Raw genomic sequence first — 54,648 nt, 5'->3', positions numbered from 1 at the left:
CCGATCCCTACCGGGAGCAACCGGTCACCGCCCGGATCGTGCGGGTCGTGAACGCATACGAGGAGATGGCCAGGGAAGCAGGGCCAACGGGCCCTCTCACGGCGCTGGAGAAGCTGCGCCTGGGCACCGCCCGCGACTATCAGCCGGAGGTGGTGGAGTCGCTGGCCAGGGTGCTGTTGCAGAATCGGGGGGCCGCGCGTGAGCGCGTCGGCTGAGGGTGGTGGCGGGAGACGGGCGGGCGGCCTTAGCCTGCCCCAGGCTGGGTAACCCATGGGTAATGAGCGGCCGTCGGACGGTACGTGGTTGGATGCGAGGAAGAGGGTGTTCGGGGGCATGGGCCAGCCCAAAGCTGCGCTGTTCTCCAGGGACTCCTCAGGGAACTTTTCGAGGGACCGGCAGGCGGGAATCGCAAGGAACTGGCAGGCGGGAATCGTGAGGATCTTCGGCAAGGGACGACACCGGCCCTCCGCCTCATGGCGGCAGGCCACCGACCGTGCGTTCACGCTGATCGGCGACGGACGGTACGAGGACGCGGGTGCGCTGCTGACACGCGCCGCGGACCTGGAGCCGTGGCTGTCGGAGTCCTGGTTCAACCTGGCGCTGCTGCACAAGTTCCGGCACGACTGGGAGCAGGCGCGGGCGGCCGGACTCAGGGCCGTGGCCCTCCTCGACCGCGAGACGGGCGCACCTGACTGGTGGAACGTGGGCATTGCCGCGACCGCCCTCCAGGACTGGCCGCTGGCCCGCCGTGCCTGGCAGGCGTACGGGCTGCGGGTGCCGGGCGGCGCCGCCGTCTCCGGGGAACCGGTGGGCATGGACCTCGGCAGTGCGGCCGTACGGCTGTCTCCCGAAGGTGAGGCCGAGGTGGTGTGGGGGCGGCGGCTCGACCCCGCCCGCATCGAGGTGCTGTCCATTCCGCTGCCGTCCTCCGGGCGGCGCTGGGGCGAGGTCGTGCTGCACGACGGGGTGCCGCACGGTGAGCGGACGACCGCCGCCGGGCACGCCTACCCGGTGTTCGACGAGATCGAGCTGTGGGCGCCGTCGCCCGTCCCCACCTGGGTGGTCCTGCTCGAAGCGGCCACCGAGGACGACCGGGACGCCCTGGAGCAGCTCGCCGCCGACGCCGGCTTCGCCGCCGAGGACTGGTCGTCATCCGTACGGCTGCTGTGTCGGATGTGCTCCGAGTCGCGCATGCCCTCCGACGAGGGCGACGGTGAGCACCTCGACCCGCACGACCACAGTGAGCCCGGCCATCCGGGGCCGCTGGGCCACCGCACCGACGGGCAGCTGTGGGTGCCGGAGCGTGAGTGCGGTCTTGCCGCGCCCGCCTCGCTGGTGCGCGGTCTGCTCGACGGCTGGGTCGCCGACAGTCCGGACAGCCGGGACTGGCGGGACCTGGAAGAGGTCTGCTGAGCGGTCACCGAGGATCGCCGGGAAGTCACCTTGCCGTCCCCCGTAGGCTGTACCCGCAGATTTCAGGGATTCAGGAAGGCGTACGTCGGTCATGGCGCAGCAGGACACCGATCAGCAGCACACGGGCGTGCTCCCCGTGGACGACGAGGGCTTCGTCCTCGACACCGAGGACTGCGAGGAGCGCGAGGCCGCCTACCGCGAGCGCGGTACCTCGCGGCCGATCACCGTCGTCGGGAACCCGGTGCTGCACAAGGAGTGCAGGGACGTCACCGAGTTCGGCGACGAGCTGACGCAGCTGGTCGCCGACATGTTCGCCAGCCAGCACACCGCCGAGGGCGTGGGCCTGGCCGCGAACCAGATCGGCGTCGACCTCAAGGTGTTCGTGTACGACTGCCCGGACGACGACGGCAAGCGGCACACCGGCGTGGTCTGCAACCCCGTGCTCGTCGAACTGCCCGCCGAGCAGCGCCGCCTGGACGACAGCAACGAAGGCTGCCTCTCCGTGCCGACCGCATACGCGCCGCTCGCACGCCCCGACTACGCCGAGGTCACCGGGCAGGACGAGCGAGGCAACCCCATCAAGGTGCGCGGCACCGGCTACTTCTCGCGCTGCCTCCAGCACGAGACGGACCACCTGTACGGGTACCTGTACATCGATCGGCTCTCCAAGCGTGAACGCAAGGACGCGCTGCGGCAGATGGCCGAGAACGAGCCTCGCTACCCGATCGTGGCGAACGGCTGAGTGCAGCCCTGACGAGCGCCCGAGGCGTTGTGGTGAACGTCTGAGACAGAAAATGTCAGCTGATGCTCGCGATCTCCTGTGAGTCATCGCCATGGGTCTGCCTGTGTGGCGCCTGGTCAGGGACCTCCTGACCAGGCGTCGTTCGTATGTCCGTCGCACGTTCGATCCCATGTGCTCATCAAGTGATCCAGATTCAGTCATACAAGGGGAGATTCTCGGCACCATGGGGTAGTGAGTGGAGCAAATCCGTTCCCAGAACGGTCAGTTGTGGTGCTGAATGGGAAGTGCGGGGATACGCAACGGCGCACGCCCGGCACAGCGGGAGGGGCGCGGCGCCAACAGGCGGCTGAGAGGGGTTTGTTCGTGCATGCTTTCTCACAGAGCACTTCATCGACACCAACAGTGGTCGCGGTCCCACCGGCGCTCTCTCTCCCGGTGATCGAGGCCGAGTTTCCCCGTCAACTCCACCCGTATTGGCCCAGGCTTCAGGAGAACACCCGGGCCTGGCTCCTCGAAAAGCGGCTGATGCCGCCCAACAAGGTCGAGGAATATGCCGACGGCCTGTGCTACACGGACCTCATGGCGGGCTACTACATTGGCGCCCCCGACAAGGTCATGCAGGCGATAGCGGACTACAGCGCGTGGTTCTTCGTCTGGGACGACCGCCACGACCGCGATGTGATCCACCGTCGTCCCGGGGCCTGGCGGACGCTCAGGTTCCAATTGCACGCGGCTCTCGACTCACCGGGGAACCATCTGCACCACAAGGATCCCCTGGTCGCGGGGTTCGCGGACAGCATGGTGCGGCTGTACTCGTTCCTCGGCACGAAGTGGAACGAGCGGTTCGCACTCCACTTCCACGCGGTGATCGAGGCGTACGACCGGGAGTTCCACAACCGGACGTCCGGCACTGTTCCGACGGTCGAGGAATACCTCGAACTCCGTCGGCTGACGTTCGCACACTGGATCTGGACCGACCTTCTCGAACCCAGCGCGGGGTGTGAACTCCCCGTCTCGGTGCGGAATCATCCGGCATACCGGAAGGCGGCTCTGCTCAGCCAGGAATTTGCCGCCTGGTACAACGATCTGTGTTCGCTCCCCAAGGAAATAGCGGGCGACGAGGTCCACAATCTCGGAATCAGTCTCATTCACCATGAGGGGCTGAATCTCGAAGAGGCCGTCACGGAAGTCAGGCGACGCGTCGATGAATGCATCGGTGAATTCTCGGTCGCCGAGAAGGACGTATTGCGGCTCGCGGCCACTCTCGCGAACGGGACAGCGCAGGGCAAGAAATCGAGCGTCGCCCTGAAGGCGTGCGTGGGCAATATGCGGAACTGGTTCAGTTCCGTGTACTGGTTCCACCACGAGTCCGGCCGGTACATGGTCGACAGCTGGGACGACCGCTCCACACCCCCGTACGTCAACAATGAAGCGGCAGGTGAGAAATGACCGTCGAGTCTGTGCGGCCTGAGGTCCCTCGGACGCTGGAGCTGTCCGCCCCACCTCTCGCGGGCGGCGGAGTGCCGGGCCTCGGCCACGGTTGGAAACTGGTCCGTGACCCGCTCGGCTTCCTGGCCCAGCTCCGCGACCACGGCGACGTCGTCCGGCTGAAGCTGGGCCCCAAGACCGTGTACGCGGTCACCACCCCCGAGCTCACCGGGGCGCTCGCGCTCAACCCCGACTACGCGATAGGCGGCCCGCTGTGGGAGTCCCTCGAAGGGCTCCTCGGCAAGAAGGGGGTCGCCACCGCCAACGGGCCGCAGCACCGGCGCCAGCGGCGGACGATCCAGCCCGCGTTCCGGCTCGACGTCATCCCCGAGTACGGGCCGATCATGGAGGAGGAGGCGCGTGCGTTCGCGGCGCGCTGGGAGCCCGGAGGCGCCGTCGACTGCACGTCGGAGTCGTTCCGTGTCGCCGTCCGGATCGCGGCCCGCTGCCTGCTGCGCGGCCAGTTCATGGACGAACGGGCCGAGCGGCTGAGCATCGCGCTCGCCACCGTCTTCCGCGGCATGTATCGGCGCATGGTCATCCCGGCGGGACCGCTCTATCGGCTGCCGCTTCCGGCCTACCGCAAATTCGATCGCGCATTGGCCGATTTGCACGCACTTGTCGACGAGATCATCGTCGAACGTCGCACATCTGGTCAAAAGCCGGACGATTTGCTGACAGCATTGCTGGAAGCGAAGGACGACAACGGTGACCCCATCGACGAACAGGAGATCCACGACCAAGTCGTCGCGATCCTCACCCCCGGCAGCGAAACCATCGCGTCCACGGTCATGTGGCTGCTGCAAGTCCTCACCGCGTATCCGGAACAGGCGCGGCGGATCAGCGAGGAGGTCGAATCCGTCACGGGTGGCCGACCTGTGGGATTCGGTGACGTCCGGAAGCTGTCGCACACGAACAATGTCGTCGTCGAGGCGATGCGTTTGCGTCCGGCCGTATGGATATTGACGCGGCGGGCGGTGACCGAAACCGAGCTGGGCGGCTATCGCATTCCGGCCGGTGCCGACATCGTCTACAGCCCGTACGCGGTCCAGCGCGACCCGCTGTCGTACGAGCGGCACCTCGAATTCGACCCCGACCGTTGGCTTCCGGAACGGTCCAAGGACGTGCCGAAGCACGCGATGCGACCGTTCAGCGTCGGCAACCGGAAGTGCCCGAGCGACCACTTCTCGATGGCCCAGCTGACCCTCATCACGGCGACGGTCGCGTCCAGGTGGCGCTTCGAGCGGGTGTCCGGCTCCAATGACGCGACACGCGTCGGCATCACCCTGCGGCCGCACCGGCTGCTGCTGAAGGCCCTTCCGCGCTGATCCCGCGTCCGTACTGGCGCACGTTCAGGCAGCCTGCGGGCCCCTGAACGTGCGCCGGTACGCCTGCGGGGTCGTCCCCAGACTCCGTACGAACTGATGGCGCAGCGCCGCCGCGTTCCCGAACCCCGTGCGGCCCGCGATCGCGTCCATTGTCTCGTCCGACGCCTCCAGGAGGTCCTGGGCAAGCAACACCCGCTGGCGCAGGATCCAGCGGTAGGGCGTGGTGCCCGTCTCCTGCTGGAAGCGGCGCGCGAAGGTGCGGGGCGACATGTGGGCGCGGGCCGCGAGCTGTTCGACGGTCACCTCCTCGTCCAGGTGGCGCTCCATCCACACCAGCACCTCGCCGACCGTGTCGCACTCGCTGCGCGGCAGCGGTCGCTCGATGTACTGGGCCTGGCCCCCGTCGCGGTGCGGCGGCACCACCATGCGCCGTGCGATGGCGTTGGCGACCTCCGGCCCGTGTTCCTTGCGCACGATGTGCAGGCAGGCGTCGATCCCGGAGGCCGTGCCTGCCGAGGTGATCACCGGGTCCGCGTCGACGTACAGCACGTCCGGCTCGACGATCGCGCGCGGATACTGCCGGGCGAGCATCTCGGCGTGATGCCAGTGCACGGCGCAGCGCCGCCCGTCCAGGAGCCCGGCCGCGCCGAGCACGAAGGCCCCGGAGCAGACACTGAGCACCCGGGCGCCACGGTCCACCACCCGGCGCAGGGCGTCGAGCAGCTCGGGCGGATAGTCGCGTACGGCGTAGGCCCTGCCGGCCGGTACGACGACCAGGTCGGCCTCCTCGAGGCGGTCCAGGCCGTAGGGAGTGGAGACCGTCAGTCCGGGGACATGGGTGCCGAGCGTCGACCCCTCGGCCGAGACGGCCGCGAAGTCGTACACGGGCAGCCCCTCGTCGCCGCGGTCGAGACCGAACACCTCGCAGACGACGCCGAGTTCGAAGGGGTGTACGCCGTCGAGCAGGGCGACGGCCACGTTCTTCAGCACGACTTCACCTCGTCCGGTGGTTCGGTCCGGCCTGTCCGGCGTCCTCGGCCGGGAGTCCGGGAGTTGGTCCCCGGGCAGGCACAGCAGGGGGTTTACCAGTGTGCCTCAGAAGTGGCAGTAATTCGAGGGTGTGCGGCAGTCCTGCCACTGACCCCGGCGGGCGATCGGCGCGACAGTGGAGGACATGAACGCACTCACAGACACACTCACCGTCCTCGGAATCCTCCTGGTCCTGGCCCTTCCCGCACTGGTCGGATACGCCCACGAATGGCGTATCGACCGGCAGCTCCGGGCGGCGGCCGTGCGCCGGTCCGGCCAGCCCTCGGCCGAGCGTGACCTGCGCGGTCTCACCACGAACGATGTCGCGCGTGCGGCGTGAGCGGCGACGAAAAAGCGGCATGAGACGCAAAGAAAAAAGTGACCGCCCCCGGCCTCACGGCCCGGGGCGGTCCCTGTGACAGCGGTAGTTCCTAGAAGTCCTCGTCCAGATCGACGGTGCCTTCCACCGCCACCTGGTACGCGGACGCGCGGCGCTCGAAGAAGTTCGTCAGCTCCTGGACGCCCTGGAGCTCCATGAACGAGAACGGGTTCTCCGAGCCGTACACCGGGGCGAAGCCCAGGCGCTGGAGGCGCTGGTCGGCCACGCACTCCAGGTACTGGCGCATCGAGTCGGTGTTCATGCCCGGCAGACCCTCACCGCACAGATCGCGCCCGAACTGCAGCTCGGCCTCGACGGCCTCCCGCAGCATGTCGGTCACCTCCTGCTGAAGCTGCTCGTCGAAGAGCTCCGGCTCCTCCTTGCGGACGGTGTCGACGACCTCGAACGCGAAGGACATGTGCATCGTCTCGTCGCGGAACACCCAGTTGGTGCCGGTCGCCAGGCCGTGCAGCAGACCCCGGCTGCGGAACCAGTAGACGTACGCGAAGGCGCCGTAGAAGAAGAGCCCCTCGATGCACGCGGCGAAGCAGATCAGGTTGAGCAGGAAGCGGCGGCGGTCGGCCTGGGTCTGCAGGCTGTCCAGCTTCTCGACCTCGTTGATCCACTTGAAGCAGAACTCGGCCTTCTCGCGGATGGAGGGGATGTTCTCCACCGCGTCGAAGGCGGCCGTGCGGTCGTCCGGGTCGGGCAGGTAGGTGTCCAGCAGCGTCAAGTAGAACTGGACGTGCACCGCTTCCTCGAAGAGCTGGCGGCTCAAGTACAGCCGCGCCTCGGGGGAGTTGATGTGCTTGTAGAGGGTCAGCACCAGGTTGTTCGCCACGATCGAGTCGCCCGTCGCGAAGAACGCGACCAGACGGCCGATCATGTGCTGCTCGCCCTCCGACAGCTTCGCGAGATCGGCGACGTCCGAGTGGAGGTCGACCTCCTCGACACTCCAGGTGTTCTTGATGGCGTCCCGGTAGCGCTCGTAGAAGTCGGGGTAGCGCATGGGGCGGAGGGTGAGTTCGAAGCCCGGGTCGAGAAGGTTCTTCTGGGGGGTACTCACTGGCAGGCCTCGCAGGAATCGGGGTTTTCGAGGGAGCAGGCGACGGCGTCCTCGTCGGGGGTCGCCTGCACGGGGATGGTCTTCTCGGGCTGCGCCTGCGCCTGTGCCGCGCGGGCGATGCGGGTCGCCGGGCGGGAGCGCAGGTAGTACGTCGTCTTCAGGCCCGACTTCCAGGCGTACGCGTACATCGAGGAGAGCTTGCCGATGGTCGGCGTCTCCAGGAAGAGGTTCAGGGACTGCGCCTGGTCGAGGAACGGGGTGCGGGCCGCGGCCATGTCGATCAGGCCGCGCTGCGGGATCTCCCACGCCGTGCGGTACAGGTCGCGGACGTCCTGGGGAACCCAGGTGAAGCCCTGCACCGAGCCGTTGGACTCGCGCAGCGCCTCCCTCGTCTGCGCGTCCCACACGCCGAGCTTCTTCAGCTCAGCCACCAGGTAGGAGTTGACCTGGAGGAACTCGCCGGAGAGCGTCTCGCGCTTGAACAGGTTCGACACCTGCGGCTCGATGCACTCGTAGACGCCCGCGATGGAGGCGATGGTGGCGGTGGGCGCGATCGCGAGGAGGAGCGAGTTGCGCATACCGGTCTTGGCGATACGTTCCCGCAGGGTCGTCCAGCGCTCGGGCCAGGTGAGTTCGGTGTCGTAGTGGTCCGGGTGCAGGACGCCACGGGCCGTACGGGTCTTCTCCCACGCGGGGAGCGGGCCGTTGCGCTCGGCGAGGTCCGCGGAGGCCTCGTACGCGGCGAGCATGACGCGCTCGGCGATACGGGTGGAGAGCGCCTTGGCCTCCGGCGAGTCGAAGGGCAGCCGCAGCTTGAAGAAGACGTCCTGGAGGCCCATCGCGCCGAGGCCGACCGGGCGCCACCTGGCGTTGGAGCGGCCCGCCTGCTCGGTCGGGTAGAAGTTGATGTCGACCACGCGGTCCAGGAAGGTGACCGCGGTGCGGACGGTCTCGTCCAGACGCTCCCAGTCGATGTCACCGGCCGTCGTGTCGACGAACGCGCCCAGGTTCACCGAGCCCAGGTTGCAGACCGCCGTCTCGCCGTCGTCCGTGACCTCCAGGATCTCCGTGCAGAGGTTCGAGGAGTGGACGGTGTGGCCCGGCTCCGCCGTCTGGTTGGCGGTGCGGTTGGCGGCGTCCTTGAAGGTCATCCAGCCGTTGCCGGTCTGCGCGAGGGTGCGCATCATGCGGCCGTAGAGGTCACGGGCGGGAATGGTCTTCTTGGCGAGCCCCGCTTCTTCCGCCTTGCGGTACGCCGCGTCGAACTCGTCGCCCCACAGGTCGACCAGTTCGGGCACGTCGGACGGGGAGAAGAGGGACCAGCGGGCGTTCTCGTTCACCCGGCGCATGAACTCGTCCGGGATCCAGTGCGCCAGGTTCAGGTTGTGCGTACGGCGGGCGTCCTCACCGGTGTTGTCGCGCAGCTCCAGGAACTCCTCGATGTCGGAGTGCCAGGTCTCCAGGTAGACCGCGGCCGCGCCCTTGCGCCGGCCGCCCTGGTTCACCGCGGCGACCGAGGCGTCGAGGGTCTTCAGGAACGGGACGATGCCGTTGGAGTGCCCGTTCGTGCCGCGGATCAGTGAACCGCGTGAGCGGATACGGGAGTACGACAGGCCGATGCCGCCCGCGTGCTTGGAGAGGCGCGCGACCTGGTGGTAGCGGTCGTAGATGGAGTCCAGCTCGTCCAGCGGGGAGTCGAGGAGGTAGCAGGACGACATCTGGGGGTGGCGCGTACCGGAGTTGAAGAGGGTGGGGGAAGAGGGGAGGTAGTCGAGGCGGCTCATGAGGCGGTAGAGGGCCGCGACCTCGTCGAGGGCGCGGGTCGTGTCGTCCTCTGCGAGGCCCGACGCCACGCGGAGCATGAAGTGCTGGGGCGTCTCGACGACCTTGCGGGTGATCGGGTGGCGCAGGAGGTAGCGGCTGTGCAGCGTGCGCAGGCCGAAGTAGCCGAAGCGGTCGTCGCCTTCAGTGTCGATCAGTGCGTCCAGGCGGGCGGTGTGCAGGCGTACGAAGTCCGCTGTGCGGTCGGCGATGAGGCCCTCGCGATGGCCGACGGTGACCGAGTCGGAGAAGGTCCGCACGCCCTGAGAGGCGGCTTCCGCCGCGATACTGACCGTCAGGAGCCGGGCGGCCAGCCTGGAGTAGACGGGGTCCTCGGAGATCAGGCCCGCCGCGGCCTCGGTGGCCAGTTCGCGCAGCTCCGCAGCGATTTCGGAGGCCCCCCGTGCGGAGCGGCCGCGCAGCGCGGCGGCGGCGACCCGGCCGGGGTCGGCGCCGGAGAGGTCGGCGGTGAGGTCGGTCAGGGTCCGCAGCAGTGCGGTACCGGGGCCGTCCGTCTCCACCGGGGCCTGCTGCGTAGTCGCTGAGGCCGGGTCGACTGGCGCGATGGTCACGTGGGGCTCTCCCTCGCTGGGCACGGGGCCTTGGGGAGGGTGGCGGGGCACACGAGCGCACGCTCTTGGGCAGCGATGCGCCGCGTCCACCGGCCCATTCCGCGAGGCCCGGACGTCATGTCACCCGGGCCGGCTGGCCGGGGCGCACTGTCGGCAGGTCCTCGGACTTGACTCCATACGCGAACGAACGCGCATAAGTACACCGTTGCGGGACAGTTCCGGATTTGCACCGGATTCCCCTGCGGCGACAGCGAGCATGAGCATACATCTTGTGTCGGGTAGCGGTGGCACCCCCACATGTTGTGTCGGGTGGTTGGCTGCCGGGGGTTCGTCGTGGGTCGGGGCCGTACCGGAGCATCCGTCCTCGGTCAGGCGCGGAATCGGTCGGCCATGAGGGGGGCGGCGTTGACGCGCCAGCCGCTGCGGGCGGACGTTCCGGCACGTCCCCTTCTGCCGGGGAGGGGGCATCTTTTAGCCCGTCCGGCGTTTGAGGACGAGGCCGTTCAGGCCGATAGCGGGGGTCTGGGGGCGCAGCCCCCAGGTACGGGACGGGTAGGGGCGGAGGGGGCGAAGAAGATCTCCCTCTCCGCCCCCCGCCGGTGGTTAGTGCGTTGTTCCCGCCGTCGCCGGCGGGAGTTCCACCTGTACGCCCTTGTCGCCGGCGTCTGCCGTGTAGTCCTCGGGGCTTGTCTCGTCGATGCCGTCGGGGGCGTTGAAGGCGCGGAGGGCGAAGGTGAGGATCACGGTCACCACGACGTTCAGGACGAATGCCGTCAGGCCGATGTAGCCGATCTCACCGATGCCGGGGATCTCCTTGGAGCTGCCGCCGAAGTGCTTCTGCGTGGGGGAGGCCACGCCGTACGCGGCGAGGGTGCCGTAGAGCATGCCGACGGCCCAGCCCGCGAGGAGGGCCCAGCGGTGGAACCAGCGGGTGAAGAGGCCGCCGACCAGGGCCGGGAAGGTCTGCAGGATCCAGATGCCGCCAAGGAGCTGAAAGTTGATGGCGACCGTCTTGTCCATGGTGAGGACGAAGACGAGGGCGCCGACCTTCACGAGGAGGGAGACCAGCTTGGAGATCTTCATCTCCTGCGCGGGAGTGGCGTCCGGCTTGATGAAGTCCTTGTAGATGTTCCGGGTGAAGAGGTTCGCTGCCGCGATGGACATGATGGCGGCGGGGACCAGGGCGCCGATGCCGATCGCCGCGAAGGCCACGCCCGCGAACCAGTCCGGGAACATGTTCTCGAAGAGCTGGGGGATCGCCAGCTGGGCGTTCTCCACCTTCACCCCGGCCGCGATCGCCATGAAGCCGAGCAGGGCCAGGAGGCCCAGCATGAGGGAGTACAGAGGGAGGATCGTGGTGTTGCGACGGATCACCTCGCGGCTGCGGGAGGAGAGCGTCGCCGTGATCGAGTGCGGGTACATGAACAGGGCCAGCGCCGAGCCGAGGGCGAGGGTGGCGTACGTCCACTGGCCGGCCTCGGCCGGGACGGTCCCGCCCGCGCCTGCTGCCGTGTACTTGTCGTTCGCCGCCTTGAAGATCTCGTCGAAACCGCCCAGCTTGATCGGGATGTAAATGATGGCCACCGCGATCACGATGTAGATCAGGGTGTCCTTCACGAACGCGATCATGGCGGGGGCCCGGAGGCCCGAGGAGTAGGTGTACGCCGCCAGCACGCCGAAGGCGATCAGGAGGGGGAGGTCCTTGACGAACCAGTTGGTGTCGTCGCCGCCTCCTACGCCCATGACGTCCAGGACCGCCTGGATGCCGACCAGTTGGAGTGCGATGTACGGCATCGTGGCGAGGATGCCGGTCACGGCTACGGCCAGGGACAGGCCCTTTGAGCCGAAGCGGCCGCGTACGAAGTCCGAGGTCGTCACGTAGCCGTGCTTGTGCGAGACCGACCAGAGGCGGGGGAGGAAGGTGAAGATCAGCGGGTAGACGAGGATCGTGTACGGCACGGCGAAGAAGCCGGCCGCGCCCGCCGCGTAGATCGCGGCCGGTACGGCGACGAAGGTGTACGCCGTGTAGAGGTCGCCGCCCAGCAGGAACCAGGTGACCCAGGTGCCGAACGACCGGCCGCCCAGGCCCCATTCGTCGAGGCTTTCGTCGGCTGCCCTGCGCCAGCGTGCGGCCAGGAAGCCCATGACCGTGACGGCCAGGAAGAAGAAGATGAAGACGGCGAGTGCGACGCCGTTCACGCCGTCGTTCATGCTCCGGCACCCCTCTTACGGGCGCGCTGGTCACGCTGCCACAGCTTGTACGCGGTCATGGTGAGGGCGGCCGAGATGAACACCCAGAGCATCTGGTACCAGTAGAAGAACGGGATTCCGATGAAGGCCGGGTCGGTCTTGGCGTACGAACCGACCCACAGCATCGCCACGAACGGCGCGAGCAGGCAGAGACCGATCACCACCCGGACCGGTGTCACCACCGGTGGCTTCACTTCAGGCGCATCTGACATATGGCGGCTCCGTCCCCTCGCTGATCACCTGTGTAACGCGCAGGCAATCTAGGCGACGAGGTCAGGTAAGCGGAACCCCTGTCCGTATGTCAGTCGGCAAATGGCGTCCGGATAGCCGTATATGCGTCCTCAGCAGCAGCGGAACCCCTGCCGGGGGTCCTTGTCCCGGCGGTCCGTTCGCATCCGCTCGAACTCGCGCCGGGTGGGGAGGAGAGCGGCAGGGTGGTCTTCTCGGATGTGCGCGATATGGCGGTCGTAGGATGATTCATCTGTCAATTCCCTTACGTACCAACGGATTCCGTTAATCGCTCTGTGCAGCGCCGACCGCATCGCGTTCCTCCGCCTTCTCCTGTTTGGTCGGGATCAGACCGGCCGGTGCGATGATCTTCGACTTCACGTACGGTGCCTCGGTCAGGGTGGAGAGCGCGGGGCGGCGTACGTGGCGGATGCAGACCCGGGCCGCGTCCGCGATCACGACGATGACCAGGACGGCCAGGACCGCCGCGAGGACGCCGTCCACCGTGGAGTTGGTGACGACCGTGTGCATGTCGTCCATGTTCTTGGCCGGTGGCAGGACCTTGCCCGCGTCGATGCCGTCCTGGTACACCGAACGCTGCTGGAAGAAGCCCACGCGCGGGTCGCCGGAGAAGACCTTCTGCCAGCTCGCGGTGAGGGTGACGACCGCGTCCCAGAGGAGTGGAATCCCGGTTACCCAGGCCCACTTGAGGCGTCCGGATTTCACGAGGAGTGTGGTGCAGACGGCCAGCGCGACCGCGGCCAGCAGCTGGTTGGAGATGCCGAAGATCGGGAACAGCTGGTTGATGCCGCCCAGTGGTTCGTGGACGCCGACCCAGAGGAAGTAGCCCCACAGGGCGCACACGACGCCGCTCGTGATGACGAGGCCGGGCTTCCAGCTCACGTTCCTGAAGGGCCGGTAGACGTTGCCCAGCATGTCCTGGAGCATGAACCGGCCCACACGCGTGCCCGCGTCGAGGGCGGTCAGGATGAACAGCGCCTCGAACATGATCGCGAAGTGGTACCAGAAGGCTCTGAGGCTCCCTCCGGTGACCTGGGAGAAGATCTCCGAGACACCGAGGGCCAGGGTGGGCGCGCCGCCGGTGCGGGAGAGCAGGGTTGCCTCTTCTACCTGTTCGGCTGCCTTCGCCAGGTCCGCGGGCGAGATGGTGTAGCCGAGGTTCGCGACCGCCTGGGACGCCGATTCGACGGTGCTGCCGATGACCCCGGACGGCGCGTTCATCGCGAAGTACAGACCCGGGTCGATGATGCTGGCGGCGACCAGCGCCATCACGGCGACCGACGACTCCATGAGCATGGAGCCGTACCCGATCATGCGGATCTGCGTCTCTTTCTGGATCATCTTCGGTGTGGTGCCGCTCGATATGAGCGAGTGGAAGCCCGACAGCGCGCCGCACGCGATGGTGATGAAGACGAACGGGAACAGCGAGCCCGCGAAGACCGGGCCGTCGCCCCGCGAGGCGAAGTCCGTGACCGGGTCCATTTTGAGTGTTGGCAGGGCTATGACCACGCCGAGGGCGAGCAGTGCGATCGTGCCGATCTTCATGAAGGTGGAGAGGTAGTCGCGGGGTGCCAGGAGCATCCAGACGGGCAGGATCGAGGCGATGAAGCCGTACGCCACCATCCAGACGACCAGGGTGGCGGGGGCGAGGGTGAAGGTGTCGGCCCAGGAGGATTCGGCGACCCAGCGGCCCGCGATCAGCGCGAGCAGCAGCAACGCGACGCCGATCAGCGATACTTCGGAGACCCGGCCCGGCCGCACCACCCGCAGGTAGAAGCCCATCAGGAGTGCGATCGGGATGGTCATCGCGATGGAGAAGGTGCCCCACGGCGACTGCGCGAGCGCGTTGACGATGACCAGAGCGAGTACGCCGAGCAGGATGATCATGATGGCGAAGGTGGCGACCAGCGCGGCGGCCCCGCCGAACGGGCCGATCTCCTCGCGGGCCATCTGGCCCAGCGAGCGGCCGTCGCGGCGCGTGGAGAAGAACAGGACGACCATGTCCTGGACCGCCCCCGCGAAGATCACGCCGACGATGATCCAGATGGTGCCGGGCAAGTAGCCCATCTGCGCGGCCAGTACGGGGCCGACGAGCGGGCCCGCGCCCGCGATCGCCGCGAAGTGGTGGCCGAGCAGCACGCGCCGGTCGGTCGGATGGAAGTCGATGCCGTCGTTCAGCCGCTCCGCCGGGGTCGCCCGGGTCCCGTCGAGCTTGAGCACCTTGTAGGCGATGAACTTCGAGTAGAAGCGATAGGCGATGGCGTACGAGCAGAGCGCGGCGGCGACCATCCAGGCGGCCGACACCTCCTCGCCCCGCGCGAGCGCGAGTACGGACCAGCCCGCGGCACCGATCAGCGCGACGAGGGTCCAGATGACGATGGATCGAGTGTTCGCGGTGCGCACCGGGTCGTCCTCCCGTCCATGCGATGACGGGAGGACCGTAGAACAGGAAGAGGAGCAGCGCTACACCTCCTGCATCACCCCAAGTGGTTTATTCCTGGGGGTGCTTGAGCGTTGCTAGTCCTGCGGGCGCTTCAGGCGTGCCACGAACTTGTACCGGTCGCCCCGGTACACCGACCGCACCCACTCCACCGGCTCGCCGTGTCTGTCGAGCGAGTGGCGGGAGAGCATCAGCATGGGCAGCCCGACGTCGGTGCCGAGCAGGCCGGCCTCACGCGGGGTGGCCAGCGAGGTCTCGATGGTCTCCTCGGCCTCGGCGAGGTGGACGTCGTACACCTCGGCGAGTGCGGTGTAGAGCGAGGTGTACTTGACGAGCGACCTGCGCAGGGCGGGGAACCTCTTCGCCGACAGGTGGGTCGTCTCGATCGCCATCGGTTCGCCGCTCGCCAGGCGCAGTCGCTCGATGCGCAGGATGCGGCCGCCGGCGGTGATGTCGAGCAGGCCGGCGAGGGTCTCGTCGGCGGTGATGTAGCCGATGTCCAGGAGCTGCGAGGTGGGTTCGAGGCCCTGGGCGCGCATGTCCTCGGTGTACGAGGTGAGTTGGAGCGCCTGGGAGACCTTCGGCTTGGCGACGAACGTGCCCTTGCCCTGGATGCGTTCGAGGCGGCCCTCGACGACCAGTTCCTGGAGGGCCTGACGGACGGTCGTGCGGGAGGTGTCGAACTCCGCGGCCAGCGTGCGCTCGGGCGGCACCGGGGTGCCCGGCGGGAGCGTCTCCGTCATGTCGAGCAAATGTTTCTTCAGGCGGTAGTACTTGGGCACGCGCGCGGTACGGATGGGGGCCCCACCCTCGTTCTCCGCACTGCTGACGTCGGTGCTCATGTCCTGCCTTCCCGGCTCCGGTGCCGAAGCGACCGACCTACCCGATCGGCCACGGCTCACATCGTGGCACGGCTTGCCGTGCGAGTATCCCCCCGCACGCTCCGTGATCCCCTCTTATACCGTCGGCGTTCATGGTTGGTCTAGTCCATCGGTCGCGGACCGGCCGCGCGTACGTGTGAACGCGCCTGCCTGTTATGCCGCTTACCTACTTAAAGGTCCCTGCGTATGTCGGTCCCATAACGTCCGACTGGACGGGCTTACATACCCTTGACACCCGTTCTAGGTCTAGGCCAAGCTCCCCGTACTGGTCTACACCATTGGTCCAGGTCCCAGCCCCACGGGCAGTACTCGGCGTGTGTCACGCGGTGGGCAGGGGGGATTGTGGCATCCCTGAGGAGGATGGCGTGAAGCGCAAGCTGATAGCCGCGATCGGTATCGCGGGAATGATGGTTTCCATCGGGGCGTGTGGGGACAGTGGCAACGAGGGGTCGGACCAGGGCGCGGACACCAAGGAGCTGACCGTCTGGCTCACCGTGGACGCGCAGAACAACTGGCCCGAGCTGGTCAAGGCCGCCGATGACGCCGTCAAGGCGGAGCACCCCGGTATCAAGATCAACCACGAGTACTACGGCTGGCCCGACAAGAACGCCAAGCTCGACGCCGTCCTCGCCACCGACAAGGTGCCCGACGTGGTCGAGATGGGCAACACCGAGATGCTCAGCTACATGGTCAAGGGTGCCTTCGCTCCCCTCGACGCGTCGAAGTTCGAGAACTCGGACCAGTGGCTGGACGGCCTCAAGGCGTCGGTCACGTATGAGGACAAGACCTACGGTGTTCCGTACTACGCCGGTGGCCGTGTCGGCAACTGGCGTACGGACGTGGCCGAGGCTGCCGGCATCAAGACCACCCCGAAGACGTACGAGGAGCTCACCTCCGACCTGGACAAGATCCAGGCGAAGGAGGGGGACAAGTTCAGCGCCTGGTACCAGCCCACCCGCGACTGGTACGCCGCGATGTCCTTCGTGTACGACGCCGGCGGTTCCATCGCCGTCGAAGAGGGCGGCCAGTGGAAGGCCAACTTCTCCTCGCCCGAGTCCCTGAAGGGCCTCGACGAGTTCAAGACGGTCATCGACAAGTACATGCACGGCGACAAGACCAAGGACGAGTCCGACCGCTACATCGTGTACGGCCAGGGCAACGCCGGGATGATCTTCGGTAACGCCTGGGAGGGCGCGACGGCCGAGGCCCCGGAGAACGACAAGACCGGCAAGCTCAAGGGCAACCTCGAGAGCTTCGTGGTTCCCGGCCCGTCGGGCGAGAACCTCCCCGTCTTCCTCGGTGGTTCCGACCTCGCGGTCCCGGTGAAGTCCGACGCGCAGACCGTCGCCGCTGAGTGGATCAACGCCCTCACGGGTGCCAAGGGGCAGAAGGGTCTGATCGAGAAGGGCAACCTGCCCAACAACAAGACCGACCTCGCGACGCTGAAGGACGACCCGGCGACCGTGGTCCCCGCCACCGCTGCCGAGAGCAACTGGTTCGTTCCGATGGCGCCGGGCTGGGGTCAGGTCGAGAAGGCCCAGATCCTGCAGACGATGCTGCAGAGCATCGGCACGGGCAAGAAGTCGGTCGAGGACGCTGCGAAGGAAGCGGACGCCGCGATCGACAAGGTCATCAACACCAAGTGACCTGAGGCAGGGCCCCGTTGCCGACGGGGCCCTGCCTTTCCGCATGACCTGGTCAGGGGGCGGGACTTGATTCCCGTACGACCTTGTCGAGGGACGGGGGCTTGTTTCCCGTACGACCTGAGGGACCGCTGAGGAGCGCGCGGATGAGTTCCGCTGATACGACCACTGCCAAAGTGCCGCCCACGCGGCAGGCGCCACCACCACCATCGGCCACCGGGGACGGGCCGCGCAGAAAGCGGACCACCGGCAGCGCGGCTGTCCCCTGGGGACTGCTCGCACCCTGTCTGCTGATCCTCGCGTTTGTTCTCGGCTATCCCCTTGTCCGTCTGGTCACCCTCTCCTTCCAGAAGTTCGGGCAGTCCCAGCTCTGGGGCTTCCAGCCGGCCGAGTCGGTCGGCTTCGACAACTTCAGCAATGTGCTCGGGGACGGCGAGTTCTGGGCGGTGGTCGTCCGCACGATCATCTTCGCGGCTGGCTGCGTCATCTTCACGATGGTCATCGGCATGATGATCGCGCTGCTCCTCCAGCGGGTCTCGGGCTGGGTGAAGACGCTCATCAACATCGCGCTCGTGGCCAGCTGGGGCATGCCGATCATCGTGGCGACCACAGTCTTCAAGTGGCTCTTCGACTCCGACTACGGCATCTTCAACGCGGTACTCAGCAGGCTGCCGGGCGTCGACATGATCGGCCACAACTGGTTCGCGAGCGGACCGCAGGGCCTGACCGTGATCATGCTGCTCGTGGTCTGGGGCGCGGTGCCGTTCGTCGTCATCACGCTCAGCGCGGGGCTGACGCAGGTGCCGAAGGAGATGGAGGAAGCAGCCCGCCTCGACGGCGCCGGCGCGTGGGGGGTCTTCCGTTACGTCACGCTCCCCATCCTCAAGCCCATCATCGTGATGCTCACGACGCTCTCCGTCATCTGGGACATGGGTGTCTTCCCGCAGGTCTTCGTGATGCGCAACGGCCACCCCGAGGCCGAGTTCCAACTGCTCACCACGTACTCGTACGACCGCGCGTTCGTGGTCAACGACTACGCGCAGGGATCGGCGATCGCCCTGCTCACCGTGCTGCTGTTGCTGGGCGTGGTCGCCGTGTACATGCGTCAGATGCTCAAGATCGGAGAAGTGGAATGAGCGTGATCACCACTTCGGTGCGCGCGGCCTCGGGGAAGCGCCCCGGACGCCGGAAGACCAAGCTCGGCTGGAACCTGCTCGGTCTGTTCGTCTTCGTCACCGCGGGTTTCCCGGTCTACTGGATGCTCAACACGGCGTTCAAGCCGGCCAAGGACGCCATCGATCCGGACCCGAGCCTGCTCCCCACGGCGCTGACGTTCGACAACTTCAGCCGGGCGCTGGACATCGCGGACTTCTGGGGCCCGGTGGGCCGCAGCCTGATCGTGTCCCTGACGGTCGTCGTGATCGGGATCTTCGTCGGCATGCTCGCGGCGCTGGCCATCTCCCGCTTCGCCTTCCGCGGCCGCAAGGCCGTGATCGTCGGCATTCTGGCGGTCCAGATGGTGCCGCTGGTTGCCATGATCATCCCGGTGTTCCTGCTGCTCAACGACCTGGGTCAGTACGACAAGCTCACGGGCCTGATCCTCACCTACCTGACCTTCATCCTCCCCTTCACGGTGTGGACGCTGCGCGGCTTCATCGTCAACATCCCGAAGGAACTGGAGGAGGCGGCGATGGTCGACGGCTGCTCGCGCAGCGGCGCCTTCATGCGCGTGGTCTTCCCGCTCCTGGCCCCCGGCATGGTCGCGACGTCGGTCTACGGCTTCATCCAGGCGTGGAACGAGTACCTCTACGCCCTGATGCTGATGAGTCAGCAGAACCAGACCGCCACCGTGTGGCTGGGGAACTTCACCACCAAGCACGGCACCGAGTACGCCCCGATGATGGCCGGTTCCACGATGATGGCCGTGCCGATCGTCGTCCTCTTCCTCCTCGTCCAGCGCAAGATGGCCGCGGGTCTCACCGCGGGCGCTGTGAAGGGATAACGCCAACCGATGACGACACTCGCCAGCAGTACGGACACGCTCACGCGCGACGCGCTGACTGTCCTCCAGCCCGGCTTCACAGGCACCACGGCCCCCGACTGGCTGCTCCGCCACCTGGGAGAGGGCCTGGCCTCGGTCGGCCTGTTCAGCCGTAACATCGCCACGCCCGACCAAGTCGCCGCCCTGACCGCCCAGTTGCGCGCCGAACGCGACGACGTGCTCGTCGCGATCGACGAGGAGAGCGGCGACGTCACCCGCCTGGAGGTCCACACCGGCTCCTCCTTCCCCGGCAACCACGCCCTGGGCGCGGTCGACGACGTCTCGTTGACCCACGACGTCGCCTTCGAACTCGGCCGCCGCCTGGCCGCGTGCGGGGTGAACCTCAACTGGGCTCCGTCCGCGGACGTGAACTCGAACCCGGGCAACCCCGTGATCGGCGTACGTTCCTTCGGCGCCGACACCGACCTGGTTGCCCGGCACACGGCCGCCTACGTCACCGGGCTCCAGGCGGCGGGCGTCGCCGCCTGCACCAAGCACTTCCCGGGGCACGGCGACACGGCGATCGACTCGCACCACGCGCTGCCGCGCATCGACGCCGACCTGTCGGTGCTCGACGCCCGCGAACTCGCTCCGTTCCGGGCCGCGATCGCCGCCGGTACCCGCGCGGTGATGAGCGCGCACATCCTGGTCCCGGCGCTCGATCCCGATCGCCCGGCCACGCTCTCCCCGCGCATCCTCCAGGGCCTGCTCCGCGAGGAACTCGGCTACGACGGCCTCATCGTCACCGACGGCATGGAGATGCAGGCCATCGCCGCGACCTACGGCATCCAACGCGGCAGTGTCCTCGCCATCGCCGCGGGCGCCGACGCGATCTGCGTGGGCGGCGGGCTGTCGGACGACGACACCGTACGTCTCCTCCGCGACGCCCTCGTCTCGGCGGTGCGCACCGGCGAACTCCCCGAGGAACGCCTCGCGGACGCGGCGGCGCGGGTACGGGCGCTCGCCCGGTGGACGGCCTCCGTGGCTGCTGCCGGATCGCGGACGGCCGCCGGCCCGGACGGGCTTGCCGAGGTCGGACTCGTCGCCGCCCGCCGTGCGCTCACCGTGACACGCACCGAGGCGTACGCCCCGGTCACCGACGCGCCGTACATCGTCGCCCTCACCCCCGTCGCGAACATCGCCGTCGGCGACGAGACCCCCTGGGGGGTGACGGCGGAACTCAGCCGTCTGCTGCCGGGCACGGAGACCGGCAGCTTCGTCGGCGAGGACGCCGGCCCGGTGGCGCTCTCCGCCGCCGGCACCCGTCGCATCGTCGCCGTCGTCCGTGACGAACACCGCCACCCCTGGATGGCGACGGCTCTCGACACCCTCCTCGCCGCCCGCCCCGACACCATCGTGGTCGAGATGGGCGTACCTCAGGCCCCGCCGAGGGGCGCCCTCCACATCGCCACGCATGGCGCCGCGAACGTGTGCGGCCGGGCGGCGGCGGAGGTCATCGCAGGGCAGTAGCAGCCCCGCGGTTCCCCCTATACGAAGGTGCCTGGCCGCTCACGGGGGCGGCCAGGCACCTTCGCGCATCTACTGCTTCCTGGCGGTTGCGACCGGTATCGGCGTCCGTGCGGCTGCGGTCATGTGTCCGCGGTCGGTGTTCCGAGCCCGCGCGGCCGCAGCCGTGTTCCGCGTCCGTGCGGTTGCGGTCTGATCCCTTAAATACCCTGCCAGTCCGGCTTGTTGACGAAGGTGTGCCGGAAGTAGTCGGCGAGCTTCAGCTTGGATGCCGCCGCCTCGTCCACCACAACGGTGGCGTGCGGGTGGAGCTGGAGTGCCGAGGCCGGGCACACCGCGGCGACCGGCCCCTCCACGGTCGCCGCGACCGCGTCGGCCTTGCCTTCGCCCGTCGCGAGCAGCACCAGGTGCCGCGCCTCCAGAATCGTGCCGATGCCCTGCGTGATGACGTGGTGCGGCACCTGCTCGATGTCGCCCTCGAAGAACCGCGCGTTGTCGACCCGGGTCTGTTCGGTCAGTGTCTTGATCCGGGTCCGCGAGGCGAGCGAGGAGCACGGCTCGTTGAACCCGATGTGTCCGTCGGTACCGATCCCGAGCAGCTGGAGATCGACTCCGCCCGCCGAGGCCAGCGCCGCGTCGTACGCCTCGCACGCGGCCCGCACGTCCTCGGCGGTACCGTCCGGCCCCAGGAACGCGTCCAGGCCGAGCCCGAGCGGCTCGAGCACCTCTCGCCGCAACACCGACCGGTACGACTCGGGGTGGTCGGCCGGCAGCCCCACGTACTCGTCGAGCTGCGCTATCCGGGCCCGCGAGGCGTCCACGGCGCCGGAGCTCACCTTCGCCGCCAGCGCTTGGTAGATGGGCAGCGGAGTCGAGCCGGTGGCCACGCCGAGCAGAGCGTCGGGCTTGTGCCGGAGCAGCTCCGACATGGCCTCGGCGATCAGCTCGCCGCCCGCCTTGGCGTCCGGGACGATGACAACTTCCACGCTGGGCCTGCCGATCTGGAGAGGGGACTCGACTGGAATCCAAAGGGGGACTCATGTGGTATAGACCAATCTAGCAGAGCCTCACCGTCTCATCGTGTCGAACGCCCCCCGTTCCCGCACCCCACCACCCCACCGTCGGGCCGACGGAAGCCCGGTGGCCGGCTCTACGTCAGTGACCCCCCGGTGGCGTCCACCCAGCTGCCTGTCACCCAACGCCCCGCGTCCGAGGCCAGGAACGCCACCACATCCGCCACGTCCGCCGGTGTCCCCACCCTGCCCAGCGCCGAATAGGCCGCGGCCTGAGCCCATGACTCGTCGCTCGCGTGCAGGAACTCGGCGTTGACGTCGGTGTCGATGATGCCCGGCGCCACCGAGTTCACGGTGATACCGCGGGGGCCGAGGACCTTGGACAGATCGCGGGTGAAGACGTCCAGGGCGCCCTTCGTCATCGCGTACGCCATCTTGTCCGGCATCGCCGCGGTCCGCGCGAGTCCCGAGGAGATGTTGACGACCCGCCCGCCGTCCCGGAGCCTGCCGAGGCCGTGCCTGACGATGAAGTGGGGCGCTTTCACGTTCACCGCGAACACCTTGTCGTACTCCACCTCGTCTATCTCGCCGAGCGCACTCGACGTACCGATCCCGGCGTTGTTCACCAGGATGTCCAGACCGTCCGCGTGCCGGTCGAAGGCCTCCCAGAGGGCCTCCGCGTCGCCCGGCCGGCCCAGCTCGACCCCGATCGCGAAGGCCGATCCGCCCGCCGCCTCGATCGTGGTGACCGTCTGCTTCGCCGCCGTCTCATTGCTGCCGTAGTGCACGGCCACCCGCGCGCCGTCCCTCCCCAGCCGCTCGGCGATGCCTCGCCCGATGCCCCTGCTGCCGCCCGTGACGAGTGCCGTCCTGCCTGCAAGTACGCCCATGTCGGCGCCCCCTCCACATTTCGCTAGTGGTCGCTACAGAAAAAACCGTACAACAGCCCGCCGACATTTCTCTAGTACCCGCTATAAAATCCACTCCATGGTGAGCAGACAGCAGGCCGGGCTGAGTGACCCGACGGACGGCGGCGTGGCGGCCGGGGCGCCGGTCAGGGCGGCGGTCAAGCAGCGTGGCCGTCCCCGTTCCTTCGACCGCGAGACCGCGCTGGAGAAGGCGATCCTCGCCTTCTGGGAGCACGGGTACGAGGCGACCTCCGTCGCCGATCTGACGCGCGTCATGGGCATCGGCGCCCCGAGTCTGTACGCCGCGTTCGGTGACAAGCGGTCGCTCTTCGACGAGGTCGTCCGTGCGTACGGCACGAAGTACGGCTCGTTCGGGGAGCGCGCCCTCGCCGAGGAGCCCACGGCCCGAGCCGCCGTGGAACGGATGCTGCGCGAGGCCGCGGCCGAGTACACCGATCCGGGTCACCCGCACGGCTGCCTGGTCGTCCATGCGGCCACCAACTGCACCTCGCCGGAGGTCGAGGAATCCCTGCGCGAGCGGCGCAACGCCAACATCGCTGTCTTCGAGAGTCGTATAGAGGCGGGGATCGCCGCAGGTGAGCTGCCTTCGAGTACCGACGCCGCGGCCCTTGCCCGGCACACCGGCGCGATGATCCAGGGAATGTCCCAGCAGGCCCGCGACGGAGCCACCAAGGAGGAGCTGGAAGCCCTGGCCGAACTGGCGATGGCGATCTGGCCCCGCTCAGGAACCCCGGCGGGCTAGTCTGCTTGGTGGATGCTGCGGATGTTGGATAAAGAGACAACAACAAACATCCGCGCGCGCATGGACACAGGCACCATGGACGCAGGAGCATGGTCTAGTCCACAATGAATGGACGCGACATCAAGAGCTTCAACTGAACAAGCCTCCGTCTTCCCCGCACAGGAAGGCGGACCGAGGAACCGGCGCTCTCTGCCCTGACTGCTCCGGCTCCTCTCTTCGGCCGATCGGGACCGCACACCCCGTGGCCGTTGTTGCTCCGGGCTGCGGTGCCGGGCGGGCTGAGGGTCCCTCCCAGGCGCCGCGGCCCGCGGGTGTCTCCGGGCCCCGCCGGGGCCTCGTGACCCGGCTGATTTCGGGTCCTGTCGTCAGTGCCGGGTACGCTCGCACGTGTGCCCTCCATGAACGACCTCGTACGCCAGCACACCGCTCTCGGTGACTCCGACCTCGAGTGGCTGCATCTGCTGGTCTCGGAGTGGCAGTTGCTCTCCGACCTCTCCTTCGCCGACCTCGTCCTGTGGGTCCCCACGCGCGACGGCACCCGCTATGTCTCCGTGGCTCAGATGCGGCCCAACACCGGCCCCACCTCCTACCAGGACGACATGGTCGGCCACCTCGTCCCGCGCGGCCGCCGCCCCATGCTCGACATCGCGCTCGACGAGGGCCGGATCGTGCGCGAGGGCGACCCGGAGTGGCGGGAAGAGGTTCCCGTACGGGTCGAGTCCATTCCTGTACGGCGGGAGGGGCGCGTTCTCGGCGTCATCGCGCGCAACACCAACCTCCTCACCGTGCGCACCCCGAGCCGGCTGGAACTGACGTACCTCCAGAGCGCCTCCGACCTCGCCCAGATGATCGCCGCGGGCTCCTTCCCGTTCCCGAACCAGCAGGTCGACATGGATGCCTCGCCGCGGGTCGGTGACGGGCTGATCAGGCTCGACGCGGACGGCATCGTCCAGTACGCGTCCCCGAACGCGCTGTCCGCGTACCACCGCCTGGGCCTGGCCTCCGACCTGGTGGGCCACAACCTCGGTGTGACGAGCGCCGAACTCGCCCCGTCCCGCGGCCCGGTGGACGAGGCGCTGGCCAAGGTCGCCAGTGGCTGGGCGCCCCGTGAGTTCGAGATCGAGAGCGGGGAGGGGGTGATCCAGCTGCGTGCGATCCCGCTCAAACCCAAGGGGACGCGCGTCGGTTCGCTGGTGCTGCTGCGTGATGTCACGGAACTGCGGCGTCGAGAGCGCGAGTTGATCACCAAGGATGCGACCATCCGGGAGATCCATCACCGGGTGAAGAACAACCTTCAGACGGTGGCGGCTCTTCTGCGGCTGCAGGCCAGGCGGATCGAGTCGGACCGGGGCCGGGAGGCACTGGAGGAGGCCGTACGCCGGGTCGGATCGATCGCGATCGTGCACGAGACGCTGTCCCAGAACCTGGACGAACGGGTGGAGTTCGACGAGATCGCCGACCGGGTGCTTGCCATGGTCGCCGAGATCTCGCCCGGCAAGGTCACCTGTCGGCGCACCGGCCGTTTCGGGATACTGGACGCCGAGGTCGCGACCCCGCTCTCCATGGTCCTCACCGAAATCCTGCAGAACGCCCTGGAGCACGGCTTCCGCGAGGGTGACCGCGGCACGGTCGAGGTCTCGGCGGTCCGTGGCGGCAGCAGCAAGGACGCCCGGCTGCTGGTCACCGTGCAGGACGACGGGGTCGGGCTCCCCGAGGGCTTCGACCCGCACCGCTCGGGAAACCTGGGCCTGCAGATCGTACGGACGCTGGTGGAGGGTGAGTTGGGCGGAACCTTCGACATGGTGGCGGCCCCGGAGCGAGGTACGCAGGTGATCCTCGACATCCCGGTGGTGGCGCACAAGTAGCGGGCGGCGACGGCACAACTGACCGACACTTGCACGCAATCCACGCAGACGCGCCAAGGCCGGCGGCGGCAACGGGGCATGACAGTGGCCCCGGACCAATTGGTCCGGGGCCACTGTCAACGCTTACGCTGCTATGCGCATTGGGGGTACTGCGCGCTGCGGCTCGGGGGCGGGAGATGCGTACTCGCTGTACGCGCCGCCAAGCTCAGGCTCGTGCGGGGTGGTGCGTCAGGCGGAGGCCTGACGGGCTCGGTTGCGGGCGGCGCGGCGCTTCATCGCGCGACGCTCGTCCTCGCTGAGGCCACCCCAGACGCCGGAGTCCTGGCCGGACTCAAGCGCCCACTGCAGGCACTGCTCCATGACGGGGCAGCGGCGGCAGACGGCCTTGGCTTCCTCGATCTGCAGCAGCGCAGGACCGGTGTTGCCGATGGGGAAGAAGAGCTCGGGGTCTTCCTCGCGGCAAACGGCGTTGTGACGCCAGTCCATGGCTGCTACCTCTCCTTGGTATTACATGCACGTTGCTTGTGAATGTGAACGCTTTCACGAATCCCTCAACAAGTGAAGGGCCGACTGTCAGATGACCTGACGTGGTCCTGGTTTTTGAGGAGGGGTTCTGGCTCTACGTGGGGCCGATGTTGCGGGCCGTCCCGATCGCCACGTAGAGACTCGCAAACCTCAGCGGCGGATACAACCCCTTCTGGAAAGTTTTTTTTGATTCCTCGGTGTCGACTAGGTCACAGCCGTACTTCCATGGGGTGGACCCTGGCCTAAACGTTCGAGTGAAAGGACTTTGGGCCCTTCCGCTCACACAATCACACGCAGTGCACGGCGTACGCCTGTGAACGTCACGCTCGTACGCAGTCCGAGGTGGTCGCCGTCCATCTGGAGGGGGAGCGGCACCTTCGAATGCAAGGTGAAGTCGGTCAGATCATGCAGTGACACCGCATGCCTGCCATGAGGACCGCGTTCGGGGGACGAAGTGAGCAACTGCGTGGCATACCGGGCAACCGCGGCGGTCGACATGCGGCTGAGGCCGAGTACGTCCAGTCCGGTATCGAACGAGGCCTTAGGTGAGGCGTACACCGGACGATTGCCGAGAAACGTCCACGGCGCGGTGTTGCAGATTATGGACAGGATCAGATCGGTGACCGGGTCCTGGCCGGGGCGCTCCAGGGTGATCGTTCCGTGCCTGCGGTGAGGTTCGTCCAAAAACTGCCGTAGTACTTGGCGCAAATACAGTGCATGCGTGGAGCGCTTGCCGCGTTCGCGCTGCTGCTCGACCCGGCCGATCACGCCCGCGTCGAAGCCGAGGCCCGCGCAGAAGGTGAACCAGCGGGAGGGCACCGACTCGTCCTCGGTGCCAGGAGTGCCGGCGGCGAGGCCCAGGCCGATCGTGCGCTCCCGTTCCTCGCGCAGTGCGTCGAGCAGGGCGCCGGTCGCCTCCACCGGCTCGTTGGGCAGGCCGAGGGCGCGGGCGAAGACATTGGTGGAACCGCCGGGGACCACCGCGAGGCGGGGCAGGCGGTCGGGGTCGGGGCCGTGGTGCAGCAGGCCGTTCACGACTTCGTTGACCGTTCCGTCGCCGCCGAGGGCGACGACCAGGTCTATGTCCTCGCTGTCCGCGGCCTGCCGACCGAGGTCTCTGGCGTGCCCGCGGTACTCGGTGGTGACCGCTTCCAGCTTCATCTCGCTCGCGAGTGCGTGGATCAAGACGTCACGCGTGCGCGCACTTGTGGTGGTTGCTGCCGGATTGACCACGAGAAGTGCACGCATGCGATGCAGCGTACCCAGTCGGCGGTACTCGCCCCACGCCGAGTAGGGATCAAGTAAGAGTCCGGGCCGTGAGCTGGGCCACGTCGGCAGGTGGGCCGAAGGGGCGGGCGACCGACTGACGTCCCCTGCGAGGGTCCCGTGCGAGGTGGCCCCCCGGGGACCTGGGCCGACCGAGGCTGCGGGCTACTCTTCAGGAGTGAGCCGAGAGCAGAATCCCACCCCTGAAGCCCCCACCGAAGAGCCCCGTCCCGGTCGGCTGACCGCCGCGGCGGCGCTGACCGCGCTGGAGGGGCTCGCCTTGGCCGTGGGGGGTGTCTACCTGCTCGTACTGGGCCTGATGGGTGACCCTGACGACCGGCAGCAGGCCGTCACCGGGGGCCTGACGCTGATGGTGCTCGCCCTGCTCCCGCTGCTGGCCACGCGCGGATTGCTGGGGCGCCGCAGCTGGAGCCGGGGTCCCGCGGTGGTCACCCAGATCATGGCGCTGCCCGTCGCCTACAACCTGCTCCAGGCCGACAGTGTGGCGATCCCCGCGGGCATCGCCCTGGCCGTCGTCGCGGTCGCGGCCTTGGTGCTGCTGGTGAACCCGGCGACGACCCGGGCGCTGGGAATCCAAGGCCCGGGCGGCGTCCCAGAGAAGTAACGGACCCCTCAGGACCCCGCCGCGGCGGAGTCCTACTCCTCGACGAGCAGCTTTTCGCGGAGCTGGGCCAGGGTCCGGGCCAGCAGCCGGGAGACGTGCATCTGGGAGATGCCCACTTCCTGGGCGATCTGGGACTGCGTCATGTTGCCGAAGAAGCGCAGCAGCAGGATCCGCTTCTCGCGGGGCGGCAGGTCTTCGAGGAGCGGCTTGAGGGACTCGCGGTACTCGACGCCCTCCAGAGCCTCGTCCTCGGAGCCCAGGGTGTCCGCGACGGCCGGGGACTCGTCGTCGGTGTCGGGAACGTCCAGGGACAGCGTGGAGTACGCGTTGGCGGACTCCAGGCCCTCCAGGACCTCCTCCTCCGAGATGGCGAGCTTCTCGGCCAGCTCGTGGACCGTGGGGGACCGGCCGTGCTGCTGCGACAGCTCGGCCGTGGCCGTGGTCAGCGCCAGGCGCAGCTCCTGCAGACGGCGCGGAACGCGCACCGCCCAGCCCTTGTCACGGAAGTGCCGCTTGATCTCACCGACCACCGTCGGTGTCGCATACGTCGAGAACTCGACGCCGCGCTCCGGGTCGAAGCGGTCCACCGACTTGATCAGGCCGATGGTGGCGACCTGCGTGAGGTCGTCCAGCGGCTCACCGCGGTTGCGGAAGCGGCGCGCGAGGTGCTCGACGAGCGGCAGGTGCATGCGGACCAGCTGGTTGCGCAGCTCCGCGTACTCGGCGCTGCCGTCCGTCAGCTTGCGCAGCTCGATGAACATCGTCCGTGCCCCGCTGCGGTCCCGGGGGTCGTGCCGGATGTGCTGGGCACTGGGCCCGTGCTGCGCGCCCTGCACGCTCTGCGCCTCCGGCTTGTCGTGCCGCTCGTGCTCGCTCATAGTCCCGCCCGTCACCATTCCCCGAGCTCTCGGCTCCGCCCGAGCAGGGGAGATGCCCAGCTGTCCTTCTGTGGACGTGCTCGGCGCGGCACCCTCCGGATCCCGTCGCCCGTCGCCCCGGCCGGAGAGCTTCTCCCCTTGGTCCTCGTCGACCGGCGCGGTCCCCGCGGACACCGCGCCGTCCTCCGGGTGCGGCCGGGCCTGCTCGGGGAAGCCGTCGACGCCGTCCGCCGTGCGCCGCGGCCCGCCCACCAGCTCGGCGGGAAGCTCCCGTGTGCCGCGCTCTTCCTCCCGCACCGGCCCGTCCCCGTTCCTCACGCCGGCCCGGGTCCCGCGCCGCGCTGTTTGTAGAGGCTGATCGTCACGGTCTTGTCCTCGGCGACGGTGGATTCGACCTTGCCCGCGAGGGCGGAGAGGACGGTCCAGGCGAAGGTGTCCCGCGCGGGGGCGTGACCGTCCGTGGTCGGGGCCGAGACCGTGACCTCCAGTGAGTCGTCGATGAGCCGGAAGACACAGCTGAGCACCGAACCGGGGACGGCCTGTTGCAACAGGATCGCGCAGGCCTCGTCCACCGCGATGCGCAGGTCCTCGATCTCGTCGAGGGTGAAGTCCAAACGGGCCGCGAGTCCGGCCGTGGCCGTACGCAGCACCGACAGGTAGGCGCCCGCGGCGGGCAGCCGGACTTCCACGAAGTCCTTGGTCGCGGGCTCGCCTGCGATCTGGGACACCCTCACCTCCATGGTGGTACAAGCTCTTTCAGGGGCCGAGGGTCGCCCCCCGGGGTAACGCGCTAGGTGGTGCAGCGGTGACGCTACCGCGCTCGCAAGTTTCCTGTCCCGGGGGCCCCGCCCCCTGCTGTCACTCATAGTAAGCATATGAGTACGGACAGTGGCTAGGGGTCTGCGGCCCCAATTAGGAAGAGAACGCGCCGGGTTGACGTACCCAGGCGTCAGACGGTCGAACCGTCCGGATCGCGGGTCACACGCGCATGTGATCCGCGACCCCTGTCAGTATGCCGTCGACGCGGCGGTCGTCGGGTCATACGAGTACGTGGTCGACGAAGCACCAACGCCAGTTCTCACCGGGTTCGAAGGTGCGCATGATCGGGTGCCCGGTGTCCTTGAAGTGCTCCGTCGCATGCCGCAACGGAGAGGAGTCGCAGCAGCCCAGGTGCCCGCACGAGAGACACAGGCGAAGCTGCACGGGGTGCGTGCCGGCGGCAAGGCACTCCAGGCAGGTCTCGCTCAGGGGCTCGGGCTCGGGGTGCGGCAGCGCGTCGGCGTGCGTGCACTGTTTCATGATTGCCAGGTTACGTCGGGTGTGCGGGAAGTCGTGCGAAAACAGAGGGCGGGCGGAAGACGATGCACATTTTGCCACTGCTGTTGCTGGTCGCGGGAAGCGCGGCATGTGCGGCGGCCGCACGCCGCACATCGGTGCCGGCACCGCTGCTGCTTGTCACCGTGGGCCTGATGATCTCGTACGTCCCCGGGATGCCCGACTACGAACTCGACCCCGACGTCGTACTCCCGCTGCTGCTGCCCCCGCTCCTGTATACGGCGGCCACCGACAGCTCGTACCTCGATCTGCGGGCGCAACTGCGACCCGTCGCTCTGTTGTCGGTGGGCTACGTCCTCTTCGCGACCCTGGTCGTCGGCTGGGCCGCCTATCTGCTCGTGCCGAGCCTGCCGCTGACCGCGGCACTGGTCCTGGGGGCGGTGGTGGCGCCGCCGGACGCGGTCGCGGCCACGGCGGTGGCGCGCCGGGTGGGGCTGCCCTCACGGATCACCACGATCCTGCAGGGTGAGTCCCTGGTGAACGACGCGACCGCGATCACCGCCTACAAGGTGGCGCTCGCCGCGGCGGTCGGCGAGGGTGCGACCTGGGCGGGCGGCATCGGCGAGTTTATGCTCGCGGCGGTCGGCGGCGTCGCGGTCGGACTGGTCTTGATGGTGCCGCTCCACTGGCTGCGCACGCACCTCAGGGAGGCGCTTCTCCAGAACACCCTCTCCTTGTTGATCCCTTTCGTCGCGTACGGGGTCGCCGAGCAGGTGCACGCCTCCGGGGTGCTCGCCGTGGTCGTCGTCGCGCTCTATCTCGGACACCGCTCCTGGGAGGTCGATTTCGCGACCCGACTCCAGGAGGAGGCGGTGTGGAAGATGGTCGCCTTCGTCCTGGAGTCGGCGGTCTTCGCGCTGATCGGGCTGCAACTGCCGGTCGTCCTCAAGGACCTTGGGGACTACCAGGGTGTCGACGCCGCCTGGTACGCGGTGGCCCTCTTCCTCGTCGTGGTCGCGACCCGGTTCGTTTGGGTGTATCCCGCGACCTTCCTGCCGCGCATTTTCTCGGCACGCATCCGGAAACGGGAGGAGAACCCCACCTGGAAGGGGCCCTTCGTCATCGGCTGGGCCGGGATGCGGGGTGTGGTCTCCCTCGCCATCGCCTTCTCGATCCCGAGTGAGCCCTTTCCGGACCGCAATCTCATCCTCTTCCTGACCTTCACGACGGTGATCGGGACTCTGGTCGTGCAGGGGCTGACCCTGCCCCCGCTGATCCGCCTGCTGAAGCTGCCAGGGCGCGACACGCAGACCGAGACGCTCGCCGAGGCCAACGCCCAGGCGCAGGCGTCCCGGGTCGCCGAACAGCGCCTGGAGGAGCTCCTCGAGGACGAACGCAACGCTCTGCCCCCACCGCTCGCCGACCGTCTCCGCGCGGTCCTGGAGCGCCGCCGCAACGCCGTCTGGGAGCGCCTCGGCGCGGTGAACCCGCTGACCGGCGAAACCGCCGACGACACCTACCGCCGACTCTCCCGCGAGATGATCGGCGCCGAGCGCGAGGTCTTCGTACGGCTGCGCGACCTCCGCTACATCGACGACGAGATGCTGCGCACGCTGCTGCGCAGGCTGGACCTGGAGGAGGCGGCGGCGTTCCGGGAGACGACATGAGCGGTCACTTCGGCTGCCCGTTTCAGGAGAGCGGTGCTCCCGTGATCACGGCTGCCACCGTCGTCCCGCGCGGGAACGCGCCCTCGTCGGCCAGAGCGACAAGTCCGTACAGCATCTTGGCGACATAGAGACGTTCGACGGGCAGGCCGTGGCGTTGCTCGAAGTCCTCGGCGAAGGTGTCGAGTTCGGCGGTGGTACGGGCGTAGCCGCCGAAGTGGAAGCGTTCGTCGAGCGACCAGTCACCGCGGCGGCCGCCGAAGGCGGTGACCTGGAGGGCTTCTATCTCGGCGCTCAGGAAGTCGCCCTTGAGGACGGGTATGCCCAGGGCACGCTGGTCAGGGGCGAGCCCGGCGGCCAGACCCGCCAGCGTGCCGCCGGTGCCGCAGGGCAGGGCGACCACGTCGGCGTGGCCGCGCAGCTCCTCGCCGAGCGCCTGGCAGCCGCGTACGGCAAGGGAGTTGCTGCCGCCCTCGGGCACGACGTACGCGTCCTCGGCGCTCAGCGCGCTCAGGATCCCGGCGAGTGTCTGTGGCTCGGACTTGTGGCGGTACGTCGATCTGTCGACGAAGTGCAGTCGCATGCCGTCGGCCGAACATCGGGCAAGTGAGGGGTTGAGGGGGCGCCCGGAGAGCTCCTGGCCGCGGACCACGCCGATGGTGGGGAACCCGAGCAGACGGCCGGCTGCCGCCGTGGCCCGCAGGTGGTTCGAGTACGCCCCGCCAAAAGTGACCACCGTACGGCCCACCGCCGCCTTCAGGTTCAGGGCCAGCTTGCGCCACTTGTTGCCGACCAGCTCAGGGTGGATCAGATCGTCCCGCTTGACCACCAGCCGGACGCCGTGGCGGTCGAAGCGCTCATCCGGGACGTCCTGCGACGGTGAGGGGAGGTGGGGGCGAAGGACGTCTAGGTCGACCGTCGGAGCCTCGGGAGCCTCGGGAGCCTCGGGAGCCTTGGGGGCCTCGGGGGCGGTGGGGCGTCGGGGGGCGGTGCTGGGGAGGTTGGCGGCGGTGGGGATGTCCGGGCGGGTCACCCCGTCATTGTCGGACATGCGTCCGGGCCGGGCTCTCCGATGACCCTTGGAGGGGCTGGCGCCCTTGGAGGGCGGATGCGGCCGTGTGCGGGCGGCGTGCGGGCCGGGGGTTTGGAGGGGCTGGCGGTGTGCGGGTCGGATGTTCGGAGGGATGGGTGGTGTGTGAGCCGGGACTCCGGAAGGGCGGTGGTGTGAGCCGGGACTCCGGAACGGCGGTGGTGTGAGCCGGGCTTTCGGCCGGTGGTGTGTGAGCCGGGTCTCTGGAGGGGCGGATGGTGTGTGAGCCGGGCTTTCGGGCGGTGGGTGGTGCGTCAGCCGGGTCTTCGGGGGGACGGGCGGTGTGTGACCGGGGCATACGGACGGCGGGTGGTGCGCGGCAGGGTGGGTGGCAGCCGTACCGGGGCGTGCGCGGACGACGGGCTCCAGGGGGACCAGGTGCTCTGCCCCTAGGTGCCCGGCCCGGCGCTACGGTCACTTCAGACGGTCGCGCACGCGTTCCCTCATGGAGTCCATCGTGAAGCCGCGCGGGTCGATCTTGCCCGGTTGCCATTCCAGGTGGCCGATCACCGAGCGCTCCGTCCAGCCGTGGTGGCGGCAGATCGCGGCGGCGACCTTCTCGATCGTGGCCAGCTGGGCTTCGGGCCAGGGGTCCTCGCCGTTGCCGAGGTTCTCGCACTCGAAGCCGTAGAAGTGGCGGTTGCCGTCGGCGTTCGCCTCGTTGTCCGGCGGGAGTCGCTTCTCCGCGATCACGGCGCGAAGTACCTCGTCGTCACCCAGGCCCGCGTGGTTGACCCGGCCGTAGCCGACGAGGTGAACGACGCCGTCCTTGGTGATGACGCCGTGGCACAGCGGCCCGGGCAGCTCCGCGTAGCCGTCGCGGCAGAGCTCGACGGTGCGCTCGCTGCCCGAGGTCACCGTGTGATGGATCATCACGCCATACACCGGGCCCCACAGGCCCTTGTGATTGCGGTTGTGACGCTCCCAGTCGCCGACCTCGACGACGGTGACGCCCGCCGCCCTGAGCCGGTCCAGGAAACCGCTCGCGGACATGGGTGGGGCCATGACCGCCCTCCTTCGCGCTGAACGCCGACCACCTGTCGCGGCCGTCTCCTACCACTGCTTTGTACTCGGAACGCGGTGGCCGGGCCCAGCCGCTCGCACAGCGTGCGAGCCGATCCGGTCAGTGAAGTGCGGTGTCGCGCGGTGACGTCCGGCGGTGAGCTGTGGCGCGAAGCGAAGCCCGGGGATCAGGCGTGCAGGAAGCTGTCTCCGTGGGTCGCGATGTGGTTCTCCACCGCCTGCAGGGCCTGCTGCGTCGCCTGCGGGGAGCCGCTGCCGCGCCGCTCCGCCAGGTACGCGGCGCCCAGCTTCTTCAGCAGGTCGCCGCCGGCGCGCTGCGCCTGCACGTCGTCGATCTTCTGCTTGCCCTGCGTGAGCCCTCGCTGTGCCTGTTCTTTGGCGCGGTCCAGAAAGCCTGCCATGCCGATTCCCGTCCTCGTACGTCGAAGCATCAGCCGAAGCGTCGATCGAAGCATCGGTCACAGCGTCAAACGTTTGACCAGATCTTGAAGTTCCCGACCGCAACAACCGCGCGCTGTTCGACCGCCTGACGAAAACCGGCCACCATGCCCACTCCACAGTGATCCATTCCCCCTCATTCGTGTAATAGCACCGGCACGCTCCGTGATGGAAGGGTTGTCCTCGCAGATCAGTGCACAACGGGAGGGCAATTTTCATGTCGGTAGGCGAAGAGGTCCGCGCGAGTCAGGGCAAGCCGCAGCAGAGTCTCGGCACATCCGCCGCGCGGAACCTGGCCACCACCACCAAGTCCGCACCCCAGATGCAGGAGATCAGCTCACGCTGGCTGCTGCGGATGCTTCCTTGGGTGAACGTGCAGGGTGGCACGTACCGCGTGAACCGGCGGCTCAGCTACTCCGTGGGCGACGGCCGCGTGACATTCGTGAAGACCGGTGACCGCGTCCAGGTCATCCCGGCGGAGCTCGGCGAACTGCCCGTGCTGCGGTCGTACGAGGATCAGGAGGTGCTCGGCGAGCTCGCTCAGCGCTGCCAGCAGCGGGAGTTCGCACCGGGGGAGGTGCTCGTCTCGTTCGGCAGCCCGTCCGACGAGGTGTTCCTGCTCGCGCACGGCAAGGTGGAGAAGACCGGCACGGGTCCCTACGGGGACGACGCGGTCCTCGGCGTCCTCGCCGACGGCGCGTACTTCGGGGAGCAGGCGCTCATCGACCCGGACGCCATCTGGGAGTACACGGCCCGCGCGGTCACCGCGTGCACCGTGCTCACGCTGCCCCGCAACGACCTCGAACAGGTCGCGGAGCGATCCGAGTCCCTGCGTGACCACCTCCAGTCGCTGCGCGCGATTCCGGAACAGCGCGCCAACAAGTACGGAGAGAGGGAGATCGACCTCGCGGCCGGCCACACCGGGGAACCGGACATCCCCGGCACCTTCGTGGACTACGACGCGGCGCCGCGCGAGTACGAACTGAGCATCGCCCAGACCGTGCTGCGCCTCCACACGCGCGTGGCCGATCTCTACAACCAGCCGATGAACCAGACGGAACAGCAACTGCGGCTCACCGTGGAGGCGTTGAAGGAGCGCCAGGAGGACGAGCTCATCAACAACCGGGAGTTCGGGCTGCTCAACAACTGCGAGTACGACCAGCGATTCCAGCCGCACGACGGCGTGCCCGGCCCCGACGACCTCGACGAACTGCTCAGCCGCAGGCGGGGCACCAAGCTCCTCCTCGCCCACCCGCGCGCGATCTCCGCGATCGGCCGCGAGCTCAACAAGCGCGGACTCGTGCCGGAGACCATCGAGATGGCCGGCAACCGTATCCCGACCTGGCGCGGGGTGCCGATCTTCCCGTGCAACAAGATCCCGGTCAGCGACGCCCGTACGACCTCGATCATCGCCCTGCGTACCGGCGAGGCCGAACAGGGCGTCATCGGACTCCAGCAGGCCGGTATCCCGGACGAGATCGAGCCGAGCCTGTCGGTGCGCTTCATGGGCATCAACGAACAGGCGATCATCTCCTACCTGGTGACGGCGTACTACTCGGCCGCGGTGCTGGTGCCCGACGCCCTGGGAATCCTGGAGAACGTCGAGATCGGCCGCTGGCGTTGACGACCCCTACGCCGGGTGTTGTGACCCCGCCCGGCCGGCCGGGTAGACCCGGTAGACCGACGGCGCAGCAGAGTCCGGCCGAGAGTCTCGACAGGCGGAGGCCCATCGGGAGGCCCATGGAGGAGCAGGTGCGGCCGAGCCCGGGGCGGGGGTCACCCCGCTCGGGCGAGGTCGAGAGTGGGGGAGGGCAGGAAGCGGCGGCGATCCTGGAGCGTGCCCGGGCGTCCGTCGACCCCGAGCTGCGCAGGACCAGCGATTCGCTGCCCGGCTCGATACGCCGGATCGCGCTCTACCACTTCGGCTGGGAGCACGCGGACGGCACGCCCGCGGCGGGGAACGCGGGCAAGGCGATCAGGCCCGCGCTCGTGCTCACCGCGGCCCGGGCGCTCGGCGGACGGCACGCGAGCGCCGTACGGGCGGCCGCCGCGGTGGAGCTGATCCACAACTTCACGCTGCTGCACGACGACGTGATGGACCGGGACACCACCCGCAGGCACCGGCCCACCGCCTGGACCGTGTTCGGTGACGCCGACGCGATCCTCGCGGGGGACGCCTTGCAGGCGCTGGCCCAGCGGCTGCTCGCCGAGGACCCGCATCCGGCGTCCGCGGCGGCCGCCGCCCGGCTCGCGTCCTGTGTCGTCGAGCTGTGCGAGGGGCAGCACGCGGACACCGCCATGGAGAGGCGCGGCCCCGACGAGGTCACCCTCGACGAGTGCCTCGCCATGGCGGAGGCCAAGACGGGCGCGTTGCTCGGCTGTGCCTGTGCGCTGGGGGCGCTGTACGCGGGGGCGGGGGATGAGGACGTCGAGGCGCTGGACGCGTTCGGCCGGGAGGCCGGGCTCGCCTTTCAGCTGATCGACGACGTGATCGGGATCTGGGGGGATCCGAGCCGCACCGGTAAAGCCGCCGGGGCGGACCTCATCGCCCGTAAGAAGTCGCTGCCCGTGGTGGCCGCGCTCGCCTCCGGTACGCCGGCGGCGGCCGAGCTTGCCTCGCTGTACCGGGTTCCTTATGAGGAGGGGGAGTTGGAGCGGACGGTGCTGGCGGTCGAGCGGGCGGGGGGTCGGGACTGGGCGCAGGTACAGGCGGCCGACCGGATGTCCCGGGCGATGCATGAGCTGGCCCGGGCGGTGCCCGATCCCGAGGCGGCGGGTGGGCTGCTCGCGCTGGCGGAGTTCGTGACGCGGCGCAGTAACTGACGTCGTTGACGGGGCGGTTGGAGGTACCGGTGCCGCCGGTGTCTTCCGGGCCCCATAGTCACCGGAGTTCCCGGTTCCGTGCGGCACCTGACCTCCGCACGGTTCCGGGCTTCGGGCGGGTCCCGCACATCCCCACGGTGTGCGGGACCTGTTTTTTCGCCCCCTTGGCCCCTACCCGTCCCTTGTTCCTGGGGACTGCCGCCCCAGATCCCCGCTTTCGGCCTGGACGGCCTCGTCCTCAAAACGCCGGACGGGATGGAAATCTCTCGGCGGAGGCTGAAGGGTGCTGCCCGCATGGGTGGGTGGGGGATCGGGATGGTGTGGCCTTGTTCTCGGTCGGCGGACGGCGGACGGCGGTCGGTGGGCGGGTTAGAGATCTCCTGCCTCCGGCACGATCGTCGTCACGATCCGTTCCACCAGGCCGTCCGGGACGGTGACATCGGGTAGTACGCCGTCCAGGACGCCGGGGAGTGTCAGGTGTTCCAGGAGTAGGCCGAGCATGGCGAGATAGAGGACGGTCACGGTTTCGTCGCCGCCGGGGAGGCCGGCGTTGCGGTGGAACTGCATGCCCTCTTCGAGGTCGCCGCGGATCGACTTGGTGTACGAGGCGCGCAGGGCGGGGCGGCGGGTGGCCTCCAGGCGCATTTCGAAGAGGGCGAGATAACCGGTGCGGTCGCGGGTGGCGCGGGCCAGCAGGTCGCGCATGAAGCCCAGGACCAGGGAGCGGTCCTTCGGCGCCTTCAGCAGGTCGGCGAGCATGGACGGGTCGGGGGCCAGGCGCCGGTGGAGATGGGCGTCGACCTGGCTCAGCAGGTCGTCGCGGTCGGTGAAGTAGTTCGACGAGGTGCCCGCGGGCACGCCGGCCTCCGCGTCCACTGCGCGGAACGTCAGTCCGCGCGCGCCCTCGCGGGCCAGCACCTCGACAGCCGCGTCGACGAGAGCCGCCCTGCGCTCCGGGTTCCTTGCCATCGGTGTTTTCTCCGGACATCTCTGAAGATCTCTTGGGTGCCGCTGAACGAATCACTAAATCACTGGTAACCACTACAGGTTGAGTACTATAACTGTAGTGGTTAGAGGCGACCGCCGGAGTCGCCACGAACCTCGCCAACGAAAAGAGACCAGCTTGCGCAAGCTCACGTACTTCGTCGCCTGTTCGATCGACGGCTTCATCGGAGCCCCGGACGGCGACGCACAGTTCTTCATACCGTTCGTCGACGAGGAGTTCTTCGAGGACTTCCTCAAAGCGGAGTATCCGGAGACCCTGCCGACCCACGGCCGTCGCCCGCTCGGCATCGACGACCTGGAGAACCGGCGATTCGACACGGTCATCCAGGGCCGCGCCAGCTACGACGTGGCACTGGACGCGGGTGTGACCAGCCCGTACGCGCATCTGCGCGAGTACGTCGCCTCGCGCAGCCTCAAGAAGTCGCCCGACCCGCATGTCGAGATCATCGCGGACGACGTCGTCGGGAGGGTTCGCGAACTCAAGGCCGAGGACGGCGAGTTCGGTATCTATCTGTGCGGCGGCTCGCGGCTCGCGGGCGCGCTGGTCGACGAGGTGGACGAGCTGGTCATCAAGACCTACCCGGTGGTGTTGGGCTCCGGCATGCCGATGTTCGGCTCCGGGTTCGACGTGGCCGAGTACGCGCTCGACCAGGTGCGCGTGTTCAAGAACGGGGTGCTGGTGAGGACGTACAGCAGGAAGCGCTGAACGGCCTTCCGCAATACCCTGAAGACATGGGCACCGATGAGTACGTTTGTTCCGCTTGCGGGCAGCCGGTCGCCACGGTCGTGAAGAGGCACAAGACCCTGGGCGCGTGGGTTCCCGTGTGGGTACCCGGGCCCTGCCGGGACCCCGAATGCAAGGCGTATACCGACGAAGCCGAGGAGGATCCCGGGGCCGCCGTCCGGCCCGCGGATCCCGTCACGAAAAAAACCTGATCGAGTCCGCGCGGCCGTGTAGAGAAACGCGGGCCGGCTTCGACGTCTCCTGCGAGAGCCGCCCGACAAGGGCGGTCGGAACCGAGGAAACCGAAGGAGCGGACTCATGAAGTACCTGGTGATGGTGCAGGGATCGCAGGCCGACTACGAGGGCATGCGGGGCAAGCCCTCCCCCGGGTCCCCGGTCTGGAGCGAGCAGGAGCTGCAGGCCATGTATGCCCACATGGGCGCGATCAACAACGACCTCTCCGAGTCCGGGGAGCTGCTCGACGCGCAGGGCCTGGCCGAGTACGACCGGACCCGGCTGGTCACGGCCGACAAGGACGGCAAGCCAGTCATCACCGACGGTCCGTACAGCGAGACCAAGGAGCTGATGGCCGGCTTCTGGATCCTGGAGTGCGAGAGCCTGGAGCGGGTCACGGAGATCGCCGCGCGCGTCGCCCAGTGCCCCGCTCCCGAGGGAGCGACCGAGTACCCGGTGGTCATTCGGCCGATCCTGGACGGCGCAGGGGACATCTGAGCCCTATGGGTCAGGTGCATCCCGCGAGTCGTACAGGTCAGGTGAGCCCCGCGAGTCGTATGGGGCAGGTGAGTCGTACGAGTTCTATGGGTCAGGTGAGTCGCACGACCGAGGTCGAGGACCTGCTGCGCCTGCACGCGCCGCAGGTTCTCGGCGCGCTCGTACGCCGGTACGGGCATTTCGACGCCGCCGAGGACGCCGTACAGGAGGCGCTGCTCGCAGCGGCCGGGCAGTGGGGTCGCGACGGCGTGCCCGACAACCCGCGCGGCTGGCTGATCAAGGTCGCCTCGCGGCGGCTGACAGACGCCCTGCGCAGTGAGGAGGCGCGGCGGCTGCGGGAGGAGAGGGCGGTGGCGCTGACGCCCCGGGACGAGTTCCTGGCGCCGCCGCCGGGAGCGGCCCGGGCGCCGAGCGAGGACGACACGCTCTCCCTCCTCTTCCTCTGCTGCCACCCGGAGTTGACCCCGCCCGGCCAGATCGCGCTCACCCTGCGAGCCGTCGGCGGTCTGACGACGGCGGAGATCGCCCGGGCCTATCTCGTGCCCGAGGCGACGATGGCCCAGCGGATCAGCCGGGCCAAGCAGCGGATACGGGGGACCGGATTCGGGCGCCCGGACAACTGGGAGGAGCGGCTGCCCGCCGTACTCCACACGCTGTACCTGATCTTCAACGAGGGCTATACGGCGACCTCCGGAGCGGCTCTCCAGCGGGCCGAACTCGCGGGCGAGGCCGTCCGGTTGACCCGCACGGTCCGCCGACTCCTCCCCGAGGACCGGGAGGTGGCGGGGCTGCTGGCGCTGATGCTGCTGACCGACGCGCGGCGCGCCGCGCGCACCGGTCCGCACGGCGAACTGGTCCCGCTCGACGAGCAGGACCGCGGCCTGTGGGACAGGACGGCGGTGGAGGAGGGCGTGGCGCTGGTGACGGAGGCGTTGTCGGTGTCACGGGGGAGGGCGGGGCCGTATCAGCTGCGGGCGGCCATCGCCGCCGTGCACGACGAGGCACCGTCGGCGGACGCCACGGACTGGCGCGAGATCCTCGGTCTGTACGACATCCTGGTCCGCCGGGTCCCCGGGCCCGTCGAGCGTCTCAACCGTGTGGTGGCGGTGGCCATGGTGCACGGACCCCGGGCGGGACTTGCCGAACTGGAGCTGGTGGAGGGGGAGTCGGCGCTCGGGCATCGGCTCGATGCCGTCCGCGGTCATCTGCTGGAGCGCGCGGGGGACGCGGCGGGGGCTCGTGCCGCCTACGACTCGGCGGCCGGGAAGACCCTCAGCCTTCCCGAGCAGCGCTATTTGCAGGTGCGGGCCGCCCGCCTGGGGCCGTAGCGTTCGGGTATGGCTGATGAACCCCTCCAATCCCTCCAACCCCTCCTGCACATCACCGAGCGTTCCCTCTGGGACGCGGCGCGCGCGTCCGGCGCGTACGAGATGTCCACCCGTGGCCGGACCCTCCAGGAGGAGGGCTTCATCCACTGCTCGCTGCGCCACCAACTCCCGCGTGTGGCGGCCTTCTTGTACGGCTCCTACGCCGGGCCCGACGAACTGGTGGTCCTGGTGATCGACGCCGACCGGCTGGGCGTCCCCCTGCGCTACGAGGCCGTGGAGGCCGGGGGCGAGGAGTTCCCGCACATCTACGGACCGATTCCGGTCGCGGCTGTCGTGGACGTCGAGGAGTGGGACTCCGGCCGCTGACGGCCCGCTACCGCAGGCCGCCCGTTTCGGGATCGCGGGGCGTCAGACAGTACGTGCCGCCCGACGGATCCCGCATCACCGCCCAGCGGGCGCCGCGGCCGAGGAGTGTGGCGCCGAGAAGCTCGTGGCGGATACGGACCGCGTCGATGTCCGAGCAGGCGATGTCGATGTGGGCGGAGGTGGGGCGGGCGGAGCCGAGGCGTTGCAGGAGGATGCGGACGGGGAGCTCGGCGGGCGGCCTGACCACGTGGAACTCCGGGAGCGCGCCCGGGTCGGACTCCCATCCGGTGAGGGCGCTCCAGAAGGCGATCTCCGCCTCGTACACGGCGGGCGCCAGGTCGATACACACCTGGTCGACACGGCTGGTGACCCCGGACGGCCCCTTGACCACCGGGGGCCGCGTCGACTCCCCGTGCCACGGCACCGCGCAGAACAACTGCCCACCGGGGGACCGCAGTACGGCCCACCCTCCGTGGTCCGCGACGATCTCGGCACCCAGTCGCAGCGCCGCCTCCACCAACGCGCGTACGTCCTCGACGGCGAGGTCGAGATGGGCGCCCCCGGCGCCCGGTCCCGACCCCGCGACGCCCTGCGCCTTCACGCAGGCGTCGGCCGCCCCCTCGGGCAGCAGGGTCACGAACTCGCCCCGGTCGCCGCGCCGTTCGGACAGCTTGGTGCGCGTGACCGAGGCCCAGAAGTCGCAGGCCGCCGCGAACTTCTTCATCGGCCGGTCGACAAAGGCGTAGGTCCACCGGATCGGCTCTGTCAGCCGGATCGGCTCCGTCATGGTGTTTTGTCTCCGATCAGGCCGTGCAACGACGTTGTCACGCGCGCGACGAACGCGTCCCGCGCGGTGGGGGAGAGGGCGTCCAGGGACAGATACGGGTTGAGATCCTCCAGCTCGACGAGGAGGAGCTCACCGCCGGGTGCCCGGCAGGCGTCCACGCGCTGGATCCCGTACGCGATGTTGTTCCAGTCGACGAACCGCTGCGCGAACTCCCGGTCCCGGTTGGTCGGTTCGTAGGGCTCCAGGGCCCACCGCTCGTCGGGACGGGGTGCGTACAGGGCGTACTGGAGGGTGTGGTCGACGAAGTAGAAGGACACCTCGTAGTCGAAGTCGACGCGTGGCTGGACGAGGACGTCGCCGTACGCCGCCGGGTCGGTGAGCCGTTCGCGGGGCACGAACTCCAGCCCTATGGAGTCCGCTCCCAGCTTCGGTTTCACCACGTAGGTGTCGACGTCCCCGAGTCGGCCGAGGTCCTCCGCGCGGTCGACGGTGGGGATCACCGGATAGCCCGCCGCCGTGAGCTCCAGCAGGTATCCCTTCCCCGCCATGTCGCCCTTGCCCGACAGCTGGTTGTAGACGCGCACGCCGTCCGCGGCCGCCCGCTCGCGGAACGCGTCGTGGTGCGCCTGGTGGTTCAGGACCGGTCCGCTGTTGCGTACGACCACCGCGTCGAAGGCGTTCATCAGCGCGGCCGCGTCCAGCGGGTGGCACACGGCGATGTCGAACTCCTCGCGCAGCCGGGAGGTGAGGAAGATGTCCTCGTCGCAGTACCGGCGGCCCTTGGCCGGATAGGCCAGGTCACTGACGTACAGGATGCTGGGGCGCGCGGACGGCATGGGGTCTCCCGGAGGTGGTGATCAGCCGATGGTAGGCCCCGCACATCCGGGACCGGGCCGTCCGCGCCGCGGTCAGGCGCCGGGGGCGCGCGTGTTGAAGCGGAGGAGGTTGCCCGCCGGGTCGCGGAAGGCGCAGTCGCGGACGCCGTAGGGCTGGTCCGTCGGCTCCTGGAGGACCTCGGCGCCGGAGGCCTGGACGCGGGCGAAGAGGGCGTCGCAGTCCGGCGTCGAGAAGATCACACCGCGCAGCATGCCCTTCGCCAGGAGCTCGGCCATGGCCTGCCGGTCGGCGGGGGACGCGTTCGGGTCCGCCGCGGGGGGCTCCAGGACGATCTCCACGTCCGGCTGGAGCGGCGAGCCGACGGTGACCCAGCGCATCCCCTCGAATCCGACGTCGTTACGGACCTCCAGACCAAGGACGTCACGGTAGAACGCGAGCGCCTTGTCGTGGTCGTCCACGGCGATGAAGCACTGGGACAGTTTCAGGTCATCCACGGGTCCAGTCATGGGGGCCACGCTAGGGCCTGTCCGGCGCATCAGGTCGGAGGAAATCGACGGCGCCGCATCGACGCAGGTGAGCGGGGCTTGATACGTCGAGCTGCAAGCCCTCGTCACCGGCGTGCCGGGACAGGGCCTAGAGGCGTGTGCCCGGTTCCGCCTCCGGATTGCGGTGGCGGGCCGGGCGGGTGAGGCGCTGGGCCACGCAGGACGGGATCGGGGCGCCGTGCTCGTGCGGCCGCGCCCGGTACACGCTCGGCGTCTCACCGACCAGCTCCGTGAAACGGGAGCTGAACGAACCGAGCGACGTACAGCCCACGGCGAAGCACACCTCCGTGACCGTCAGCTCGCCACGGCGCAGGAGGGCCTTCGCGCGCTCGATCCTGCGGGTCATCAAATAGGTGTACGGAGTCTCGCCGAAGGCGGCCCGGAAGCTCCGCTGGAAATGGCCCGGCGACATCAGCGCGGTACGCGCGAGCTCCGCCATCTCCAGCGGCTCGGCGTACTCACGGTCCATCCGGTCACGGGCCCGGCGCAGCCGGACCAGGTCCTCCACCACGGTCACCCCACCAGGATGGCACGGGGGGGCTGACATCGATGGCGTCGTGGCTTGGGACACATCGGCCGGCAGCGGCCGTACCTCAGCTGTACCGAGAGCGGGCCGGCTCGCCGGTGTCGTCCCGGCGCCCGGACACGCACCAGGCCATCGATTTCAACCGCTGTACGTCCAGGCCGCGCTGTCTGCCGGGGCAAGCAGTGCCGCGGACACCACCGCGCGGCTGCGGGCCGTCGCTCTCCAGCCGCGCCGGATCAACCACACGGTGATGAACTGCCGGGCGGTCGCATGGACGAGGGTGCTCAACGCGGTGTCCGCGACGTAGCTGGTGACGACTTCGCCATCTGCTCCCGTGCGATGAACCCGAGCACCATGACGACCATCGCCGCGAGGAGGCTTGCGACCGCTGTCGCCGAAGCCAGTCCGGGGACGATGGGCGCCGATTCCTTCATGGGCAGGTATTTGCTCCCCGAGAGACGTGGAGGCCAGCCGGTCGTGAGGTCGATGCCGGACCCGCGTGCGGCCTCGCCGACCCCGATGTCGCTCAACAAGGCCGGCTCAACGGCTCCTGCCACGGTGTCGGACTTGCCATCGACCTGGCCGCGGCCATCGACTCGCTCGGGAACAACGGAAGGGACCCGGCCGGTTCTCCGGCCGAGCCCCTTCCGTACGCAATGATCGTGCTGACCCGCGAGGCTGCGTCGCCCATGAGGAATGCTCACAGCTGCAGGGGGTCGAGCGCCTGCCGCAGCCTGGCGACCGAGGCCAAGAACTCGAACCTCTGCGTCAGTACATTCAGCTGTCGGAACACCCGATGTAGTCGCTCAGGGGGGCCGCCCTCAGTGGCTGTCGCGTCATCGAGCTCGTCGAGCAAAACCGCCAGTTGCGCAACCTCGGGTTCCTGAGTCAGGCGCCCCAGGTCCGCTCGGACCTCTGTGCCGGCCGCACGAACCTCGGCGTATGGACCACCGTCGGCTCCAGCTGCCGAACCCGCGGATACGCTTTGTTGGTTGATGTTGAACAGCCCGCCTGCGACGCGCTGCCCGAAGGTGAAGTGGCTGTCACTCACTGGCTGCTCCAGCTTCAGTCGGGGGGCTCTTGGACTGGCCCTGCAGGAGTCGCTCCGCCTCGTGGCGTGGATAGGGCCTCGCGCACGTTGGGCAGTTGACTCCCGACCTGTGCCACTAGCGCCGGAGCTGCCGCCCCCACCGTCAAAGCGGCGTACCCGCCGCCGATTTGGCCACTCGCCCCGAAAGCAGCAGCGACCGCAGCCCCCATGGCAATTCTAATCGCGCCGATGACGAGGAAGGGACCCCAATCCACGTAGGCGACGAAGCCTGGCGGGTGTTTGCGTAACAGCCCCGTGGGAGTTTTCCGAGCTTCCCGCCAGGAGCAGAGCCGGTCGTAGAAGGTGACCAACTCGATGAACCCTCCGCCGGCGCCCCCCAGAACGGCACATTGCCAGACATGCATCACGCCCCCGCTCACGTCGGGCCCGTCCGATGCAGGCGCGGGCTGAACCGCGCCTCACCATAGTTCCGCGAGCCCTGGGCCGGGTTGCTCTTTGCGGCACCCACACAGGAGCTCTCGAGAGTTGCGTACCCGTTGCGGCCGCCGTCTATGACAGTGAACCTGGTCGTGCGGGGTGAGCGCGCTGGAGGCCTACGGAGGCTCAGCCGCCGATGTGGATAGGGGGGCGGCGCGCAATGCTGTCGATGAGCTGGACTGGGTCAGCCTGCCAGTCGGGCGAGGGCCAGTGCGTGCGCGCGGTCGAGGGAGTCGGCAGCAGCGCAAGGGATGTCCGGCTGCACACCGGTGCCCTCCCAGTTCGTGCCGGAGACGGGATTGATGGCGCGGCCGACGGGGACGGTGGCTTCCAGGTGTGGGTGCAGGGTCCAGCCGTTGCAGGGGTGGGCGCCGCCGCGGGTGGGCTCGCCGACGACTGTGGCGCGGCCGAGCTGTTGGAGGTCGTACGCCAGCTCTTCGGCGGCGGAGAAGGTGCTGTTGCTGGACAGCACATACAACGGCTTGCTGCCGCCGAAGCGCGCGCCGGGAACGTGCGGCAGGCTCCAGGACTGCTCGGTGCGCTCGCTGCCGCGCCAGTACATGGTGTTGAGGTGGGTGCGCTCGTCGAGTAGGTAGCTGCAGACGAAGGCGACCGTGTCCGGGTCGCCGCCCCGGTTGGCGCGAAGGTCCACGATCAGCGCCTGGGCGCGGGAGGCCAGGGTGAGCGCGGCACTCAGCGGTTCGGCGGCCCACTCCAGCGGAAACAGCATCGGTGCCAGCTCCACCACGGCGACCCCTCCGTCGAGCAACTGCACCCGGGGCGCACCGCCCAGCGAGGTGTCGAAGTCCCGGCGCATGGCGTCCCGGGTGGCCACCCCCTGCTTCGGGGAGACCGGGTCGGCGTGGTGCTTCAGTCTCAGGTGCCGGTCGCCGTTGACGGACTGCAGGTCCGCGGTGACCAGGCGGGCGAGCTCCTCGGCTCCCTCGACGTTGTAGGTCCCCTCGGCCAGGCGTCGTTGCAACAGGCCGGCGAGCTGCTCGGCTATCTCGGGGAAAACGTAGTGCTCGGTCAGCAGCCGGGCTGTCTCGTCGATGACAGGGGTCGGCGCAAGCGTCGTCGGAGTCGTCATGGCAGGGAGTAGAGCACTGCCCTTGCAAAAGCGTCAACGAATTTAGACACTTTCGGTATGCGTGATCAGCCGCCCTATCTGCCGCCTCCTGAGGACGTCCTGGAGATCGGTGCGCCTGAGCAGTTCGCGGCGCTCTCTCACCCGTTGCGTCAGCGGTTGCTCTTCGCCCTGGGCCACCGGCCTGCCACCACCAGCCAGCTCGCGGCGCAGCTCGACGCGAAGAAGGGCAACGTGGCCCACCACCTCAAAGTGCTCCGCGAAGCCGGGCTGGTCCACATCGCCGAGATCCGCCAGGTCCGCGGCGGCACCGAGCAGTACTACCAGCGCACGGCCCGTCACATGGTCGTCGCCGAACCCCAAGCAGCAGGCACCGCCGCGATGCTCGCCGCGGTCGCCCAGGAGCTGGACCGCTCTCCCGCCGAGACCCACCTGACACTGCGCCACCTGCGTCTCAGCCCCGCGAAGGCAAGAGAACTCGGCGAGACCCTCGCCCGACTGGTCGACGAGGCCGAGGAAGACGCAGAGGACCAGCCCCTGCACGGTGTGTTGGTGGCGCTCTATCAGCAGGCCCTGCCGACCGGCACCACCAGTTCCGCCTAGCGGCACCAACCTCACGAGACAGCACACCTGGCACACGCAAGACGAACCGCACTCATCGACATCCAACCCAGTCGCCCCAGATCGGCGCGTTGCAGGCGACTCTCTTCGATGTCGAAGGACAGCCATCCTTGAACGACAGCCATCCTTGAAGGACGGGTCTGCTGCTGGAGAGTCACGATAAGGAGTACGCGTTCCCGTCGGCTTGGGGGAAGCCGATCCGGACGGACGACCAGTTCTACGGCCGCTTTGGGCACCCGATCGTCGAGGAGCACGACGCTGGGGGAGAAGGCCGCTGGCGAGCTGCGCAAGATCATCTCCCGAAAATCTCCCAGTTGATCTTAAAGTCGCTGGGGAGATGCCGAAGGGGCCCGGTCGGAAAGTCGACCGGGCCCCTTCGAAAAGGCCGCTGACCTGCGAGGGTGCACCGCTCGCCGGTCACCGTAAACTGACTGTGCGTCAGGCCTTCTTGGTCTCCCAGAAAATCTTGTCGATCTGGGCGATGTAATCCAGCGCCTTCTGGCCCGTCGCCGGGTCGGTGGACGCCTTGGCGGCCGAGAGGGCCTTGAGGGTGTCGTTGACGAGCTGGTGCAGCTCCGGGTACTTCTCGAAGTGCGGGGGCTTGAAGTAGTCGCTCCAGAGCACCGAGACGTGGTGCTTGGCGAGCTCGGCGCGCTGCTCCTTGATGACGGTGCCACGCGTCTGGAAGTGCGGGTCGTCGTTGGCGGCCAGCTTTTCCTGGACGGCCTTTACCGACTCCGCCTCGATGCGGGCCTGGGCAGGGTCGTACACACCGCAGGGCAGGTCGCAGTGCGCGCTGACCTTGACCTTGGGGGCAAACAGGCGGGAAAGCATGCTGCTGTCCTTCCTCGTGATCGTCTTCTCAGGTGGGACATTACTCCGTAGGAGACGGGTTTTCGCGAGTGCCCCCGTGGGCTTAGGACAAAAGTCCAGGGTGAGACTGGGACTCGTGGAGGATAGGACCGGGGAGGTGCCGGTGATGCCGGAGCTGTCGCAGGAGACCGAGCGTGGGAGGGCCGTCCTGCCGTTTGGGGCGGCGGAGGTGACAGGGCCGTCCATGGTGCCCACGCTGCGGCACGGGGATCGACTCGTCGTGCAGTACGGGGCGCGGGTCAGGCCGGGGGACGTCGTCGTACTGCGGCATCCGTTCCAGCAGGATCTGCTCGTCGTGAAGCGGATCGCGGAGCGGCGTGAGGGCGGGTGGTGGGTGCTCGGCGACAACGCGTACGCCGGTGGGGACAGCACCGACTACGGCACCGTGCCCGAGGAGCTCGTCCTCGGGAAGGTGCGATTTCGGTACCGCCCGCTGCGAAGGGATCAGCGGTCGCCGTTCGCGCTGGCACGCTGGGCGCTGGGCGCCGCCAGGCCCGTGCTGTCCGACCGGTCCGCGTCCAGGCGTTTTCGGGCGCGGTAGGCGGCCACGTTGGCGCGGGTGGCGCAACGGTCAGAGCAGTAGCGCCGGGAGCGGTTGGTGGAGGTGTCGAGGTAGGCGTTGCGGCAGGGCGCTGCCTGGCACAGGCCCAGGCGGTCGACGCCGTGTTCCGTCAGGTGGAAGGCCAGGCCCATGGCCGCGATCGCCGCGTAACCCGCGGTCGCGTTCGACGGGTGGTCCGCCAGGTGCATGTGCCACAGCGGGCGCCCGTCGTCGTCCCGGTAGTCGTGCCCGGAGATCTGCGGGCTCACCGGGAACTCCAGCAGGAGTGAGTTCAGCAGGTCCACGGCCAGGGTCTCGTTGCCGCCGTCGGCCGCCTCGAAGATCGCGCGCAGCCGGGCCCGTACGGAACGGAAGCGGGTGACGTCCGCGTCCGTGGTCCGGCGGGCCGCCGAGGAGTTGCCCCCGAAGAGGTCACGGACGGCGTCCACCGAGGTGAGCGCGTCCTTGCCCCGGAGCGGCTCCTCGCTGTTGACGAGGCGTACCGCGTAATCCGAGTAATAGGCCAGTTCCACTTGTAGTCCTTACGGGGGCGCTCTATCGTCGTGGATGTGCACAAGTAACAGATGACTGTGCTTCAAGGGTATTACGGGCAGTGCCGGTAGCACGCGGCCGAGCAAAGGGGCTTTCATGACCACCACCACCGGAACCGACTGGGGCGCCTGGCAGGAGAGCTGGGACCGGCAGCAGGAGTGGTACATGCCGGACCGCGAGGAGCGCTTCCGGGTGATGCTCGACATGGTGGAGGCCCTGGTCGGACCCGCCCCGCGCGTCCTCGACCTGGCCTGCGGCACCGGAACCATCACCGCCCGCCTGTTCGACCGCCTCCCGGGGGCCACCAGCACCGGCGTCGATCTCGACCCCGCGCTGCTCACCATCGCCGAGGGCACCTTCGCGGGCGACGACCGGGTCAGCTTCGTCACGGCCGACCTCAAGGACCCGCAGTGGCCCACCCGGCTGCCGTACGACTCGTACGACGCCGTCCTGACCGCCACGGCCCTGCACTGGCTGCACAGCGAACCCCTCGCGGCCCTCTACGGTCGGATCGCGGACCTCGTCCGCGACGGCGGTGTCTTCATGAACGCCGACCACATGATCGACGAGACGACGCCCCGGATCAACGCGGCGGACCGTGCGCAGCGGCACGCCCGTATGGATCAGGCCAAGGCGGAAGGTGTCCTCGACTGGGCCGAATGGTGGCAGCTGGCCGCCCAGGACCCCGTCCTCGCCGCGCCGACCGCCCGCCGGTTCGAGATCTACGGTGAGCACGCCGACGGCGATACACCCTCCCCCGACTGGCACGCGCGCGTACTGTGCGAGAAGGGCTTCGGGGAGGCCCGTACCGTGTGGCGCTCACCGTCCGACGCGCTGGTGCTCGCGGTCAAGTAGTCGCTCGGGTACGGCGACTCACGGAAAGACTCAAGTGGCCACTCCGGTACGGAGATTCACGGCGGCGCACGGAAAGGGGCGGTACGAATACCCGTACCGCCCCTTTCCGTGCGTACCGTCGGCTACAGCACCTTCGACAGGAACGACTGTGTCCGCTCGTGCTGCGGATTCGTCAGTACGTCGCGGGGGTTGCCGGCCTCGACGACCACGCCGCCGTCCATGAAGACCAGCGAGTCGCCCACCTCGCGGGCGAAGCCCATCTCGTGGGTGACGACGATCATCGTCATGCCGGACTCGGCGAGGTCGCGCATGACGTCGAGGACGTCACCGACGAGCTCAGGGTCGAGCGCCGAGGTGGGCTCGTCGAAGAGCATCAGCTTGGGTTCCATCGCCAGCGCGCGGGCGATGGCGACACGTTGCTGCTGGCCGCCGGACAGCTGCGAGGGATAGGTCTTCGCCTTGTCGGCCAGGCCCACCCGCTCCAGGAGCTGGCCCGCGCGCTCCCGCGCCTGGGACCTGCTGGCGCCCTTGACCTGGACCGGCGCCTCCATGACGTTCTCGAGCGCCGTCAGGTGCGGGAACAGGTTGAAGCGCTGGAACACCATGCCGATGTCCCGCCGCTTCAGCGCGACCTCGCTGTCCTTGAGCTCGTACAGCTTGTCGCCCTTCTGGCGGTAGCCGACCAGCTCACCGTCGACGTACAGGCGCCCGGCGTTGATCTTCTCGAGGTGGTTGATGCACCGCAGGAAGGTCGACTTGCCGGAGCCGGACGGGCCGATGAGGCAGAACACCTCACCGGTGTTCACCTCCAGGTCGATGCCCCTGAGGACCTCGACGGGGCCGAAGGACTTGTGGACGCCCTCGGACTTCACCATGGCGGTCATCCGTTGCCCCTTCCACTGCCGAGCGCAAGCACGTTCGCCTTGATCTTCTGCCAGGGGGTGCTCGGCAGACTGCGGCTGGAGCCGCGCGCGTAGTACCGCTCCAGGTAGTACTGGAAGACGCTGAACACGCTGGTCATGACCAGGTACCAGATCGACGCGACGAAGAGCATCTCCATCACCGCGTACGACGTGGAGCCGATCACCGAAGTCGAGCGCAGCAGCTCGTTGTACGTGACCGCGACCACCAGCGACGAGGTCTTCAGCAGGTTGATGAACTCGTTGCCGGTCGGCGGCACGATGACGCGCATCGCCTGCGGGATCACGATCCGGCGCAGGGTCTTGGTGTGGCTCATACCCAGCGCGTGCGAGGCCTCCGTCTGGCCCTCGTCGACGGCCAGCAGGCCGGCGCGGCAGATCTCGGCCATGTACGCGGCCTCGTTCAGGCCGAGGCCGAGGAGGGCGCACATGAACGGGGTCATGACGTCCGTCATCTCGTCCTTGTAGATCGGACCGAGGTTGAGGACGGGGAAGATCAGCGCCAGGTTGAACCAGAGCAGCAGCTGGACGTAGACCGGGGTGCCGCGGAAGAACCAGATGTACAGCCAGGCGACGCCGCTGGTCACCGGGTTCTTCGAGAGCCGCATCACCGCGAGGACGATGCCGAGGACCACGCCCACGATCATGGCGAGCACGCTGATCAGCAGTGTGCGGCCGGCGCCCTGGACGACGCTGGACACGAAGAGCTGGTCGCCGACCGTGTGCCACTGGATGTTGCCCTGCGAGAACGCGTAGACGAGAGCCGCGAGGAGCGCGAGGACGATGATGCCGCTGGCCCACCGGCCGTAGTGCGGGACGGGGATCGCCTTGATGGCCTCCGGACCGCCCGCGGGCACCGGGGACGGGGAAACCGTCTCTCCCGGGGGCGGATTGTCCGAGGGGGACTTGTCGAACTTGTCAGTCACGTGACTGCCCTTCAGTGGTGCGCTGGGCTCACTTGCCGCCGTTGATCGCGGACTTGTCGATCGCGCCCGACTCCGCGCCCCACTTCTCCAGCACCTTCTTGTAGGAACCGTCCGCGATGATCGCGTCGACGGCTTCCTTCAGGACATCGCGGAGCTCGGTGTTCTTCTTGCTCAGCACGATGCCGAACGGCCCGGCGTCGTACTGCTCGCCGACGACCTCGAACGCGTTGCCGTTGTCCGCCTTGCGAGACAGGTCCAGGGCCACCGGGTAGTCGTTGATGCCGGCCACGGCACCGCCGGACTTCACCCGGGTCTGGGCCTCGGTGTCGTTCTCGAAGGACTCGATGTCGATGGCCTTCTTGCCGGCGTCCGTGCACTTCTTGGACTGGTCCTTGAGGGCCTGCTCGTACGTGGTGCCGCGCTGCACGGCCGCCGTCTTGCCGCACAGGTCCTCGATGCCGTTGACGCCCTCGGGGTTGCCCTTCTTGACGTAGATGGCCGTGCCCGCGACGAAGTAGTCGACGAAGTCGACGCCCTCACCGAGCTTCTTGCCACTGTCGTCCAGGCCCTCCTGGCGCTGCTTGTTGTCCGTGATGGACGACATCGCGATGTCGTAGCGACCGGAGTTGACCGCGGTGATCAGGCCGTCGAAGGAGCCCGAGGTGAACGTGAGCTTCACACCGAGCTGCTTGCCGAGCGCGTCGGCGATGTCCGGGTCGACGCCGACGATCTTGCCGTTCTCCACCGACTCCATGGGGGCGTACTCGGCGTTCGTGCCGACCTTGATGACGCCCGCGTCCTGGATCGCCTTCGGCAGCTTGGAGAACAGCGGAGCGCTGTTGGCCGACTCCGAGGAGTTGTCGCCTCCGTCGTTGCCCGTCTGGTCGCCGCAGCCGGCGAGCAGCAGGGTCCCCGCGACCGCGATCGCACCGACCGCGGCTGTCCGGGAGCGCATGGCGGTCGTACGACGGGTGGAGCTTGCGGTCATGTTGGGTCCTCCGGCGGATGAGTGAGGTGCCGATGGGTCGACGAGAACACACACCTTCGGGTGTCGCGACCTTGTGTGATTACGGCATCTTGCCATTCGGACGTCGTCATTCAGACGACCAGCCATGTCAAAATCGGATAACGGGTGACCCCCGAACCACTCAAGGCCGGGGCATCGCGGCCGGATCTTGTGCGGGAGCTGATCCTTCCGGCCGGAAGATCTTCTGTGCATCTCGGGGCGCGAGCGGCAACCGCCCCGGCACATGCGGCGCCATGTGGGCACATCCTGTACGTGTCCACATATTCGGCTATGAGTCATGTCACCGGCGTGTGATCTTCCCGCCATGGGCTCGCCGTCCACACGGTCCGTCCGGTAGGAAGGTTCTTTACACCCCTCATCCGGGGCTCAGGGCGCGTGTGCGGCGCGCCCGTCGCGTAAACGCCCGTACGCAACCACGGCGGCTGGGCTTACGCGGTGCCCGCCCACCCCTCAATCAGGAGTGGTCACCCTCAAAACATGCAGACCTAAGGGGTAAAACAAAGTGGCAGCGGAGATTGTCAATCCTCGCACCGCGAGCAGTGGTGACAGCAGTGGCAGCAGTGCCGGCAGCATCGACGGTGGTACGGATCAGGAGCATGTGGGCGAGCCCCTCGACTCCTTCGATTCCTTCGACCCCGTGTTCGCGCTGCACCGTGGGGGCAAGCTGGCCGTGCAGGCCACCGTGCCCGTCCGTGACAAGGACGACCTTTCCCTCGCGTACACGCCCGGCGTCGCCAAGGTGTGCAGCGCGATCGCCGAGCGGCCGGAACTCGTCCACGACTACACGTGGAAGTCGTCCGTCGTCGCTGTGGTGACGGACGGTACGGCCGTCCTCGGACTCGGGGACATCGGCCCCGAGGCCTCCCTTCCGGTGATGGAGGGGAAGGCGATCCTCTTCAAGCAGTTCGGCGGGGTCGACGCCGTGCCGATCGCGCTCGCCTGCACCGGCGTCGACGAGATCGTCGAGACGGTGGTCCGGCTCGCGCCCTCCTTCGGGGGAGTGAACCTGGAGGACATCTCGGCGCCCCGGTGCTTCGAGATCGAACGGAAGCTCCAGGAGCGGCTGGACATCCCGGTCTTCCACGACGACCAGCACGGGACCGCCGTCGTGACCCTGGCGGCCCTGCGGAACGCCGCGAAACTGACCGGCCGGGAGCTGGGCGACCTGCGCGCGGTGATCTCCGGTGCAGGTGCGGCCGGTGTCGCCATCGCCAAGTTCCTGCTGGAGGCCGGGCTCGGGGACGTCGCCGTCACGGACCGAAAGGGAGTCGTCTCCGCGGACCGCGACGACCTGACGGACGTCAAGCGTGAGCTGGCCGCGATCACCAACAAGGCGGGCATCTCCGGTTCACTGGAGTCCGCTCTGTCCGGTGCGGACGTCTTCATCGGTGTTTCCGGCGGTACGGTGCCGGAGCCGGCGGTGGCTTCCATGGCCGAGGGCGCGTTCGTGTTCGCCATGGCCAACCCGAACCCCGAGGTGCATCCGGAGATCGCCCACAAGTACGCGGCTGTCGTCGCGACCGGGCGGTCGGACTTCCCGAACCAGATCAACAACGTGCTGGCGTTTCCCGGGATCTTCGCGGGGGCCCTTCAGGTGCGGGCCTCCCGGATCACCGAGGGGATGAAGATCGCGGCGGCCGAGGCGCTGGCCGCGGTGGTCGGGGACGATCTTGCCGCGGACTATGTGATTCCCTCGCCGTTCGACGAGCGGGTGGCTCCGGCGGTTACGGCCGCGGTGGCCGCGGCTGCTCGGGCGGAGGGTGTGGCTCGGCGCTGAGGTGCGGAGTGCGTGGCCCCGCCGGGATTTCCCGGCGGGGCCATTTTTTGCCGGGGGCGTCCGGGGGGCGCGGTTTTTCGCCCCCTCCGCCCCTTCCCGTCCCGTTCCTGGGGGCTGCCGCCCCCA

Annotated in this window: 56 protein-coding genes and 1 riboswitch (1 of these 57 only partly in view); of the genes, 24 read left to right on the top strand and 32 right to left on the bottom strand. The window is 68.5% G+C overall.

What is annotated here, in order from left to right; translation table 11 throughout:
• The 5 genes from ACFWP7_RS18760 to ACFWP7_RS18740 form a co-directional block, all read left to right on the top strand.
• Positions 1–215, top strand: partial view of an HD-GYP domain-containing protein gene (locus ACFWP7_RS18760; RefSeq protein ID WP_384382640.1) — the final stretch only. 1,027 nt of this gene lie to the left of the window's left edge; the window shows 215 of its 1,242 coding nt (coding positions 1,028–1,242); the start codon falls outside the window, past its left edge; the stop codon is at positions 213–215.
• 217 nt (positions 216–432) lie between these two features.
• Positions 433–1,413: a tetratricopeptide repeat protein gene (locus ACFWP7_RS18755; RefSeq protein ID WP_384382639.1), complete on the top strand. Its 981-nt coding sequence runs from the start codon at positions 433–435 to the stop codon at positions 1,411–1,413.
• Positions 1,414–1,504: 91 nt separating this feature from the next.
• Entirely contained in the window at positions 1,505–2,155 is a 651-nt protein-coding gene (def, locus tag ACFWP7_RS18750; protein WP_384382638.1) for a peptide deformylase, read from the top strand.
• Positions 2,156–2,518: 363 nt separating this feature from the next.
• Complete coding sequence (gene cyc1 / locus ACFWP7_RS18745) at positions 2,519–3,604, top strand: epi-isozizaene synthase (protein ID WP_384382637.1); 1,086 nt, start codon at positions 2,519–2,521, stop codon at positions 3,602–3,604.
• The gene (locus ACFWP7_RS18740) at positions 3,601–4,971 is read left to right on the top strand and encodes a cytochrome P450 (protein WP_384382636.1); all 1,371 of its coding nucleotides are present in this window, start codon (positions 3,601–3,603) and stop codon (positions 4,969–4,971) included. Before cyc1 ends, ACFWP7_RS18740 begins: the two co-directional genes overlap by 4 nt.
• A gap of 24 nt (positions 4,972–4,995) precedes the next feature.
• On the opposite strand, the gene ACFWP7_RS18735 is transcribed toward ACFWP7_RS18740, so the two are convergent.
• The gene (locus ACFWP7_RS18735) at positions 4,996–5,961 is read right to left on the bottom strand and encodes a GlxA family transcriptional regulator (RefSeq protein ID WP_384382635.1); all 966 of its coding nucleotides are present in this window, start codon (positions 5,959–5,961) and stop codon (positions 4,996–4,998) included.
• Positions 5,962–6,145: 184 nt separating this feature from the next.
• Between ACFWP7_RS18735 and ACFWP7_RS18730 the strand changes: the two genes are divergently transcribed.
• Positions 6,146–6,340, top strand: coding sequence for a hypothetical protein (locus tag ACFWP7_RS18730; RefSeq protein WP_384382634.1), 195 nt, complete (start codon positions 6,146–6,148; stop codon positions 6,338–6,340).
• Between the two features lie 91 nt (positions 6,341–6,431).
• On the opposite strand, the gene ACFWP7_RS18725 is transcribed toward ACFWP7_RS18730, so the two are convergent.
• From ACFWP7_RS18725 to ACFWP7_RS18695, 7 genes are all read right to left on the bottom strand, one after another.
• Positions 6,432–7,388 carry a ribonucleotide-diphosphate reductase subunit beta gene (locus tag ACFWP7_RS18725; RefSeq protein ID WP_384382696.1) on the bottom strand — a complete coding sequence of 319 codons (957 nt, stop codon included), beginning with the start codon at positions 7,386–7,388 and terminating at the stop codon, positions 6,432–6,434.
• Positions 7,389–7,441: 53 nt separating this feature from the next.
• Positions 7,442–9,838 carry a ribonucleoside-diphosphate reductase subunit alpha gene (locus ACFWP7_RS18720; RefSeq protein ID WP_384382633.1) on the bottom strand — a complete coding sequence of 799 codons (2,397 nt, stop codon included), beginning with the start codon at positions 9,836–9,838 and terminating at the stop codon, positions 7,442–7,444.
• Positions 9,839–9,972: 134 nt separating this feature from the next.
• A riboswitch (cobalamin riboswitch) is annotated at positions 9,973–10,119 on the bottom strand.
• Positions 10,120–10,441: 322 nt separating this feature from the next.
• Complete coding sequence (gene mctP / locus ACFWP7_RS18715) at positions 10,442–12,049, bottom strand: monocarboxylate uptake permease MctP (RefSeq protein ID WP_384382632.1); 1,608 nt, start codon at positions 12,047–12,049, stop codon at positions 10,442–10,444.
• Entirely contained in the window at positions 12,046–12,300 is a 255-nt protein-coding gene (locus tag ACFWP7_RS18710; RefSeq protein ID WP_384382631.1) for a DUF3311 domain-containing protein, read from the bottom strand. The genes mctP and ACFWP7_RS18710 overlap by 4 nt, the downstream gene beginning before the upstream one ends.
• A gap of 129 nt (positions 12,301–12,429) precedes the next feature.
• Positions 12,430–12,630 (bottom strand): CstA-like transporter-associated (seleno)protein, encoded by a 201-nt coding sequence (locus ACFWP7_RS18705; RefSeq protein ID WP_384382630.1) that lies wholly within the window; start codon positions 12,628–12,630, stop codon positions 12,430–12,432.
• Positions 12,602–14,740 carry a carbon starvation CstA family protein gene (locus tag ACFWP7_RS18700; protein WP_384382629.1) on the bottom strand — a complete coding sequence of 713 codons (2,139 nt, stop codon included), beginning with the start codon at positions 14,738–14,740 and terminating at the stop codon, positions 12,602–12,604. Before ACFWP7_RS18700 ends, ACFWP7_RS18705 begins: the two co-directional genes overlap by 29 nt.
• A gap of 114 nt (positions 14,741–14,854) precedes the next feature.
• Positions 14,855–15,619, bottom strand: a complete 765-nt coding sequence (locus tag ACFWP7_RS18695) for a GntR family transcriptional regulator (RefSeq protein WP_384382628.1) — start codon at positions 15,617–15,619, stop codon at positions 14,855–14,857.
• 404 nt (positions 15,620–16,023) lie between these two features.
• On the opposite strand from ACFWP7_RS18695, the gene ACFWP7_RS18690 reads away from it, so the two are divergent.
• From ACFWP7_RS18690 to ACFWP7_RS18675, 4 genes are all read left to right on the top strand, one after another.
• The gene (locus tag ACFWP7_RS18690) at positions 16,024–17,304 is read left to right on the top strand and encodes an extracellular solute-binding protein (RefSeq protein ID WP_384382627.1); all 1,281 of its coding nucleotides are present in this window, start codon (positions 16,024–16,026) and stop codon (positions 17,302–17,304) included.
• A gap of 143 nt (positions 17,305–17,447) precedes the next feature.
• The gene (locus ACFWP7_RS18685) at positions 17,448–18,437 is read left to right on the top strand and encodes a carbohydrate ABC transporter permease (protein WP_384382626.1); all 990 of its coding nucleotides are present in this window, start codon (positions 17,448–17,450) and stop codon (positions 18,435–18,437) included.
• Positions 18,434–19,303, top strand: coding sequence for a carbohydrate ABC transporter permease (locus tag ACFWP7_RS18680; protein ID WP_384382625.1), 870 nt, complete (start codon positions 18,434–18,436; stop codon positions 19,301–19,303). Before ACFWP7_RS18685 ends, ACFWP7_RS18680 begins: the two co-directional genes overlap by 4 nt.
• A 9-nt stretch (positions 19,304–19,312) precedes the next feature.
• Entirely contained in the window at positions 19,313–20,812 is a 1,500-nt protein-coding gene (locus ACFWP7_RS18675) for a glycoside hydrolase family 3 protein (RefSeq protein WP_384382624.1), read from the top strand.
• Positions 20,813–21,009: 197 nt separating this feature from the next.
• On the opposite strand, the gene nagB is transcribed toward ACFWP7_RS18675, so the two are convergent.
• The gene (gene nagB, locus ACFWP7_RS18670) at positions 21,010–21,795 is read right to left on the bottom strand and encodes a glucosamine-6-phosphate deaminase (protein WP_384382623.1); all 786 of its coding nucleotides are present in this window, start codon (positions 21,793–21,795) and stop codon (positions 21,010–21,012) included.
• A gap of 164 nt (positions 21,796–21,959) precedes the next feature.
• The gene (locus tag ACFWP7_RS18665) at positions 21,960–22,712 is read right to left on the bottom strand and encodes an SDR family oxidoreductase (protein ID WP_384382622.1); all 753 of its coding nucleotides are present in this window, start codon (positions 22,710–22,712) and stop codon (positions 21,960–21,962) included.
• Positions 22,713–22,809: 97 nt separating this feature from the next.
• Here ACFWP7_RS18665 and ACFWP7_RS18660 point away from each other — a divergent pair, with 97 nt between their 5' ends.
• Positions 22,810–23,493 carry a TetR/AcrR family transcriptional regulator gene (locus ACFWP7_RS18660; protein ID WP_384382621.1) on the top strand — a complete coding sequence of 228 codons (684 nt, stop codon included), beginning with the start codon at positions 22,810–22,812 and terminating at the stop codon, positions 23,491–23,493.
• 398 nt (positions 23,494–23,891) lie between these two features.
• Positions 23,892–25,358, top strand: coding sequence for a sensor histidine kinase (locus ACFWP7_RS18655; RefSeq protein ID WP_384382695.1), 1,467 nt, complete (start codon positions 23,892–23,894; stop codon positions 25,356–25,358).
• Positions 25,359–25,586: 228 nt separating this feature from the next.
• Here the strand turns inward: ACFWP7_RS18655 and ACFWP7_RS18650 are convergent, their stop codons facing one another.
• Entirely contained in the window at positions 25,587–25,844 is a 258-nt protein-coding gene (locus tag ACFWP7_RS18650) for a WhiB family transcriptional regulator (RefSeq protein WP_016639615.1), read from the bottom strand.
• 318 nt (positions 25,845–26,162) lie between these two features.
• Positions 26,163–27,131, bottom strand: a complete 969-nt coding sequence (locus tag ACFWP7_RS18645) for a diacylglycerol/lipid kinase family protein (RefSeq protein ID WP_384382620.1) — start codon at positions 27,129–27,131, stop codon at positions 26,163–26,165.
• Between the two features lie 196 nt (positions 27,132–27,327).
• On the opposite strand from ACFWP7_RS18645, the gene ACFWP7_RS18640 reads away from it, so the two are divergent.
• Positions 27,328–27,774: a hypothetical protein gene (locus ACFWP7_RS18640; RefSeq protein ID WP_384382619.1), complete on the top strand. Its 447-nt coding sequence runs from the start codon at positions 27,328–27,330 to the stop codon at positions 27,772–27,774.
• 32 nt (positions 27,775–27,806) lie between these two features.
• On the opposite strand, the gene ACFWP7_RS18635 is transcribed toward ACFWP7_RS18640, so the two are convergent.
• The 3 genes from ACFWP7_RS18635 to ACFWP7_RS18625 all read right to left on the bottom strand — a co-directional run bounded on the left by ACFWP7_RS18635 (position 27,807) and on the right by ACFWP7_RS18625 (position 29,951).
• Positions 27,807–28,970: an RNA polymerase sigma factor SigF gene (locus tag ACFWP7_RS18635; RefSeq protein WP_384382618.1), complete on the bottom strand. Its 1,164-nt coding sequence runs from the start codon at positions 28,968–28,970 to the stop codon at positions 27,807–27,809.
• Entirely contained in the window at positions 28,967–29,380 is a 414-nt protein-coding gene (locus tag ACFWP7_RS18630) for an anti-sigma regulatory factor (RefSeq protein ID WP_266454474.1), read from the bottom strand. Before ACFWP7_RS18630 ends, ACFWP7_RS18635 begins: the two co-directional genes overlap by 4 nt.
• Positions 29,381–29,690: 310 nt before the next feature.
• Positions 29,691–29,951, bottom strand: a complete 261-nt coding sequence (locus ACFWP7_RS18625) for a UBP-type zinc finger domain-containing protein (protein WP_384382617.1) — start codon at positions 29,949–29,951, stop codon at positions 29,691–29,693.
• A gap of 62 nt (positions 29,952–30,013) precedes the next feature.
• On the opposite strand from ACFWP7_RS18625, the gene ACFWP7_RS18620 reads away from it, so the two are divergent.
• Positions 30,014–31,594, top strand: coding sequence for a Na+/H+ antiporter (locus ACFWP7_RS18620; RefSeq protein ID WP_384382616.1), 1,581 nt, complete (start codon positions 30,014–30,016; stop codon positions 31,592–31,594).
• Between the two features lie 22 nt (positions 31,595–31,616).
• Here ACFWP7_RS18620 and ACFWP7_RS18615 read toward each other — a convergent pair whose 3' ends face one another.
• From ACFWP7_RS18615 to ACFWP7_RS18605, 3 genes are all read right to left on the bottom strand, one after another.
• Positions 31,617–32,642 (bottom strand): 1-aminocyclopropane-1-carboxylate deaminase/D-cysteine desulfhydrase, encoded by a 1,026-nt coding sequence (locus tag ACFWP7_RS18615; RefSeq protein ID WP_384382615.1) that lies wholly within the window; start codon positions 32,640–32,642, stop codon positions 31,617–31,619.
• A gap of 453 nt (positions 32,643–33,095) precedes the next feature.
• Positions 33,096–33,686: an N-acetylmuramoyl-L-alanine amidase gene (locus ACFWP7_RS18610; protein ID WP_384382614.1), complete on the bottom strand. Its 591-nt coding sequence runs from the start codon at positions 33,684–33,686 to the stop codon at positions 33,096–33,098.
• 185 nt (positions 33,687–33,871) lie between these two features.
• Positions 33,872–34,105 carry a hypothetical protein gene (locus tag ACFWP7_RS18605; RefSeq protein ID WP_384382613.1) on the bottom strand — a complete coding sequence of 78 codons (234 nt, stop codon included), beginning with the start codon at positions 34,103–34,105 and terminating at the stop codon, positions 33,872–33,874.
• Between the two features lie 254 nt (positions 34,106–34,359).
• Between ACFWP7_RS18605 and ACFWP7_RS18600 the strand changes: the two genes are divergently transcribed.
• Both ACFWP7_RS18600 and ACFWP7_RS18595 read left to right on the top strand, forming a co-directional pair.
• Complete coding sequence (locus ACFWP7_RS18600; protein ID WP_384382612.1) at positions 34,360–35,766, top strand: family 2B encapsulin nanocompartment shell protein; 1,407 nt, start codon at positions 34,360–34,362, stop codon at positions 35,764–35,766.
• 116 nt (positions 35,767–35,882) lie between these two features.
• Positions 35,883–36,965, top strand: coding sequence for a family 2 encapsulin nanocompartment cargo protein polyprenyl transferase (locus ACFWP7_RS18595; RefSeq protein ID WP_384382611.1), 1,083 nt, complete (start codon positions 35,883–35,885; stop codon positions 36,963–36,965).
• 369 nt (positions 36,966–37,334) lie between these two features.
• Here ACFWP7_RS18595 and ACFWP7_RS18590 read toward each other — a convergent pair whose 3' ends face one another.
• Entirely contained in the window at positions 37,335–37,934 is a 600-nt protein-coding gene (locus ACFWP7_RS18590; protein ID WP_384382610.1) for a TetR/AcrR family transcriptional regulator, read from the bottom strand.
• Positions 37,935–38,088: 154 nt separating this feature from the next.
• On the opposite strand from ACFWP7_RS18590, the gene ACFWP7_RS18585 reads away from it, so the two are divergent.
• The 4 genes from ACFWP7_RS18585 (at position 38,089) to ACFWP7_RS18570 (ending at position 41,120) form a co-directional block, all read left to right on the top strand.
• Positions 38,089–38,676, top strand: a complete 588-nt coding sequence (locus ACFWP7_RS18585; protein WP_384382609.1) for a dihydrofolate reductase family protein — start codon at positions 38,089–38,091, stop codon at positions 38,674–38,676.
• 336 nt (positions 38,677–39,012) lie between these two features.
• Complete coding sequence (locus ACFWP7_RS18580; protein ID WP_384382608.1) at positions 39,013–39,426, top strand: YciI family protein; 414 nt, start codon at positions 39,013–39,015, stop codon at positions 39,424–39,426.
• Between the two features lie 95 nt (positions 39,427–39,521).
• On the top strand, positions 39,522–40,754 hold the full coding sequence (locus ACFWP7_RS18575) for an RNA polymerase sigma factor (RefSeq protein WP_384382607.1): 1,233 nt from the start codon (positions 39,522–39,524) through the stop codon (positions 40,752–40,754).
• 9 nt (positions 40,755–40,763) lie between these two features.
• Positions 40,764–41,120, top strand: a complete 357-nt coding sequence (locus ACFWP7_RS18570) for a DUF952 domain-containing protein (protein WP_384382606.1) — start codon at positions 40,764–40,766, stop codon at positions 41,118–41,120.
• A 7-nt stretch (positions 41,121–41,127) separates the two neighbouring features.
• Here the strand turns inward: ACFWP7_RS18570 and ACFWP7_RS18565 are convergent, their stop codons facing one another.
• From ACFWP7_RS18565 to ACFWP7_RS18530, 8 genes are all read right to left on the bottom strand, one after another.
• On the bottom strand, positions 41,128–41,907 hold the full coding sequence (locus ACFWP7_RS18565; RefSeq protein ID WP_384382605.1) for a VOC family protein: 780 nt from the start codon (positions 41,905–41,907) through the stop codon (positions 41,128–41,130).
• Positions 41,904–42,743, bottom strand: a complete 840-nt coding sequence (locus ACFWP7_RS18560; protein WP_384382604.1) for a hypothetical protein — start codon at positions 42,741–42,743, stop codon at positions 41,904–41,906. The genes ACFWP7_RS18565 and ACFWP7_RS18560 overlap by 4 nt, the downstream gene beginning before the upstream one ends.
• Before the next feature lie 72 nt (positions 42,744–42,815).
• Positions 42,816–43,250, bottom strand: a complete 435-nt coding sequence (locus ACFWP7_RS18555) for a VOC family protein (RefSeq protein ID WP_384382603.1) — start codon at positions 43,248–43,250, stop codon at positions 42,816–42,818.
• Positions 43,251–43,377: 127 nt separating this feature from the next.
• Entirely contained in the window at positions 43,378–43,758 is a 381-nt protein-coding gene (locus ACFWP7_RS18550) for a helix-turn-helix transcriptional regulator (protein ID WP_384382694.1), read from the bottom strand.
• A gap of 195 nt (positions 43,759–43,953) precedes the next feature.
• Positions 43,954–44,103, bottom strand: coding sequence for a hypothetical protein (locus tag ACFWP7_RS18545; RefSeq protein WP_384382602.1), 150 nt, complete (start codon positions 44,101–44,103; stop codon positions 43,954–43,956).
• Positions 44,100–44,372: a hypothetical protein gene (locus ACFWP7_RS18540; RefSeq protein WP_384382601.1), complete on the bottom strand. Its 273-nt coding sequence runs from the start codon at positions 44,370–44,372 to the stop codon at positions 44,100–44,102. Before ACFWP7_RS18540 ends, ACFWP7_RS18545 begins: the two co-directional genes overlap by 4 nt.
• Positions 44,373–44,515: 143 nt before the next feature.
• On the bottom strand, positions 44,516–44,866 hold the full coding sequence (locus ACFWP7_RS18535) for a hypothetical protein (RefSeq protein ID WP_384382600.1): 351 nt from the start codon (positions 44,864–44,866) through the stop codon (positions 44,516–44,518).
• A gap of 661 nt (positions 44,867–45,527) precedes the next feature.
• Positions 45,528–46,433, bottom strand: coding sequence for a S41 family peptidase (locus ACFWP7_RS18530; RefSeq protein WP_384382599.1), 906 nt, complete (start codon positions 46,431–46,433; stop codon positions 45,528–45,530).
• Positions 46,434–46,490: 57 nt separating this feature from the next.
• Here ACFWP7_RS18530 and ACFWP7_RS18525 point away from each other — a divergent pair, with 57 nt between their 5' ends.
• Positions 46,491–47,033, top strand: a complete 543-nt coding sequence (locus ACFWP7_RS18525) for an ArsR/SmtB family transcription factor (RefSeq protein ID WP_384382598.1) — start codon at positions 46,491–46,493, stop codon at positions 47,031–47,033.
• Positions 47,034–47,489: 456 nt separating this feature from the next.
• Here the strand turns inward: ACFWP7_RS18525 and sodN are convergent, their stop codons facing one another.
• A complete protein-coding gene (gene sodN, locus ACFWP7_RS18520) occupies positions 47,490–47,885 on the bottom strand; it encodes a superoxide dismutase, Ni (protein ID WP_384382597.1) in 396 nt (131 codons plus the stop codon).
• 145 nt (positions 47,886–48,030) lie between these two features.
• Between sodN and sodX the strand changes: the two genes are divergently transcribed.
• A complete protein-coding gene (sodX, locus tag ACFWP7_RS18515; RefSeq protein WP_384382693.1) occupies positions 48,031–48,465 on the top strand; it encodes a nickel-type superoxide dismutase maturation protease in 435 nt (144 codons plus the stop codon).
• Here sodX and ACFWP7_RS18510 read toward each other — a convergent pair.
• On the bottom strand, positions 48,369–48,998 hold the full coding sequence (locus ACFWP7_RS18510) for a CGNR zinc finger domain-containing protein (RefSeq protein ID WP_384382596.1): 630 nt from the start codon (positions 48,996–48,998) through the stop codon (positions 48,369–48,371). The genes sodX and ACFWP7_RS18510 overlap by 97 nt on opposite strands.
• Positions 48,999–49,113: 115 nt before the next feature.
• Between ACFWP7_RS18510 and ACFWP7_RS18505 the strand changes: the two genes are divergently transcribed.
• A complete protein-coding gene (locus ACFWP7_RS18505; protein WP_384382595.1) occupies positions 49,114–49,872 on the top strand; it encodes a class I SAM-dependent methyltransferase in 759 nt (252 codons plus the stop codon).
• A gap of 122 nt (positions 49,873–49,994) precedes the next feature.
• On the opposite strand, the gene ACFWP7_RS18500 is transcribed toward ACFWP7_RS18505, so the two are convergent.
• From ACFWP7_RS18500 to ACFWP7_RS18490, 3 genes are read right to left on the bottom strand one after another with little or no spacing between them, the layout of a single operon-like run.
• Positions 49,995–50,756, bottom strand: a complete 762-nt coding sequence (locus ACFWP7_RS18500) for an amino acid ABC transporter ATP-binding protein (protein ID WP_384382594.1) — start codon at positions 50,754–50,756, stop codon at positions 49,995–49,997.
• Positions 50,753–51,718: an amino acid ABC transporter permease gene (locus tag ACFWP7_RS18495; RefSeq protein WP_384382593.1), complete on the bottom strand. Its 966-nt coding sequence runs from the start codon at positions 51,716–51,718 to the stop codon at positions 50,753–50,755. The genes ACFWP7_RS18500 and ACFWP7_RS18495 overlap by 4 nt, the downstream gene beginning before the upstream one ends.
• 28 nt (positions 51,719–51,746) lie before the next feature.
• Positions 51,747–52,706 (bottom strand): ABC transporter substrate-binding protein, encoded by a 960-nt coding sequence (locus tag ACFWP7_RS18490; RefSeq protein ID WP_384382592.1) that lies wholly within the window; start codon positions 52,704–52,706, stop codon positions 51,747–51,749.
• A gap of 541 nt (positions 52,707–53,247) precedes the next feature.
• Here ACFWP7_RS18490 and ACFWP7_RS18485 point away from each other — a divergent pair.
• Positions 53,248–54,522: an NADP-dependent malic enzyme gene (locus tag ACFWP7_RS18485; protein WP_384382591.1), complete on the top strand. Its 1,275-nt coding sequence runs from the start codon at positions 53,248–53,250 to the stop codon at positions 54,520–54,522.
• Positions 54,523–54,648: the final 126 nt, after the last annotated feature.

Origin of the sequence: Streptomyces sp. NPDC058470, from assembly GCF_042721055.1 — a bacterium.
Classification (GTDB): Bacteria; Actinomycetota; Actinomycetes; order Streptomycetales; family Streptomycetaceae; genus Streptomyces.
Note: the sequence above shows the minus strand (reverse complement) of the source record. Positions and strands in the feature narration are given on the sequence as shown.

Excerpts from the sequence above, each read along its gene's own strand:
- ACFWP7_RS18525 (WP_384382598.1), top strand. The coding sequence starts at position 46,491 with ATGCGTGATCAGCCGCCCTATCTGCCGCCTCCTGAGGACGTCCTGGAG.
- ACFWP7_RS18550 (WP_384382694.1), bottom strand. The coding sequence starts at position 43,758 with ATGGACCGTGAGTACGCCGAGCCGCTGGAGATGGCGGAGCTCGCGCGT.
- ACFWP7_RS18680 (WP_384382625.1), top strand. The coding sequence starts at position 18,434 with ATGAGCGTGATCACCACTTCGGTGCGCGCGGCCTCGGGGAAGCGCCCC.
- ACFWP7_RS18605 (WP_384382613.1), bottom strand. The coding sequence starts at position 34,105 with ATGGCAGGCTTTCTGGACCGCGCCAAAGAACAGGCACAGCGAGGGCTC.
- ACFWP7_RS18490 (WP_384382592.1), bottom strand. The coding sequence starts at position 52,706 with ATGACCGCAAGCTCCACCCGTCGTACGACCGCCATGCGCTCCCGGACA.
- ACFWP7_RS18710 (WP_384382631.1), bottom strand. The coding sequence starts at position 12,300 with ATGTCAGATGCGCCTGAAGTGAAGCCACCGGTGGTGACACCGGTCCGG.
- ACFWP7_RS18730 (WP_384382634.1), top strand. The coding sequence starts at position 6,146 with ATGAACGCACTCACAGACACACTCACCGTCCTCGGAATCCTCCTGGTC.
- ACFWP7_RS18560 (WP_384382604.1), bottom strand. The coding sequence starts at position 42,743 with ATGCCGTCCGCGCGCCCCAGCATCCTGTACGTCAGTGACCTGGCCTAT.
- ACFWP7_RS18705 (WP_384382630.1), bottom strand. The coding sequence starts at position 12,630 with ATGCGGTCGGCGCTGCACAGAGCGATTAACGGAATCCGTTGGTACGTA.
- ACFWP7_RS18600 (WP_384382612.1), top strand. The coding sequence starts at position 34,360 with ATGTCGGTAGGCGAAGAGGTCCGCGCGAGTCAGGGCAAGCCGCAGCAG.
- sodX (WP_384382693.1), top strand. The coding sequence starts at position 48,031 with ATGCCGGAGCTGTCGCAGGAGACCGAGCGTGGGAGGGCCGTCCTGCCG.
- ACFWP7_RS18500 (WP_384382594.1), bottom strand. The coding sequence starts at position 50,756 with ATGACCGCCATGGTGAAGTCCGAGGGCGTCCACAAGTCCTTCGGCCCC.
- ACFWP7_RS18725 (WP_384382696.1), bottom strand. The coding sequence starts at position 7,388 with ATGCGCTACCCCGACTTCTACGAGCGCTACCGGGACGCCATCAAGAAC.
- ACFWP7_RS18695 (WP_384382628.1), bottom strand. The coding sequence starts at position 15,619 with ATGAGCACCGACGTCAGCAGTGCGGAGAACGAGGGTGGGGCCCCCATC.
- sodN (WP_384382597.1), bottom strand. The coding sequence starts at position 47,885 with ATGCTTTCCCGCCTGTTTGCCCCCAAGGTCAAGGTCAGCGCGCACTGC.
- ACFWP7_RS18555 (WP_384382603.1), bottom strand. The coding sequence starts at position 43,250 with ATGACTGGACCCGTGGATGACCTGAAACTGTCCCAGTGCTTCATCGCC.
- ACFWP7_RS18610 (WP_384382614.1), bottom strand. The coding sequence starts at position 33,686 with ATGGCCCCACCCATGTCCGCGAGCGGTTTCCTGGACCGGCTCAGGGCG.
- ACFWP7_RS18675 (WP_384382624.1), top strand. The coding sequence starts at position 19,313 with ATGACGACACTCGCCAGCAGTACGGACACGCTCACGCGCGACGCGCTG.
- ACFWP7_RS18685 (WP_384382626.1), top strand. The coding sequence starts at position 17,448 with ATGAGTTCCGCTGATACGACCACTGCCAAAGTGCCGCCCACGCGGCAG.
- ACFWP7_RS18580 (WP_384382608.1), top strand. The coding sequence starts at position 39,013 with ATGAAGTACCTGGTGATGGTGCAGGGATCGCAGGCCGACTACGAGGGC.
- def (WP_384382638.1), top strand. The coding sequence starts at position 1,505 with ATGGCGCAGCAGGACACCGATCAGCAGCACACGGGCGTGCTCCCCGTG.
- ACFWP7_RS18625 (WP_384382617.1), bottom strand. The coding sequence starts at position 29,951 with ATGAAACAGTGCACGCACGCCGACGCGCTGCCGCACCCCGAGCCCGAG.
- ACFWP7_RS18570 (WP_384382606.1), top strand. The coding sequence starts at position 40,764 with ATGGCTGATGAACCCCTCCAATCCCTCCAACCCCTCCTGCACATCACC.
- ACFWP7_RS18655 (WP_384382695.1), top strand. The coding sequence starts at position 23,892 with ATGAACGACCTCGTACGCCAGCACACCGCTCTCGGTGACTCCGACCTC.
- ACFWP7_RS18590 (WP_384382610.1), bottom strand. The coding sequence starts at position 37,934 with ATGGCAAGGAACCCGGAGCGCAGGGCGGCTCTCGTCGACGCGGCTGTC.
- ACFWP7_RS18650 (WP_016639615.1), bottom strand. The coding sequence starts at position 25,844 with ATGGACTGGCGTCACAACGCCGTTTGCCGCGAGGAAGACCCCGAGCTC.
- ACFWP7_RS18740 (WP_384382636.1), top strand. The coding sequence starts at position 3,601 with ATGACCGTCGAGTCTGTGCGGCCTGAGGTCCCTCGGACGCTGGAGCTG.
- ACFWP7_RS18645 (WP_384382620.1), bottom strand. The coding sequence starts at position 27,131 with ATGCGTGCACTTCTCGTGGTCAATCCGGCAGCAACCACCACAAGTGCG.
- ACFWP7_RS18665 (WP_384382622.1), bottom strand. The coding sequence starts at position 22,712 with ATGGGCGTACTTGCAGGCAGGACGGCACTCGTCACGGGCGGCAGCAGG.
- mctP (WP_384382632.1), bottom strand. The coding sequence starts at position 12,049 with ATGAACGACGGCGTGAACGGCGTCGCACTCGCCGTCTTCATCTTCTTC.
- ACFWP7_RS18505 (WP_384382595.1), top strand. The coding sequence starts at position 49,114 with ATGACCACCACCACCGGAACCGACTGGGGCGCCTGGCAGGAGAGCTGG.
- ACFWP7_RS18565 (WP_384382605.1), bottom strand. The coding sequence starts at position 41,907 with ATGACGGAGCCGATCCGGCTGACAGAGCCGATCCGGTGGACCTACGCC.
- ACFWP7_RS18620 (WP_384382616.1), top strand. The coding sequence starts at position 30,014 with ATGCACATTTTGCCACTGCTGTTGCTGGTCGCGGGAAGCGCGGCATGT.
- ACFWP7_RS18615 (WP_384382615.1), bottom strand. The coding sequence starts at position 32,642 with ATGTCCGACAATGACGGGGTGACCCGCCCGGACATCCCCACCGCCGCC.
- ACFWP7_RS18530 (WP_384382599.1), bottom strand. The coding sequence starts at position 46,433 with ATGACGACTCCGACGACGCTTGCGCCGACCCCTGTCATCGACGAGACA.
- ACFWP7_RS18595 (WP_384382611.1), top strand. The coding sequence starts at position 35,883 with ATGGAGGAGCAGGTGCGGCCGAGCCCGGGGCGGGGGTCACCCCGCTCG.
- ACFWP7_RS18660 (WP_384382621.1), top strand. The coding sequence starts at position 22,810 with ATGGTGAGCAGACAGCAGGCCGGGCTGAGTGACCCGACGGACGGCGGC.